A 57,671-nucleotide genomic window follows, 5' to 3' on the forward strand; every position below is an offset into this window, starting at 1 on the left:
TGGCCGACAGCAGGATCGGCGCAAAGGCCAAGGACACCAGGACGGACACAGTAATGAACAGGTGGAAATCTGCAGCGTCCCCGATGGCAAACACCCCTTGGGCCAAAACGACACCTGTCATTTGTGCAATCAGATACAGCGAGAGGGCCCGCCCCCGCATGTCATTGCTGGTCGTGTTGTTCAGCCAGCTTTCGGCAACGATGTAGACGCCGCAAAAGCAGAACCCCAACAGCAGTCGCAGCCCCGTCCAGACGATCGGGTCAACCACCGCCGGAAACACGATCAGACCGGCACTCGCCAAGGACCCAAGGGCGGCAAAGACCCGGACGTGTCCCACCTTTCGGATCAGATCCGGCACCAATTGCGAGCCGAGCAGAAAGCCCGCGAAATAGCTCGACATGATGATCGACATGGAGCCCGTGGAGAACCCCTCGATCTCACCCCGGACGCCCAGCAACGTGCCTTGGATCCCGTTGCCCATCATAAGAAGCAGCACGCCAAAGAGCAGTGCCCAGGAATTGCGGAGAACGGTCAACATGGCGGGCCTCGGGCGCGGAGTGTTTCGCCCGCCCTACGCGCGGCGACGCCCGTCGGTCTAGACCGAAACCGACATGAGTTTACGTCAAAGGCGCAATTTCGCTTTGGCCATTATGCGGGGCGCAAACGGGGCATCCCTTAACCATATCGAGGCTCTCACCGGGATAGACCTTTGGTTGGCGCAGGACGCTTCGACCCTGCGGCGCGTTCGCAACCGTCCGCACGCGCGTCCGACCCAGATCACCCCTGTGTCACGCCTAGATCACCCATCGCATTTCGCCGGGTTCCCGCGTCCGCCGCGCGTCATGGCAACAGCAAGGACGCATCCCCATAGCTAAAGAACCGATACCGCTCCGCCACGGCATGGGCATAGGCCGCCAACATCCGATCCCGCCCCATCAAGGCGCTAACCAGCATCAGCAAAGTGCTCTGCGGCAGGTGGAAATTTGTCATCAACCCGTCCGCCACGCGAAACGTGAACCCCGGATAGATGAAGATTTCCGTCTCCCCCCGGAAAGGCGCGATGGCCCCACTTCGGCCAGCGGTTTCGAGCAGCCGCAGGGCCGTGGTTCCAACCGGGATCACACGCCCTCCGTCGGCTTTCGTTCTGGCAATGCTTTCGGCGGCTTCTGCCGTGACCTCCCCCCACTCGGCGTGCATCCGATGGGTCGTAACATCCTCGACCTTGACAGGAAGAAACGTTCCGGCACCCACGTGCAACGTCACCTCGGTAAAGGCCACACCCCGCGCCCGCAGCGCCTCTAAGAGCGGTGCGTCAAAATGGAGGGAGGCCGTCGGGGCCGCGACCGCCCCCGCGTGGCGCGCCCAGATCGTCTGATAGTCGTCGTGGTCCTGGCGATCCGGGGTCCGCTTGGCCGCGATATAGGGGGGCAAGGGCATTTGACCGACAACATTAAGAGCGTCCTCTAACGCCTTGCCATCGCTGTTAAACGTCAGAACTACATCCTGCGAAGTTCGCTCCGAAACCTGGGCTGTCAAACCGCCGTCGAACTCCACCAGATCGCCGTCCCGCAACTTGCGCAGGGGTCTCACGAGGGCTTTCCAAGCGCCGTTGGGTTGTGCTTCGATCAAAGTGAACTCGCACTTGGCCCGCCCCGACCCATCGGTCGTATCGCGCAGGCGAACACCATTAAGGCGTGCCGGTATCACCTTGGTATTATTGAGGACGAGCCTGTCCCCGGGGCGCAACCAGGACACCAGATCGGTCACCGCGGCGTCGGTGGTTGTCTCGGGTTCAACCACCATCAGGCGTGCCGACGACCGTGGCCGCGCAGGTCGCGTCGCAATCAGGTCTTCGGGCAGTTCAAAATCAAAATCGCTCAGCTTCATGGGGCCTCTTAGCCCTCCGGCGGGGGGCGGCGAAAGATCTCTCGGAAGATACCGGGGGTCAAAATCGACAGCGGGTTCACAGTCACATTAGGATTATTCACCAACCCATTGATTTGATACGTAAACCCGAAGAGTCCCTCATCCTCTCTGGCGAACAACGCACCAAACAGGCCATTGACGACATAGATCGGCGAGACGACTCCCTGCATATCCACGGCTTTGGATCCAAGATCGTAAACGCCGTCCGCTGTGATCGACATGCTCGGCCCGACGGCGCTGGCCCGACGGACGACAATATCACCTGGGCGAAGGGTGAAATCGCTCTCGACACTTGTGAAGGATAACCCGTCCCCTTGGAGCTGCTCCAAAAGGCCAACCACGGAGAGCGATTGAAGCAACGACGCCAAAGCAGGCGCGTTGCGAATGCGGATGCCAGCGATCCGTAGCGCCCCATCATAGATCCCTTGCTGACCCGTCGGTTGCAACGTGAGCTGGACAGTGCCGCCGCGCGCGTCCTGAAACAGCCCCGCCGACCGCAGGACTTCGCCTGCGTCTTGGCTCTGAACCTGCACAGCGGTGCCCGCCCCCTGTCGCACCAAGACGCCTTCAATCGCGGACCCGCCGTTGATTTGCCCCGTGAAGGTTCCCGTCCCGCTCTGGAGTTGTGCCCGCACACCGGTCAGCGCGATACCATCGGTGAGGATCAGACGATCCAGGGCGAGGCGCATGGGGCTGCCGCCCCCCGAGGCGCCGGATCCCCGCCCGCCCCGCAACGTGGCGCGCCGGAAATCCGCCTGCCCTCCGCGCACCGTCAGCGTCGGTGCTGCCCCGCGTCCCTGGCCGGTCAGCGTGACGGGTCCCCGGAACCACCCCAGGTCCACAACGTCGAAGGCGGCGGTGTCTAACCCACCGCCGTCACGCAGTGTTACCCGTCCTCGGGCCGTCAAACCCGACGCCTCCAAGTCCAGGCGCGTCACTTCGGGCGCCGCGCCAAGCCGGGCCTCCATAGCGAACGAGGCACCTGCCGCGGCCGGTTTCGACCAAGACAGGGCGGGCAGCGACATCTCCAGCCCGCGCAGATCGCTGGCAATCGAGAGGCTGGGTGCCTGGCCTTGCGGCACGGTGACCGACACTTGCGCCGTGGTCCGGCCAGACAGATCCAAGGCGCCAAACTCAATCCCTAATCGCTCAAGGTCAGCGGGTGAGACACGGGCGAGGCCATTGACACGGCCCGGTTCTGGCAGCGGGACCGGCGGCGGAGGGGGCGCATCGGGGTCGATGGCTTCTGTGCCCCGGGGCGGCAAGGCCTGGCGCCAGCCCCCGTCAAACGGGATCCCGTCAAAGGTCAACTGCCCCTCGATTTCCACTGCGGCAGGGGTCACAAGGAACGCCAGGCTTTCGGCCTCGATCACGCGGTTGGGCACGATCTGATTGCTTCGGACGTCCCGCAACGTGGCGGCAACCGACCAGTCGATATCAGCAGGCGCATTCCCTTGGCGGAGGGGCAGCCTCACTTCGACCAGGGCGTCGCCCCGGCCCGACAAATAGTCGCGATCCCGCTTCAACCGGTCCAATATCCGCAAGGGACGGTTGTTCAGCAGGGTCAGGACATCGCCGAGATCGCCACTGGCACGCATTTTCAACGCGCCCACGGGTGGGCGCTGTGTTGCGTCTTCGATCACAAAGGTCGTGTCCCGCAGTGGCAGGCGCGGTGTCTCAGGCGTTGCCGTCTCGCCCGGGCCAATGGCGGGCACAAGGGCCGAGTCCACGCGCATGGCCAGACGACGCCCATCGAAGTGGGCGGCACCGCGCGCGGCTTCGGCCGGGGGCATGAAGCGCATGAAGCGCAGGTTGCCGCCCGTGTAGGAAAAGGAGGCCAGAACATCGGGCGGTTGGCCCGGTGACAGCCGAACCGCCCCCGTGACATCCTGCGCCGTGCCGCCGATCATGTTGTTGACGAACCATCTGCGCGCCTGGACCTGCAAACTCGGCGGCCACAGGGCCTTGAGCTGCGGAACGGCCATCTCTGGTACCGCAAGTGCCAAAGACCCCTCCGGGCCGTCTGGCAAAAAGCGCAAACGCCCCGACAAACGCGCAGTGCCGGAGGGGCCAGTGACCATCGCCTGTCCGAGGTGAAGGGCCAGCGGCGCCTGGGTGATCTGAGCCTCAATCACGCCATCGTCGAAGGCCACCCGCGTCTCGAACATATCGTCGGGGTTCAAGATCGTCTCACCCAAGCGCAATTGCCCTTGGATGGGACCCGTCAGCCCCTGTGGGAACAGTACCTGACCGGACGCTTGCAGGGACAGGTCCTCGGCACTCGCCGTCAGATCTGTAAGGGCCACGCGGCCCGAGCCAGGCGTCCATCCGTAATCCAGGGAAACGCGGTCCAAGGCCAGTGCCGGTCTGTCCACGGAGCGCAGGTCTTGCAGCGCAACCCGCCCGAGGACTGGGCCGGGAACACCCTGTTCCGACACCGTCACCGTGGCAGAGGCGGACACCATGCCTTCGGCCAAGGACAGGGCCGGAATACCTGGCGCCGCCTCGCCCATATACGCCAGCGGCACATCCACGAGGGCCAGTGTCCCCTTTGCCCCTTGGCCCACGCCGTCCCGTGCCAGGGTGATCGCCAAGCGGGCCGGACGTGCCGCGCCGACCGGTAGGCGCACACGCATGGTCATCTCGAGGCCAGCCTCGCTGCGCAGGACGGTTAGGTCGCCATCGGTGACGTCCTGCGACAGGCCCGTGATGACATCACGGACACCCAAGGCAATCCCGCTGGCCCGGATCGACCGGAGGTCCGCAACCAGCGGCGCTGCCAGGAACATATCGAGTGCCGCAAGCACTTCGGCAGCGTCACGGGGCAAGGCACCGCCGCCCCCTGCCCCCAGTGTCAGGTTGAACTGGCCGTCCGCATTGCGCGCAAGATCCAAGGCCAGCCCGTCCAAGCGTAAGGATCGGGGCCGGATATGCCCCATGGCAAGCTGGGCCCCGTCCAGTGTCGCGGTGAGGGACGGCAGGCGCACCACGTGCTCCCCGGCGCGGGACAGGCGGGCGTCTGACACGATGAACCGCAGGCCATGGTCCTCAAGATCATAGGCTAGGCCCAGACCGCCAAGCGACAGATCAAGGTCCGCCAGGGCGCGATTGGCCCGAACCTCTACCTGGGTGACGAGCCAAGCAGGCAAGGCCACAGGACCTTGTGTCAACCGGTAGGCCGATCCGCCCAACAGGCCGACCAGCGCCACCAGACAGACCGACAGCATGGCCCGAACAGGCCGCTGGCGTCGATCTTTGGGGGGCGGGTCTGACATGGGGCCTCTGGACGCTTGGATGTCTTTACCTTGACCTGGGGCGGGTCGGGTTCCAAGTCCTCGGTCAGAATGACGCGGCTACCACAGATCGCGCGCACAACAGGAGGTCCCAAATGTCCGACGCCCTCGCCCCAGGCGCCCCCGCCCCCGGTTTCACCTTGCCCCGTGACGGTGGGTCGGAGGTGAGCCTCTCCGATTTCGCCGGCAAACAGGTGGTTCTGTACTTCTACCCCAAGGACGACACGCCCGGTTGCACCAAGGAAGCCATCGCTTTCACGGAACAGGCGGATGCCTTTGCGGCCGCTGGTGCCGTGGTGATCGGCGTGTCGAAAGACCCCGTGGCCAAGCACGATAAGTTCATCGCCAAGCACAGCCTGGGAATCATCCTGGTATCCGACGAAAACGGGACGACCTGCGAAGACTATGGCGTCTGGGTCGAAAAGAACATGTACGGCAAGAAGTACATGGGGATCGAACGGGCGACCTATCTGATTGGGGCCGATGGCATGATCAAACAGGTCTGGCGCAAGGTGAAGGTCCCCGGTCATGCCGACGCCGTTTTGGAGGCCGTTAAGGCGTGACCACCCTTGCGGACATGGCGGTGGAGGTTCTGTCCACCGGCGACGGGCGGGAAAAGACGGCCTTGGCGCGGCGGCACGCGGCGACATGGCGGGCTTCCCGTGAGGCGGGGACCCCGTTGGAGATCGGTGTGGCGCGGCCACCTTTGCGGCCTGCGCGACCGGATGCGCCGGTGCTGCTGAACCCCCGCGACGTCCCCCACCGCAAGCCCGGCACGCCAGAGGGCCGGATCGCCCTGTTGCACGCCGTGGCCCATATCGAACTCAACGCTGTGGACCTACATTGGGACATCATCGCGCGGTTTTCCGACGTCCCCCTTCCCGTCAGCTTCTATGACGACTGGGTGAAAGCGGGCGATGAAGAGGCAAAGCACTTCAACCTGATGGCGGATTGCCTTGAGCAGGCCGGTAGCCACTATGGCGCCCTCCCCGCCCACGCGGGTATGTGGCGTGCCGCCGAAGACACCGCCGAAGACCTGATGGGCCGCCTTGCGGTCGTGCCCATGGTCTTGGAAGCACGCGGGCTGGACGTGACGCCAAACATGATTGCCGTCTTCCGCAAGGCGGGTGAGTCGCGCGCCGTCGAGGCGCTGGAGACGATTTACTCAGAGGAAGTGAGCCATGTTGCCTATGGATCCAAGTGGTTTCACTTCTTGTGCGGACGTCATGACATTGACCCAACGGCAACCTTCCATGGGCTGGTCCGAAAGTACTTCCATGGGGCGCTAAAGCCTCCATTTAACGAAGAAAAACGGGCCGAGGCCGGAATACCGCCAGACTTCTACTGGCCCCTCGCAAAGGGGGCCTGAAGGTCAAACGGGCAGGAATCTGCGCAAAATCTGCTCACAATGCTTCAAATCGGTAAGAATGGTTGCCCGATTGTCACGCAGCGCCTAAAAACACGTCGATACGCCTCGGAGGGAAGCCGGGGTGGGGGAACGGACCATTGGCGCGTCACACGACCTGAACAGGCAGGTCGCGCTGCAAGACACGGGGAGACGGGACGTGAAGCAACGCCTGTCGGATAAGGTAAATGCGCGCCTGGAACGCCATTTGCCCGAGCAACGACTTTTCCTTAAATCTGACGCCGGGACTCGATTTGTCCGTATGCGCCCCGCAACCCAGGCGGGCATCCTTTTGGGCGGTGCCGTCCTTGTGGGATGGACCGTCGTGGTGACGTCGTTCTTTCTGATTGGGGCAATTAGCTCCAACTCGACGAAGGAACAGACCGCCCGCGCGCAGATGGCCTATGAGGATCGCTTGGAAGACCTGAGCGGAGAGCGAGACGCCCGGGCACGCGAAGCCGAACAGGCGCTCGACCGGTTCTACAGCGCCCTCACCGAAGTCTCGAAGATGCAAGAGCAGCTCTTGGCCGCTGAACAGCGCACGCGAGAGCTTGAGACCGGCATTGAAGTGATCCAGCGCACCCTGCGTCGCACCGTGGCGGAACGGGACGCGGCGCGCGAAGACGTGATGACGGCCACGGCCAAACTGGAAAACGCACCCGAAGCAGCGGCCCAAGCCGAACGTCTCCATGCGGACGCAGCGGCCACGGCAGCGGCCCTAGCCGAGGTATTGGACGCGACCGCACTCCAACGGGACGAAGCCGTCGTGGTGGCCGCTGGGGCCGATGCGGAAATCAGCCGCATGGAAGCCATGGCCGACGTCGTCGCCGAGCGGAACGAACGGATCTTTGGTCGCTTGGAAGAGGCCGTTGAGGTCTCGCTAGAACCCCTGGAAAAGGTCTTCGCCCGGTCAGGTATTTCGACCGACGCCATCCTGGAGCAGGTGCGGCGCGGGTATTCCGGACGCGGCGGTCCGCTTGAGCCCGTCACCGTCTCGACCCGAGGCAATCCCGATGGCATCCCGGATTTGGACACCCAGCGCGCGAACCGATTGCTCAACCGTCTGGAAGAGGTCGATCTTTACCGCATCGCCGCCGAAAGCCTGCCGCTGGCCCATCCTGTGCCCGGCCCCCACCGGCGCACCTCCGGATTTGGTCCACGCTGGGGTCGGATGCACTCCGGCCTGGATTTCGCGGGCGCCCGCGGGTCCGACATTGTCGCTACGGCAGCGGGCGTGGTCACCCACGCAGGGTGGCAGTCCGGTTATGGGAAGTTGGTAAAGATCCAACACCCCCTTGGTTTCGAGACGCGCTACGCCCATCTGAATTCTATCAACGTGCGTGTTGGTCAAAGGGTCTCGCGCGCGCAACGCATCGGTGGTATGGGAACGACCGGACGCTCGACCGGGGTGCATCTGCACTACGAAATCCGTCGCGGCGGTCGCGCCTTGAACCCAGTCACCTTCCTAAACGCAGGTCAGGATGTTTTCTAAATCGAAACTGAACCAGCCCGGCGGCGACGCCGACAAACCGAAACAGCCGGGCACGCCGCCATCCTCGGCCCCGGCCACGCCGCCGTCCAAACCGGCGGGACTTGAACTTGGTGCCGGCGCATCGGCGATGAAGCCGAAGGTGGCCCCATCGACGCTGTCTTCGGACCTTGTGATCAAGGGTGACATCAAGACCACCGGCGACATCCAGGTCGAAGGTGAGATCGAAGGCAACATCTCCGCCCACCTGCTGACCGTTGGCGAAGGCGCAGTCGTCCGTGGTGAAGTCGTCGCCGACGATATCGTGGTGAACGGCCGTGTTATCGGTCGGGTCCGTGGCCTCAAGGTGCGCCTGACGTCCACGGCGCGCGTTGAGGGTGACATCATCCACAAGACCATCGCCATCGAATCGGGCGCGCACTTCGAGGGCGCCGTCCAACGCCAGGATGATCCGCTCGGCGGCAAACCAGCCGCAGCCTCAAAGTCGGACAGCTAAGTCACCGCTGTTCCTTGGTGACATCTGACGATAACAGCGCCCCGCCTCTCCCCCTGAGACGCGGGGCGTCTCAGTTGACGGACCTGAAGCGACCCGTGCCGAAAGAGGCGCGGCGGTGCGTGGTCCTATCGACCCTGGGATCTCTCGGGGACCTCTATCCAGTGTTGTCGGTGGCCAAGGCGCTCACCAGGCAGGGCGTTGAGGTCAGACTGGCGCTCACCCCCGAAGACTGCGACGTGGCCCGCGACTGGGGCCTCACTGCGACGCCCGTGGGCCCCTCCCAAGCGGAAATGTGCGCGGCCCTAGGCATGACACGCGATGAGGTCGCAGCATCCGTCCTGCGCGACCCGCGCCCGTTGCTCAAACGCGCCCTTCTGCCCTTATTGCCCGAAATGACACAGGCGGTCCTAGACCTGTCAGAAGGCGCTGCATGCGTGGCAGGCACGCCCTTTGCCATGGGCGCGGCCCTCGCCGCGGAACGCCGGGGCCTGCCGTTTGTGCCCATGCTCCTGCAACCGCTGATGGCGATGGCACCGTCTGATCCGCCGACAGGGGGTGTCTATGCCCTCGCCATTCGACGCCCCAAGCCGCGTTTGGCGCTGCTCTGGAACCGGTTCGCACTGAGCCTGATCCGGCGCACGCTGCGCATGACCCTTCTTCCGGGCCAGAACCGTCTTCGACGGTCTTTGGGGCTTCCGGCGACGTCCAAGACGCCACTATTGGACTACGATGGTCACATCCCGTTTCTTCTGGGGCTCTGGGATGAGGTTTTCGCCCCCTGTCCACAAGACGGCCCCGACGGCCTGATCCTCGGAGGCTTTCCACCCGCCCCCGCCGGCGGTCTGCCTGACGGCGCGCAAACCTGGCTCGATGCCGGGCCGCCCCCGCTGGTGGTCACGCTCGGGTCCATCGCCCAAGGCCTTGGCCGCGACACCTTCTGGCAAGACGCGGCCGACATGGCCCGTCGCATGGACCTCCGCGCTGTTCTTTTGCACGGAACAGCCGGTGCCCCCGCTGCCAGCGACCAAATCCTGCCACTGGCCTACGCCGCCCATGCCCCGCTCTTCCCCCAGGCGGCAGCGATCGTCCACCATGGCGGCATCGGCACAACGGCCGAGGCCCTGCGTGCGGGCCGCCCGCAACTGGTCCTACCCGTGGGCGGAGATCAGCCCGACAACGCCGCTCGACTGCGCGACCTCGACCTTGCAGCCACACTACCGATCACAGGCTTTACCGCTGCACGGGGTGCGGAGGCGCTGCGCACCTTGCTGAGCATTTTTGACGACCCAACAGCCAGCAAACTGGCCAAAACCATCAGCAACCGCAACGGCGCGACCTTCGCAGCCGACCGGATCGCCACATTGCTCCCCCAGCACTGACCCCGGGGCTTCTTCTCGGCAAAAATACCTCCGGGGGGCGCCAAGGGCGCGGGGGCAGAGCCCCCTCCAACCTCAGACCTGCCCGCCAATCTGGCATTGCGCAGTCATGCACGTCGGGGGTCCGGGGGGCGTCCCCCGGCCCTGCCCCACAGACGACCCGTCAGTCGTTGGCAGCATCCGCCCGAGACTTGCCCGAGGCATCCGATGCGAGCACCGAGGCCATCACGCCGTCTAGGGCGCCATCCAGGACACCGCCCGTGTCAGAGGTTTCAAACCCCGTCCGTAGGTCCTTCACCATTTGGTAAGGCTGCAAGACATAGGACCGGATTTGGTTGCCCCAGCCCGCATCGCCCTTTGCCTCGTGCGCCGCATTGATGTCCGCGTTCCGGCGATCCAACTCCATCTGATAGAGGCGCGATTTCAGGGCCTTCATGGCGATGTCGCGGTTCTGGTGTTGGGACTTTTCCGATGACGTGGTGACGATCCCGGTGGGCAAGTGCGTGATCCGAACAGCCGAGTCGGTCGTGTTCACGTGCTGTCCCCCGGCGCCCGATGAGCGATAGGTGTCGATGCGGATGTCGTTCGGCTGGACCTCGATCTCGATATTGTCGTCGACCACGGGATAGACCCAGACCGAGCAGAACGAGGTGTGCCGCCGCGCGCTGCTGTCATAGGGCGAAATGCGCACCAGGCGATGCACGCCACTTTCGGACTTCAACCAGCCATAGGCGTTCTTGCCGCTGATCTTATAGGCTGCCGACTTGATCCCAGCCTCTTCGCCCGGTGATTGGGACTGCAGCTCCACGTCGTAGCCACGCTTTTCCGCCCAGCGGACATACATCCGTGCCAGCATCGACGCCCAATCGCAGCTTTCGGTACCGCCCGCGCCAGAGTTGATTTCGAGGAAGGTATCGTTGCCATCAGCTTCGCCATCGAGCAGCGCCTCAAGCTCTTTTTCGGCGGCGGTTTCAACCAGTGCCGCAAGCGCCGCCTCGGCCTCTGAGATGACCTCCTCGTCTTCTTCCATTTCACCCAGTTCGATCATCTCGACGTTATCGGAGGTGTCCCGCTCCAAGGCCTTGATACCTTCGATACTGTCCATCAGGGCTTGGCGATCCCGCATCAGTTTCTGCGCCCGCTCCGGATTGTCCCAGAGCGTCGGATCTTCGATCATAGCGTTGAATTCTTCGAGCCGATGGGCCGCCGTTTCCCAATCCAGACGCCGCTTGAGCAGCGCCACGGATTTGGCGATGGCATCGACGTTGTTCTGGACTTCTGCGCGCATGTCTCAAGGCTCCGAGGTTGAGCCTGTCACCTATCGCGCGACCGGCGCACCGGCAAGCCTGGGCCCGCCGGCGCCGCCGTCAATACAGGCCGCCAGACGACAGCGCCCCAAATGTCGCGCGGGGCGGGACAACCACCTTGCGCCCGGTAGAGGTCTGGACCTCTCGCGCGGCGGGCGCGGGGCTGTCGTCGGTCTCTCCCCGCCCGAACAGGGGCAGATCGCCGGCCATGGCGAACCCACCATCGATGACTGCACCACCGCCAATCCCGAGGAAGGGATCGTCCCCATCGCGGAAGTATTCGGCCACCACGTGTTCACCCCGAGCGCTGTCTGGCAGACGCGCGCCAGTGTAGCGGTCGATCTTTACGAAATAGCCGCCGGGCGGCACCTCGAAGGGTCCACCACCGTATTTCTTGATGGCTTCGCGCATGAACTCGTTGAACACGGGGCCGCACATACCACCGCCCGACGCACCGCGCCCCAAGGAGCGGGGGCGGTCGTGACCGATGTAGCAACCCGCCGCGATGGAGGAGGAGAAGCCCACGAACCAGACGTCTTTGGCATCATTCGTGGTCCCGGTCTTACCCGCGATGGGCACCGACAGGTTCACGGTCTTGGAGGCCGTGCCGCGGTCCACCACGCCCTTCATCATCGAGGTCAGCTGGTAGGCCGTGATCGGGTCCATGACCTGTTCACGATTTGACACGATCCGTGGGCCATAGCCCTCGGACAGCGATGCAAATTGCTCACAATCGGTGCAGACCCGCTGGTCGTGGCGATACACGGTACGCCCGTAGCGGTCCTGGATGCGGTCGACCAGTGTCGGCTCCACCCGCTCCCCGCCGTTGGCGAACATCGCATAGGCGGCCACCATCTTGTAGAGCGTCGTCTCCTGCGATCCGAGAGAGTTCGCCAGCAGCTCTGGCATATTCTCATAGACACCGAAGCGTTCGGCGTAATCGCCAACCACGTTCATGCCCACATCCTGGGCCAGGCGCACGGTCATGAGGTTCCGGGACCGCTCGATCCCGGTCCGCAGGGGGGACGGGCCGTAGAACCGGTTCGACGCATTGGTCGGGCGCCAGATTTCGCCGCCCGATACGATTTCAATCGGCGCATCCACAACAATCGTGTTCGGCTGATACCCGCTGTCGAGGGCCGCCGCGTAGACGAAGGGCTTAAAGCTTGATCCGGGCTGACGTGTCGCCTGGGTCGCGCGGTTGAACACCGAGTGCTGGTAGCTGAAGCCACCCTGCATCGCCAACACGCGGCCGGTGTTCACATCCATGGCCATGAAGCCGCCCTGTACTTCGGGCACTTGGCGGAGCGACCAGCGGATCAGATTGCCGGTGCTGTCTTCGGTCATGCGGCGCACATGGACGACGTCACCGACCTCGAAGTTGTCGAAGAAGTTGCCGCGCATCCAGCGGATGTCTTCTCGTGGGACGCTCACGCGCTCGGCCACGTCCTCGACCCCCAGGGTCAAGGACCGATCACCGATGTCCATGACAACGCCCACGTGCCAGGTGTTGCCGATTTCGACATCACGGCTCACGTCCACGGCGGCCAGGGCCGCGCGCCACGCAGCCTCGTCGGACAATGTCTCGACCGGAATGGTCTTTTCGGTCCCGCGCCAAATGCCGCTGCTGCGGTCATAGCGTTCCAAGGCCCGTTGTAGCGCGCGGGCGGCAACCTCTTGCATCTCCGCATCCACCGTGGCGCGCACCGTGAAGCCCTGGGTGAAGAACTCCTCTTCGCCGAAGTCCTGGCTCAACTGGCGGCGGATCTCATCGGTGAAATAGTCTCGGGGCGGCAGCGCGGCGCGGAACGGCGCATAGTGTCCCGATTGGACGGTCAGCAGCGGTTTGGCCTGGGCCTCCTGCATCTCACCGCGCGTGATGTAGCCGTTCTCAAACATTTCCCGAAGCACGAAGTTGCGGCGGTCAATGGCCCGCTCCGCCTGGCGCACGGGGTGGTAGGTGGAGGGCGCCTTGGGCAAGATCGCCAGATAAGCAGCCTCTTCCAACGTCAATTCGGGCAAGGTCTTGTTGAAATAGGTCTGCGCCGCCGCAGCCACCCCAAAGCTGTTCTGACCGAGGAAAATCTCGTTCAGGTACAGCTCAAGAATATCCTCTTTGTTCAACGTCTCTTCGATGCGCGAGGCGAGAATGATTTCCTTCACCTTGCGCTCGGCAGAGCGGTCGGAGGACAGCAGGAAGTTCTTCATCACCTGCTGCGTAATCGTCGACGCACCGCGCAGGCGCCCCCCCTGCGCAGCAGACACCGCCGCCGCGACCATGCCCAGGGGGTCATAGCCCGCATGGCGATAGAAGTTCTTATCTTCGGCGGAGATGAAGGCGTGTTTCACCAAATCCGGGATCTCTTCGGCGGGGGCGAATAGGCGCCGCTCCCTAGCGAACTCATCCATCAAGCGGCCTTCACCCGAATAGATCCTACTGATCGTGGGCGGCGTATACTGCGCCAATTGCTCGTGGTTCGGCAGATCGCGCCCATACATCCAGAGGACCGCGCCAACGGTCAACGCCCCAGCAATGATGCCGAGCGTGATGGCCGAGAACAATCCGCCAACCGTCGAGAGCACGAACATAAGTGCGCCGTGAAGCGCACTGGCGAAACCGCGTCCCGCTGCGAAGGTCGCCATTTTGAGCTGCATATCGCGCCTCTGTCAGAGAAATCTTGCCGAAAGCATAAAGATCATCCGGGTCAGGGTCAAAGCACCGACGCATGATCTGGCAAGCAATTGCCGCACCGAAATGCCGCAGGTCAGCCTAGACTATTGGCGCAAGCGCAGGGCGGCGGCCGCATCCTCGATGGCCCAGGCATCCACCGCAGCCAAGATCGCCGACGCCATGCGCGTTCGCCAGGCTGGCGTCGTCAGGTTCAAAAGGTCTTGCTGGTCCGACATGAACCCCACCTCGACCAAGACAGACGGGATATCTGGCGCTTTGAGGACCGTGAAGGCCGCTTCCAACCGGGGACGTTTGTGCAGACGGATGCCGTTCTCGCGGATGGACGCAACCAAGGCATCCGCCAGCGCGTCGGAGCGGGGCTCCGTCTCCGCACGGGCCAAATCGATCAAAACGCGGGCCACTTCGTCTCCCTGATCCTCCAAGTCGAGGCCCAGCAGGAGATCGTCGCGGCTGTGCCGGGCGGCGAGTTCCGCTGACATCGCATCGGACGCATCGTCTGACAACGTGTAGACCGTCGCGCCCTGGGCCCCGCCCCCGTCGATGGCATCGGCATGGAGCGAAATCATCAGGTCGGCCCCTGCGTCCCGCGCGATGCTCGCCCGACCGCGCAGGGCCACGAAGTAATCGTCCGTTCGGGTCAAAACAACGTCATGGCCCGCCCGACGCAGCATCTCCGCAAGTTCGCGGGCAAACGCGAGCATAAGGCCCGCCTCGGTCACCCCGGCCCGCTCGGCACCCGGATCAATGCCTCCGTGCCCAGGATCAAGGGCGACGACCAAGGGCCGGTCGCCCAGGTGGCGGCGCGGCGTCGGCGCCACGGCTTGGGGGGTAGCCTGATCCCAGGCTTGCGTGATCAAGGGACCGGTGGGCGAGGCCTCCCCTTCGATCCCTGGACGGGCATCAATGCGAATGCGCGGCGTGGGTCCCGTCTCCATCCAAGCGCGGTCGATCCGCATGGGTCCCGCCAGATCGACGACCAGCCGCGACCAGCCAAGGTGGACGCGCCCCGCATGGAGCGCCGTCGCCTGCTCCCCCTCGATGACAGAGGGGTCGAGCCGCGCCCAATCCACCTCGGAGGTGTCGATGATCAACCGCCAAGGATCGTCTCGCAGAAACACGCGCCAGGGCACGGGTTGGCTGATGGCTAAGTCCAAGGACAATCGCCCGCGCCAGCCATCCTCTATGCGGGACGCGGCGCTATCAGGCACGGCCAATGCGCGAAAATCCTGGGCCCAGACCGGGTGGGCGACGACCCACAGCAGGAGGCATAGGACCCAGGCCCTCATCGCGCGGCCATGAACCGGCGCAGCCGCTCCACCCCTTCGACCATATCGGCGGTGCTGCCCGCGTAGCTGAACCGCAGGGTTCCGGCCCCCCGACCAGGGTCGAAATCCAGCCCCGGCGTCACGGCGACCCCTGCCCTCTCCAAGACCTCTGCAGCAAAGGCGCGGCTGTCCTGCGTCAGGTCTGACACATCGGCGTAGATGTAAAACGCGCCGTCGGGCGGCGCGATCCGATCAAACCCTGCGGCGGGCAAGCCCTCAAGCAAGATCCGTCGGTTTTCGGCATAGACCGAAAGGTTTGCCTGCAACTCCTCCTCTGCGTCCAAGGCGGCCAGCGCGGCGACCTGACTGGCGTGGGGGGCGCAAATGAACATGTTTTGAGCCAGGCGCTCCACGGTCCGAACGTGATCCTCTGGCACGACCATCCACCCAATGCGCCAGCCCGTCATCGAGAAGTACTTGCTGAACGAATTGATGACATAGACGTCGTCAGACACCTCCAACGCACTGACGGCACGGTCCCCGTATTGGACACCGTGGTAGATCTCGTCGCTGATAAAGGCCGTTCCCTGGGCATGGCATCCGTCGATCAATGTCGTGAGGGCGCCACGGTCGAGCATTGTACCAGTCGGGTTGGCGGGCGAGGCGACGATCAAGCCCGCGAGGTCCGGCAAGGTCCCTGCGACCGGTTGAAACCGATCCTCGGCGCGGGTTTCGATGCCGACCGCCTCTAAGCTGAGCGCCCGAAGGATCTGGCGGTAGGATGGGTAGCCGGGCAGCCCCAAACCAACACGATCACCCGCATCGAACAGCGCTGTGAACGCCAAAAGAAACGCCGCCGAGGAACCAGCCGTCACGACCACACGGCCTGGGTCCAAGTCAACGCCGTACCAATCCCGATAGAGCCGCGCGATCCGCGCCCGCAACGCCGGTAGTCCCAAAGCGACCGTGTAGCCTAACGCACCTGTCTCCATTGCCTGGGCCAAGGCCGTCCGGGCCGCTGCAGGGGCGGGCGTGCCCGGTTGCCCGACCTCCATATGGATGACCGATTTGCCAGCCGCCTCCGACTGGCGCGCGGCCTCCATCACGTCCATGACGATGAACGGGTCGACCTGACTGCGGACCGATAACCGCCTTGCGCCTGTCATCGCCTGCTCCCTAGACTGCTGGTGTTATCGGCGGTTGATGGACCGCGCCGACGGTCGCCGTCAACGCCCCTGCCCCATCCACGCAAGAGGTCCGCCATGCTCCGTCTTCTTACCGTTGTTCTCTCGGTAGTGTGCCTGACCGTGCAGGTCGCCTCCGCACGGGGTTTGATCCGCGACGCGGAGATCGAATTCGCCCTGCGGCAGGTGGCGCAACCGATCCTGCAAGCGGCCGGTCTGCCGGGGTCGACCCGTATCTATGTCATCAACGACGATTCCATGAACGCCTTCGTCGGGAACGCCCGAGCGATTTTTCTGCACTCGGGCCTGTTGATCCGCTTGGACAGCTCGGACGAGGTGCAGGCCGTGATCGCCCATGAGGCGGCCCATATCGCCAACGGGCACCTGACCCGCCGGCCCGCCGCCGCCCGCAGTTCCCAGACGGCGGCGGCCATCGGCCTGGCCCTCAGCGCGGCCGCGGCAGTCGCTGGCGGTGCCGAGGCTGGCATCGGTATAGCGGCAGGCAGCGCGTCGGCGGCTCAAAGGTCGCTGTTTGCCCATACCCGTGCGGAAGAGGCGAGCGCCGATCAATCCGCCCTGAGGTATCTGGCTGCGGCGGGAACGGATCCGCAAGCCGCCGTAACCGTCCTGAAGCGGTTCGAGGGTCAGGAATACCTCTCCGCCGGGCGCCAAGACCCCTATGTGCGCACACACCCGCTGTCGCGGGACCGCATCCGCGCCGTCGAGGCCTTCGCCGGGGCGGTGACACCCCGCCAGAGGGACCGATCCGCAGTGGATTACTGGCACGCCCGCGCCGTGGGCAAGCTATCTGCCTTTCTGCGCGCACCATCCTGGACGTTGCGCCGCGTTGGCCGAGATACGAGCGAGGTCGCGGCTCTCCGACGGGCCATCGCCTATCACCGCAAACCGGACGCCAGGCGCGCCATCGCAGGCATCGACGCCCTAATCGCTGCCCGGCCTTCGGACGCGTTTTACCATGAACTCAAAGGGCAATTCCTACTGGAAAGCCGACAGCCGGGCGCCGCTGTCGCCTCGTATGCCCGTGCCGTCCAACTGGCCCCGCGGGAGCCGTTGATCCGGGCCGGTCTTGGCCGCGCCCAGCTTGCCGCGGGCCGCGACGCGGAGGCTCTGCGCACCTTGTCTGCGGCGCGGAGCAGCGCCCCCAGCGATCCAAGCCTGTTGCGAGACCTGGCCACGGCCCATGCACGGGCGGGTCAAAACGGGCTGGCATCCGTGGCCGTTGCGGAGCGCTACGCCGTGCTGGGCCGGATGGAAGATGCCAGGATTCAAGCGGAGCGGGCCTTGGCCCTGCTGCCACGCGGGTCGAGCGGATGGCTACGCGCCGAAGACGTGCTCAGCGCAGCGCGACAACGCCGGTGATCGCCGTCACATTGGGCGGACGAATGGTCTAGGACACATCGCACCAAAGCAAAACGCGCCCCAGAGGAGCGCGTTTCGTTTGTCACATCAGATGCTTGGGTCACCCGCCGAAAGACCACCACCCGCGCCGTTTCGGCGTCTTGGGGGCGTCGGCCTCTGCAATCACTTCGGGCTCTGCCACCTCGACCACGGGGTCCGCCGGTGTCTCAGGGGCTGGCGCTGGGTCTTCCTCGGCCTCCGCAGGCGCGTCTTCGGCCACGGTATCAGTCACCGAGTTGGCCGTCGGCGCGGGGGCCTTGGCACGGGCACGGGGGCGCTTGACTGTGGTGGGAGGCGTCTCCGGTGCCGAAGCCGCTGGTGCGGTGTCCTCCGTCGCTTCGGGCGCGTCGGCTGTCTCCTCCGCCACCGAATTTGCGGCAGCTTGCTCAGGCACAGGCGCGTCAACCGGCTCCGGCGCGGGTGCAGGGGCTTTCGCCCGGGCACGGCTGCGCTTCGGCTTCGGAGCGTCCTCCACCTCGGTGGTTGCCTCGGCCTCCGGTGCCGACGTCTGAGGCTCAGGGGTAGGCTCTACCTCTTGCGTCTCCGCATCCGTCACAGGTGCCGTCTCTTCGCTGACAGCAGCCGAGGACTTCCGGGACCGGCTGCGACTGCGACTACGAGACTTACCCTTTGACTGGGTTGCGTCCGCTGGTGCGGCCTCCGCCTGCGTCTCCGAAGCGGTTGCTTCATCGACCACATCCTTAACGGGATCGGCCCCGTTCTCCACGTCCGCAGAGACGTCGGCGACAGGCGCGTCGTCGGCGGTCGCCTCTTGCGTGGCCTGGGGTCCATCCTCACCCGAGGACTTCCGCTTGCGCGACCGGCGGCGCCGACGCTTCTTGGGCGCACCGTCCCCACCCTCGCCCGGATCGGATGCGGGCACTTCGGTCACCTCTTGGGCCTCCGCCTCGACCACGTCCTCCTCTTCCTCGGGGGTCCAGGAGGTATCCATGGCAATAACTTGGGCCGTGGGCTTCGGCACCTGACGTGTGGCCGTCTTGAACTTCTCCAACGAGAAATCGGGCGCCACCAAGCTGGGGTCTGCCATCAAGCGCACGGCCATGCCGTAGCGCGCCTCGATGGAGGCGAGATGCTCCCGCTTGTCGTTCATGATGTAGTTGCAGATGCCCACCGGGACCTTGAGCAGCACCTCACGCGACCGCTTTTTGGTCCCCTCCTCTTCGATGGCGCGCAACACCTGCAACGCGACCGAATCGTCGGACCGGATCAGACCCGTACCGTGGCAATGGGGGCATTCTTGGGTCGTGGCCTCCAACATGCCCGGGCGCAGGCGCTGGCGGCTCATTTCCAACAGACCAAAGCCGGAGATCCGACCCACCTGGATCCGTGCGCGATCGTTCTTGAGCGCATCTTTCAGGCGCTTTTCGACGGCGGTGTTGTTCTTCCGCTCGTCCATGTCGATGAAATCGATGACGATCAAGCCAGCCAAGTCACGGAGCTTGGCTTGACGCGCCACCTCCTCAGCGGCTTCCAGGTTGGTCTTGACGGCGGTGTCCTCGATGGACCCTTCCTTCGTCGATTTGCCAGAGTTCACGTCCACGGCCACCAAAGCCTCGGTGATCCCGATCACGATGTACCCGCCGGACTTCAGCTGCACCGTCGGGTTGAACATGGCCGACAGATACTGCTCCACCCCATGTTTCGCGAAGAGAGGTTGTCCGCCTTCGGCATGGGCTTTCACGTTCTTGGCGTGGGACGGCATGATCAGCTTCATGTAGTCCTTGGCCTGGCGGTACCCGGCTTCGCCCTCGACGATGACCTCATCGATGTCGCGAGAGTAAAGATCCCGGATCGACCGGTGAATGAGGTTGCCCTCTTCATAGATTGGTGCGGGAGCAATGGACTTGAGCGTCAACTCGCGCACCTGCTCCCACTGGCGTTGCAGGTATTCGTAGTCGCGCTTGATCTCGGTTTTCGTCCGCTTGGCGCCCGCCGTGCGGACGATCAGACCAGCGCCCTGGGGCACGTCGATCTCGGAGGAGATTTCCTTGAGCTTCTTGCGGTCAGCAGCGTTGGTGATTTTGCGGCTGATCCCGCCACCGCGCGCTGTGTTCGGCATCAACACGCAATAGCGTCCTGCAAGGCTCAGGTAGGTGGTGAGGGCCGCGCCCTTGTTGCCACGCTCTTCTTTGACGACCTGGACCAGCATGATCTGCCGGACCTTGATCACCTCCTGGATCTTATACTTGCGGGGACGTGGCTTGCGGGGCGGACGGATTTCATCGGCCTCATCGTCATCAGCCACCGTTTCGACCGAAGCGTCTTTCTCGGAGGCTTTCTTACGGCTGCGTGAGCGCGACTTCTTCGGGGCCGGCTCCTCGACCAGATTGGTCTCCTCGCCGGTGTCGGGCTCCTGCAGGTCAACGGTCTCCATACCCATGGGAACGTCTGTCTGGGGGGCGTCCGTTTGGGGAGCATCCGTTTGGGGCGCGACGGGTTCTGACGCGTCCACGGTTGCCGTTGTCTCCGACGCGTCAGCATCCGCATCGGTCGCGCCATCCACGGGATCGGACGTCCCTGCTTCAAGAGCAACGTCCGGCGTTTCGGGCTGCGCGAGAGCATTGCCCTCTGGCGTCTCAACCAAGGTATCTTCGGCGCCAGAACCGATGGTTTCGTCCTCAAGCCCCGTGTCTTCCGCGATGGTCGTGACGGGGCCGTCATCATCCGTCCCAGTCTCGTCGCCATCCGACGACGGCTCGGCATCATCCGACGTCTCGACCTCAGGGGCGGGTTCTTCAGAAACGTCCGAGGCTTCCGACGTCACCTGAACGGATCCATCAGGGGCATCCAGTTCCGCGACGGCTGACTCAGACGTATCGACCACCTCAAGGACATCATCGCCGGACACGGGTGCCTCGGCTGGCGCCTCTGCCTCAGGTGCAGAACTGCCGTCACCCGCCCCATCGGGCGCGGCCACCGCGACTTCATTCTCAACGTCCGAACCTGGCGCGGGCGCCTCCTCAGCGGTCTCGCCCGCTGTGGCAGGCGCATCTGCACCCTCCTCGGTTTTCTTCTTCCGCGACCGGGACCTGGAGCGCGACCGGCTCTTCTTCGGCTTTTCCTCTTCCGTACCCTCGGCCCCGGCCTCGGAGGCGTCTTCGTCCCCCTCGCCCTTAGACTTGGCATCTGCGGCGTCTTCGGCCGCTGCCATGGCCTCAGCATAGGCGCGTTCCTCGGCCAACAACGCATCGCGATCGGCCTTCGGGATCTGGTAGTAATCCGGGTGAATTTCCGAGAATGCGAGGAACCCGTGGCGGTTGCCGCCATAGTCAACGAATGCCGCTTGAAGCGACGGCTCAACCCGCGTGACCTTTGCCAGGTAGATATTGCCCGCAAGCTGCCGCTTGTTCAGGCTCTCGAAATCAAATTCCTCGACTTTGTTTCCATCTGCCACCACGACCCGGGTTTCTTCCGGGTGGGTGGCGTCGATCAGCATTTTCTTCGCCATAGTGCTTTCCACAGTCCCGCCGGTCCAAGGCCCCTGGGGGCCCTGAGCTGCGCAACTGACTGATTTGGGCGAGACACGAGACAGCCCCCAGGGGGCGGCCGTGCCGCGTCCCCTGCGTGAGTGTGCCGTCCTGCGTCATCGCGCTTCTACTCCGGCCCGAGCAGCCCCGCAGGTGCGGGGGTGGGCCCATTCAATATCCCGGCAACGGTGCCGGGCGTGCTATCCGGGCGGCCTATGCCTGCCCGTAACCTTCCCCCGATGCGCGAACCGATGGTCTTGGTCCTTGGGCGCACGGAAAAGAATCCGACCGGTCCCGACCGCCAACCAATCGGCGGCACGACCGTGTTACCTGTCTGTGACAATTTCCACAGAATGACAATGACCAATACGCCAAAGCGCTTGACGTCAGACGTGGCGCAGCACTTCGGGCAGCGGGTCATCCCGAAGCCAGGCGTGTACCACCTTCGCAAACAGATCGGCATGGGTTGCGGGCCAGCCATGTCCACCGGGTGCAATCGCCCCGCGCGCGCGGGGCGCCCCCCCGGCAATCAGGCGCACGCTGTCCAGAATACTCGGCAACTCCTCCTCACCGGCAAGTACCAGAAGGGGCGGCTCAACCTGTGCCACGTGACCACGCACATCGAATCGGACGGCAAGGCGACCGATCTGGCGCAGGGTCGCTGCCGTACACGGGGATTTCGGAGAGACCGCCCACGACCCGCTTTGGGGGACGCCGAGGGAGCGAAACGCGCGTTTCCGCATGAACTGCAGGGTCATCAGCGGTGACACCACGTTCAGAAACGGCACGATCCACCAGCCGCCGCACAGGGGCATCACCTGAAAGCTGGTCAAGCAGGCTTTCTCCACAAGATCGGGATGCCGCAGCGCCAGCATGAAGCCCGTGTAGCCACCCAAGGAATACCCGACGACTGGCAGAGGCCCCAATCGCTCCGCCCGGAGGAGATCCGCGAGGTGGTCGGCACTGTCGGCGAAATCCGTCAGCGGGGTGCTGCGACTGCCGCCAAAACCGGGAAGGTCGGGACAGATGCCGCGCACGCCCGGCAGGTCAGCGATCAGATCGCCCCAGGCGTCCCCGGTCGTATTGCCGGGATGCAAAAAGAGAACGGGCCGGCCAGAGGGCGCGCCGATGATACGATGGGCAAGCATGTGGTCCTTTCGGCCCCGCTATCCGGGACACGCTTTAATCAAAGAGGTCCAAAACAAGCGGACGGTGGTCGGACAAAACAGGCGTGGCCGGGACATCGAACGCGCGGACGCGCTCCATATCGTCGGTCAAACAGTAATTGGCGTGGCGCTTCGCCTTGCCGTAGAGCGCAGTCCGCGTGTCGTCATGGCCGTAGTGCGTGACCAATTCAACGAGGCCCCGCTGCGCTAATAGGGGAAAGGTTTGACTGTCGGGCAGCAGGTTCAAGTCCCCCGCCACGACCGTCGTCTGATCGGGGCCCGTAAAATGCTGCAGATGATCCAGCAAGGCTTGGGCTTGGGCCAAACGCTCCGGCGTGTCGCCTTTGCCCGAAGGATCCCGCAGCCCGTGCAGATGGGTGACAGAAACGGGCCGCCCACCGCCCTCGATACGACAAGACTGCACCGCGCGGGGGACGGGTTCTGGCCCCCACCCCTCGGCGCGAAACGCGCCATGGACAAAGCCTTGGGACCGCCCCGTGACCGCCAGGTGGGGCGCGACCCAGATCGCAATACCATGTTCCGAAGGCACGGCCTGTCCTGCCGCGTCAAACAAGGGACCGCGCGCGGCGGGGGCGAAGCTTGCCTGCCAATCCGGCAGCGCGGCGCTCACATCCCCGAACAAATCCGCCCGCTGATCCAGGCGACGATATGCGTCGCCATAAACCAACCACTTCGGTGACGGCGCGATGCGGCGTGTCACCTCTTGCAGGCAGAGGACATCAAAGGCCTTGGTGGCGATCCACGGCCCGAGCGAGGTCCAAACGGCCCCGCCCCAAGCATTTAGACTGATGATCCGCATGACCGCGACATCCCCCGCCCCGCCCATGGCAGGGCGGGGATCATCCGTTCGCGGTCAGAGATAGTTGGACCGGCTGAGGCCGTATTTTGCCATCTTCTCATTCAACGTCCGACGGGGCAGCGAAAGCTCCTCCATCACGCTGGCGATGGAGCCGCGGTGACGGCGCATGGTATTGTCGATCAACATCCGCTCGAAGGCTTCGACGTATTCCTTCAGCGGCTTGCCTTCGGTCGTCACCTGCACCGTCTCACCCTGCTCCTGCGTATCGGACATGAGAAGCGACGCGATCGAGCCTGTCCCCCGCCGCTGTTGCAGCACGGCGCGCTCCGCCAAATTGATGAGTTGGCGGACATTTCCGGGCCAGGGCGCCTGCAACAGCTGCGCGGCTTCCTGGGCGGAAACCTGCGGGGGCGTGGCGCCATATTCCTCGCCAAAGGCTTCGGCGAAATGAGTGAACAGCGTCAGCACGTCCTCGCCCCGGTTGCGCAACGGCGGCAGGACCAACTTCATCGCCGCGAGACGGAAGAACAAGTCCGACCGCAGGGCATCTTCGCAGGTTTTGTTCGGATCAGAGGAGTTACAGATCGCGACGATCCGTGTCTCCGCTGGCGCGCCCTGGTCATTGATGAAGGTCAGCAAACGCGCCTGGAGCGCCAGCGGCAGGCTCTCTATGTCTTCGAGGACCAGGGTCCCGCCCCGCGCCTCTTCGACCAGGGGCAAACCGCCCTCGGTCACGGGGCCGAACAGCTTGGCGCCTAACTCCTCTTCGCCCAAGGCGGCGCAGGACGTCATGGCAAAGGTCTTGCCTGCGCGCGGCCCAACCGCGTGGAGCGCATGGGCCACCAGGGTCTTGCCGGTGCCCGTCTCTCCATCGATCAGGACATGGGTATCGGCCTGGCCCAAATCCAGAATATCCTCGCGCAGACGCTCCATCGCGGGGCTGGTGCCGATCAGCTTGCGCATCAGAACGGTGCCATCGGACAACTCGCGCCGCAGGGCCCGGTTGTCCAGGGTTAGCTTGCGGGCCTGCGCGGCGCGGCGGGCCAAGTCAGTCAGACGGTCTGGGTTGAAGGGCTTTTCCATAAAGTCATAGGCGCCCAATTGCATCGCCTCGACCGCCATGGGAACGTCTCCGTGGCCGGTGATCATAATGACGGGCAAAGAGCTATCGGCGCTCATGAGCTTCTTAAGAAACTGCATCCCATCGACGCCCGGCATACGAACGTCGCTGATGACGACGCCTGGAAAGTCCGCCGTGACCTTTTTGAGGGCCTCTTCCGCCGACCCATAGGTCTCGGTCGCGAACCCGGAGAGCGCCAGCCATTGGCTGATGGATTGGCGCATATCCTGTTCGTCGTCGACGATTGCGATCCGTGTCTGTTCAGCCATCGGGTGTCCTTATTCAGCCGCAGTTTGCTTTGTTTCCAATGGAGGCAGGCGGATTTCAAAGACTGCTCCGCCTGTCTGCCCGTTTCGGGCGGTCAACCGCCCACCCAGGTCAGCGACAATGCCTGACGAGATGGCGAGGCCCAGGCCCACACCTTCACCAGGCTTCTTGGTGGTATAAAACGGTTCAAAAAGGTGCTCGGGGTTGTCGATGCCATGGCCGTTGTCGCGCACGGCAATCACCACTTCGTCCCCCATGGTCACCAGCAAATCCAACTCTGGATCTTCAACGCCATTCATGGCGTCCAGGGCGTTCCGCACCAAGTTGATGATGACCTGTTCCAGGCGCAGGCGGTCGGCTAGCACGCGGACTGGCACATCCGGCAGGGCCTGGGTCAGGCGCACCTTCTCTTGGCGCAGCTGCGGCTCCATCAGGGTCAGGGCCGCAGACAGCGCGTCCCGCACATCCACATCCTCAAAAGCCTCACCACCCTTTCGGGCGTAGGACTTCAACTGCCGCGTAATCGCACCCATGCGGTCGATCAGATCGTTGATACGTTGGAAGGACGACAAGGCTTCGTCGGCGCGTCGCCGCTCCAACAACAGGCGCGCCCCAGCCAGATAGGTCTTCATGGCTGCTAAGGGTTGGTTCAACTCGTGGCTCACGGCCGCCGACATCTCACCCAGGGCCGCCAGCTTCGATGACTGGGCCAGGCTCAACTCGGTCTCCTTCAACTCCTCCTGAACGCGCTTCCGCTCCGCGATTTCGCGGCTGAGCCGGTCATTCAGACGGCGGAGCGCCACAGATTCCCGCTGAAACAACAGGGACCGGAGCGTTGAGCGACGGTTGAGGAGGTAAAAGCCCAAGGCCAGCAGCAGTGCGAACCCCATCAGGATCAGCGCAAGCACCCCGTTCACCCGTTCCCGGACGCTTTCGTAGGAGGTGAAGCTGACCAGGCGCCATCCGCGAAAGGGAACCCGCGCCTCCATCTGCATGAGGGCCGCGCCGGTGACAAAGCGTTCCTCCAGGTCAGGGCCAAAGGCGCCGGTGGTGGCCAGCGCCCGCTCCAGCGCGGTGGGGACCGACATGGCCTGGAGCGCTTCGTCCAATGGCTTCCCGCGCCAACGGGGCTCGGTCGAGAGGATCACATTGCCAGCCGCATCGGTCACCGCGACGGCGGCGGTGGTGCCACGCCACCGGCTTTCGAACTGGGCGAGGTCAATGCGGACCTGAATCACGCCCAAGGGCTCTGCCCCGTTGCGGACCAGGCGACTCCAACTCGCCTCATAGGCGCCCGTGGCATCGGGGGCCAAGGTAAAGACGGTGTCCGTTCGGTCGATGGCCTCCGTGAAGAAGGGCGTCTCCGCATGTAGGCTGCCGAGCTGCGTCCGGTCCGTCGCCGCGACGGTCCGCCCCTCCATGTCCAAAAGACGGATCGAGGCCGCGCCAATTTCGTCCACATAAGAGATGAGCCTTTGCGACGAGGCCGAGAAGTCCCGCGCGTTCAGGGCCGAGATCAACGTCTGATCCCGCGCCAAGAGCAAGGGCACAACGGAGTTCCGCTGCAACTCCGACAGGATGGCGCCCGCGTAGAGCGATTGCCGAAGCTCCGCCCGGGTCCGGGTCGTTTCCACGAACTTTTCGGTCAGGTAGCCGTTTGCCACGTAGACCACGGCGATCGCGACCATGACGGTTGAGACGACGATGACCCGGGCCTGCATTGGCAGGCGGGGCAGCACACGCTCCGACCCTTCGGCCAACATCCGCCGCGCCCTAGATCGATCCGCTCGTTTACGCCACCACATGAGATATAGCTACCGCGCGGCCCGCACCGTCTCAAGCGAGGTGAGAGCCGTCGGCGGAGCGCTGCCCGCCCCGCACACCCAAAGGCATGTCTTCGCCGAGGCGCTGTAACACAGCTCACAGACAGATCTGTCTGGTGAAGTGCGGTCGCCTAGACCGCAACCAGCGCTTGGGCCAACCCCGCGAAGAGGGCCGCACCGTCGGTATTCCCATGAGCCGGATCCGAAGCACGCTCCGGGTGGGGCATCATCCCCAGGACCCGCTTGTTGCTGCTGAGAACACCTGCGATATCATCCGTCGCGCCGTTGGGCGTGTTCACGTAGCGAAACGCCACGCGTCCCTCCCCGTTCAAACGGGCAATCGTCTCGGCGTCCGCCGTGTAATTGCCCTCGTGATGGGCGATGGGGATGTCGATGACCTGCCCCTTTTCGTAGGGCTGGGTAAAGGCGCTCTCGGTATCTTCGACGCGCAGGCCGACGGTCTTGCAGATATACTTGAGGCCCGCATTGCGCAGGAGTGCGCCAGGCAGCATCCCGGCCTCGGTCAAAATCTGAAACCCATTGCAGGGCGCGAAGACGTATCCCCCGCGATCCCCGTGGTTGCGCAAAGCTGCCGCCACCGGAGACCGCGCCGCAATTGCCCCGCAGCGCAGATAATCGCCATAGCTAAAGCCACCCGGGACGCCAACCAGATCCGTGCCAGGGGGCAATGCCGTTTCCTTGTGCCAGACCATCTCTGTTTGAAATCCTGCGGCACGGAACGCCACCGCAAGATCGCGGTCGCAGTTGGATCCGGGGAAGACGAGAACAGCGGCTTTCATGGCGACACCTGTCGTTCGAGGTTGTTGGCGCCGCTTTGACACATCTGGACCCGGGGGGCCAGCGGTCGTGGGGTCCCGGATCTCGCCCGCCGCGCCTTTTGGGGGCTGTTGGGCTGGGAGTATTTTTGCCGAGAAGAAGCTGGGGCGGGTGGCTGTTGCTCGGGGTGGGGCGCGGCTGGGGTGCGGGTTTCGTGTCGGATTTTAGGGGAATTGTCGCGGTTTGGTGAGCTGCCGTCGCGCGCCCGTGAGGGCCGTGCGGTTGGGGGATGAGTCTGTGCGTGGGTGCACGTTTATCGCGCCATTCTCACGCGTCCGTTTGTTGAATGTCAGGCCACGCTCCCGCATATCAATCCCATCAGCAGGGCAACAGCCCAGCACACCGCAACCCACTCCGGCCCGCCGCAACGCTAACTGGGCCGCTCACATAAGGACTAACACTATGAAAACGCTCATCCTCTCCGCCATCGTCGCCGCCGCTTCCATCGCCGGAGCCGCCTCCGCCCAAGTGCCCGCAGGCGCCGCCGGGGCCATCGCTTACTTCAACCAGGACATCGACCGCGCCAACGACCGCTCGCGGCTGCCCAGCGGCGATGCAACCGTGACCGTCTCGACGCGCTCGGGGTCCTTGGGTGAGGCCTTCGCGATCTTCAACGCGACCGAGGACAACGCCAACGACCGGCGCGGGCTGAACGGCGCGACCGTCGTCGGCAAGAACACCATCGCCACGGACATCTTTGCCCGCTTCGCCGAGGAGAGCCGCGACGACGACTGATCCTTGAACGACTGCTCCGGCCGGGTGTCCCCCCGCCCGGTCGGAGTGATGCCGCGCCACCCTCCCCGGTCTCTCCCCCCTCTCTCCGAGGTGCGTTGCGGCACGAGCACCCCCCGCCTTCGAGCCAGAGCGCTCGGGCGGGGGGTGCTTTTGGTGTCTAGCCGGCGAGGTCGGTGACGATGGCAACCCCTGGTGGGGTCGGGCCGTTGAACGCCGCCAATTCGTCCGACACATCCGACAGCGCGACCTCGCGCGCGATCATGGGGGATATGTCCACGGCGCCGCTGGTGATAAGACCCAGGAGGGACGGATACCGCCAAGACGGCATGCCCCGTGTTCCATAGAGCGCAAGATTACCCTGGTAGACGGCAGACATATTCACATCCATCCGGGCCGTATGGCCGGTGGGTAGCCCGACTTGCACGTGCCGCCCCATGGGACGAAGGCATTCCAGCGAAGCATTGACCGTAGCGGGGATTCCGAGTGCCTCGATTGAGACATGGGCGCCGCCACCGGTTATGTCCTTGATCTGTGCCGCCGTAGTCTCCCCCGCCAAAACGGCGGCATCCATCCCAAGGCCCATGGCGTGGTCGAGCTTTTCCTGGACCACATCGACCACAACCACATGGGCCCCGAGCGCCTTTCCCAAAAGCGCAGCCGAGAGGCCGATGCCCCCAGTTCCGTGAATGGCAAGCCATTCGCCACCCTGAAGCGCCGCTCGGCCCGTTAATGCGTGCCAAGAGGTCGTTACCCGGCACCCGAGGCCCGCCGCGACGGTGGCCGATAGACCCTCAGGCAAGCGCGCCAGATTGAAATCCCGGGGGACGGCCACGTATTCGGCAAAGGCGCCGGGTTCTACAAACCCCGGCAGCCTTTGGTCCAGGCAAGTGTTGGACGCGCCGGACCGGCACTGGGGACAAGACCCGCAAGACAGAATGAAGGGGGCGACGAGCATATCGCCCACCGCATGGGTCGCATTGGGTCCGGCCTCGATCACTTCCCCACAGTACTCATGCCCGCCGATCTGGCCGGGTTTGACGCGCGGATGCTCCCCCACCCAGCCATGCCAGTCGGATCGACAGACGCCGCAAGCCTCCACCCGCAGGACCACACCATCGGGCGGGCATACCGGATCGGGGACCTCCTCGATGGACAGTGGAGCGTTGTATTCCCGCAGAACCGCAGCGCGCATGATCATTCCTCCCGTGATCTTTTGGGGAGGTTAGCAAGGGTGCGCGCGCGGTCACCCCTATTTCTGTGCGCTGCGGGGATGGCGGAAGTAGGTGAGCCGTAAAGAGTTCGAAGCGTCGGACGGTTTCGAACCTGGCATCGGTGACGGTTTGTGGTGCCCGACACGGGCCACCGTCTCGCGTGAGCAACGGCGAGGCGCGCGTCAAAGGCGGAGATCAGGCCAGCTTGGATTCGGTTTTTCCGACCAGCCTAGTTCACCCGATGCAGGCCACACCCCCGAAAAACAGGATGCAGAGACGGTAACGAAATGCCTTGAAGACGACAGCAGAACGATTGCATGGGGATCCGCAACTAGGCGGTGCCGCCTAATGCGCGACCCCCCCTACATCTCGATGCGGTAGCTTTCGATGACCGTATTGGCCAGCAGACCTTCACACATGGACCGCACCTGATCCTCGGTCGTCCCCGGCGCCAGGTCCAACTCGATCAGCTTGCCTTGGCGCACACCTTCGACCCCGGAAAACCCAAGGGCGCCGAGGGCATGGCGCACGGCCTCTCCCTGGGGGTCCAGAACGCCGTCCTTCAACATTACCGTCACCTGGGCCTTCATCGTGCCACCCTCGTCTTTTCGTTCGTTCATGGACCCAAACAGGGTCAGTTAATCAATGTGGGCCGCGTCACGGGGCCGGAGTTGGCAGGGAGGACACCCAGCCGTCGTGCCACCTCGGTATAGGCATCGGCGAGCGAACCCAGGTCCCGTCGGAACACATCCTTGTCGAGTTTCTTGCCCGTTTCGATATCCCACAACCGGCAGGAATCAGGGCTGATTTCGTCGGCTAGGATCAAGCGTTGAAAATCGCCGTCCCAAACGCGGCCGATCTCGATCTTGAAGTCGACCAGCTTGATGCCCACCGCCAACATGCAGCCCGACAGAAAGTCGTTCACCCGCAAGGCAAGCGCGATGATGTCGTCCAAATCCTGCTGGCTGGCCCAACCGAAAGCGATGATATGCTCTTCGGCCACCAGGGGGTCGCCCAGCTTATCGTCCTTATAGCAGAACTCGATGATGGGGCGTGGCAGCGCGGTGCCCTCTTCGATCCCGAGGCGTTTGGAGAGCGTGCCAGCGGCCACGTTCCGAACGATCACCTCAAGCGGAATGATCTCAACGGAGCGAATCAACTGCTCCCGCATGTTCAGGCGTTTGATGAAGTGGGTCGGCACGCCGACGGAGGCGAGACCGGTCATGAAGAATTCCGACAGGCGGTTGTTGAGCACGCCCTTGCCGTCGATCACCGCCTTTTTTTCAGCGTTGAACGCCGTCGCATCATCCTTGAAGTATTGGACCAAGGTTCCGGGCTCTGGGCCTTCGTAGAGAATCTTGGCCTTGCCTTCATAAAGCTTCTTGCGCCGGGCCATATGCGTTCCTCGGGTCCTTGGGATCAAAGGCCGCACATAAGCCGATTGCGGCAAAGCCGCAAGCAAAGCGACTTGCAGGGTGGTGGAGAGGGACGCATATCTTTTGGTGTCTGTTCCAAACCGGCCGGAGACCGCCATGTCAAACAGCTTTGATGATCGCAAAAAGAGCTTTGAGAATAAGTTCGCCCACGATGCGGAACTGCAATTCAAGGTTGAAGCGCGCCGCAACCGCCTGCTCGGCGAATGGGCGGGTGATCTGTTGGGCAAGTCGGGCGACGACCTCAGGGCCTATGCGACGGAGGTCGTCAAATCCGATTTCGAAGAAGCGGGCGACGAAGATGTGTTCCGCAAAGTTTCCGGCGATCTGGGCTCCCACGCGACGGAGGCGGACATCCGCGCCAAGATGGCTGCGCTGAAAGATGTGGCAAAACAGCAGGTCATGACCGAGACCGAGTGACCCGACGCATCAGCCGACCGGCATCAAACCCGGTCGGCAGACCAAGGCGCGATACCAATCCGAAAGGTTTGCTCTCCGCGTCACGCTCCGATGCGGGAACCCTGCCCAGCGCTTTGACGGCATTGAACGGGCTGTCTGGGTGAAGCAACGTCCAGCGCGTCTCCGCGTTTCCCAAACGGCCTCGCGGAACCAAACGGACGCGGTGGCGCTCCGATCCCGATGGCACGCCGTCCAGGACATCACCGTCAGAGAACAGCTCCTCGCCACGGAGCGCCGCGTCAGCCGTATGCATCAGGAGGGCCATCGCCTCGGCCGCGCGCAAGGGCGTTTGGCGCGTCTCAATTTCGAAACCGGTGAACGCCGACAGCCCCACCGTCACCGCCGTTGTGTAATCCGCCGCGTCTGCATCGCGGTAGGCCGCTGGACGTACCCAATCGAGCACCGGGATCTGCTGGGCCTGGACCGCCGCTACCGGGCGGCGAAAGGCCTCGGGCGTGAACATGCGGTCACACCACGTTAAAGAAATGCCGGTGGTTATCGGAAGATCGGCGAACACGGACGCGATGGCCGTCACCACGTCGGCGGCACGCAGACGCTTCGTCAGAGCCGCATCCAAGGTGCCAACCGTTATTTCTAGGTGCGCCGTGCTGGTGGCCATGCGCTCTGCCGCATCGTCCGTCGCCGCCAGGCCCGCCCGACGGAACAGGCGCGACCACTCCAGGGACGGCGGCCCGCCGCCCAGGATGACCCCCGGCCCGATCCCTTTGCCGCACGCAATTGGGACGGCAGCCACGCCTCCCGTATCAAACGGCAGGTCTGGGATGACATCTGCGCCGGACCAATCGGCAAGGGGAAAATCCTCGGCCAAGGCCGTCTGGATGTCGTGAACACGGAAATGGAGGCGATCCTCTAGCAGGACGATGGCTTTCAGGGGCTGGCGAGCCGCACTGGGGGCATCGGGGCGTCGGGACTGAGTCAATGGAGCGTCTCCTTCCGCTGAAGGCGTTGGGCCGCCATTAATCGGATGGCGTGCAATCGGCGGCCATCAATGCCCAACCGACGGGTCAGAGGGTCGAGAACGCGGTCCGTTTCCTCCTGCGGCGTGCCCCGGGCCAAGGCCACCTCGGTGGCGAGCAAAACGGCCGACACGCCAGCATGCCCCGTCAGGCGCGCCTCTGCCATTTCCAACAGGGTGTCGCCGCCGTCGGCGTCCAACTCCTCCGTCAGGGCCCCCACCGCGCCGCGCAACGTTGCGAAATCGAAGCCGGTCAAACCCGGAATGTCGGACGCCGCGCGAGCCACCGTTTCCACCGCGTCGAGGTCGGTCCGGCCATGAACGGCAGATGCGATGACGGCAGGAATTAAAATCGCCTTCGCACGTCTGTAGCGGTCGCCATGGCGCGCCGTTGCGCGAAGATCTGCAAAATAGGGCATGATAGGTCTCGGATCATGGGTCCTGCTGGACCTAACCGGCGCCCGGGGCCGCATTCGGGCCAGCCATGGGCCATTTGTTGACAGAGTAAATGGCGGACTAACCACGGGCGCGGTGGGCGGCGAGTTGCCCTCCGCCTCACGTCCCACTTGAGCAGAATGAATTTGCGTCCAAGCCGCGCAAGCGCCAAACGGCCCGGACAACGACGCCGGAGTCCCAAATGCCAGACGCCTTGACCTCACTCCTCCGCGACCGCGATTGGCTGCTGGCCGATGGTGCGACGGGCACGATCTTGTTCAACATGGGGTTGATGTCCGGCGACGCGCCCGAACTTTGGAACGAGAGTGAACCAGATAAGGTCCGCGCGCTCTACCAGGGGTCGGTGGATGCGGGATCCGACCTGTTCTTGACCAATACGTTCGGGGGCAACGCCGCGCGACTAAAGCTGCATGACGCGGGCCACCGTGCCGGAGAGCTGTCGCGCATGGGCGCTGAGATTGGGCGCGAGATCGCAGACGCCTCGGGTCGGAAGATCGTGGTGGCCGGGTCCATGGGACCCACCGGTGAGATCATGGCGCCCATGGGGCCGTTGACCCACGAAGGCGCGGTCGAGATTTTCCATCAACAAGCCGAAGGCCTAAAGGCCGGTGGCGCGGATGTCCTCTGGGTTGAGACGATCTCCGCACCCGAAGAACTCAAGGCCGCCGCCGAAGCCGCCGCCTTGGCCCGCATGCCATGGTGCGTGACCATGAGCTTTGACACCGCCGGGCGCACCATGATGGGCACCACCTCCGAGGCGATGTCTCGCCTGGTGGCCAAGTTGCCGACCCCGCCGCTCGCCTATGGCGCCAACTGTGGCGTCGGCTCGTCGGACCTTGTGCGCACCGTCATGGGATTTTCGGGCGACACACCCGTGATTGCCAAGGGCAACGCGGGCATTCCAAAGTATCACGATGGCCATATCCATTACGATGGGACACCCGATTTGATGGCGGACTATGCCGTCTTGGCACGGGATGCGGGCGCCACGATCATCGGCGGATGCTGTGGCACCACGCCAGAGCACCTTGCCAAGATGCGCGAAGCGCTTGAGACGACGCCAAGGGGCCCCAAACCGGACCTTGCCCTGGTTGCAGAGAAACTCGGCGGCTTTTCCTCCGAAAGCGACGGCACCGACGGACGGGGGCCAAGCCGCGACCGACCCCGCAGCCGGCGCCGCGCCCGCGCCTGATGCTGCCGCTGCCCCGCTTGGGGGTGCTTTGTGGCATCGCGGTCGTGCTCTGCCCCTTTGCGGGCCGCTGGATCCCGGCCTTCGACAGCCTGGGCATTCTCTGGCCCTACAGCGCCCTGGCTCTGGCCGCGACGGCACTCATGTACCGCAGCCTCGGTCCTGTCCTGCGTGGCGCTGCTGCTGTCAGCGCGACCCTTGCCCTTGCACGCGTTCTGGTCTTCGCCCTGCCCGGCGTGTCCCCGCAGACTGCGGAACTGCGCTTGCTGCAGCACAATCTACTCTACAGCAACGATGGCCGACTGCTGGCACAGGTCCTGGACGGGCACGACATCGCGACCTTGCAAGAGATCCAGTCAATTTGGACCCCACTGCGCAAACTGCCCGCGCCATGGGTCGGCCACGATTGCCCCGATGCGCCGGGCATTGGGACGGCGGTTGCGACCCGCCTGCCCGTGGTGGCGCGCGGATGTTTTCAGACCGGCCAAGCCTGGATCCGCGTCCAGAGCCCGTTGGGAGAGGTCACTGTCCTGTCATTGCATCTGCCTTGGCCCTGGCCGGTGCGCGATGACCTTCAGCACCGGCAGGCCGCCGAATTGGCACAGGCAATCGAATCCCTACCAAAGCCCGTCGTGATCGGCGGCGATTTCAACCAAATGCCCTGGTCCGCATCGGTGCAGACCTTGGCCCGGGCCGCAGGGGGACAGGTGACCGGCGGTTTGCGCGCCAGCTATGTCACGGGCGCAGGCCTGATCCGCTTGCCCATCGACCACGTGATCGCCCCGTCAGACTGGCGCGCGGAGACCCGCAAGGGACCAAAGCACCTGTCCGACCACAACACGATCACCGCACGGTTTGGGCCAAAGTCATGATCAGGCTCAGCATTGCAGGCCAAGGGACCCCCGCGCCACACCGTCACCGCAACGGCCTAGAACAGCGTCAGTTGATCGCCCGCCCTGGGCGGCACACGGAACAGATCGGTGCGCAGGGGCGGCAATTTCCAAGCCAACCCAAGGTCGTCGACAGCCCGACGGAACCTACGCTGCAACAGATCCGCATGGACGCCCCTGCCCCGCATCCGATGGCCGAAGCCCGCATCATAAAGCTTGCCTCCGTGGAACTCCCGCACCCGGTTCAACACCTTACGGGCGCGGTCCGGCACATGGGCGCGCAACCACTCCTCGAACAGCGGTGCGACCTCCAGCGGCAAGCGCAGCGGGATCATGCTGGCTGCCTGCGCACCTGCATCCCGCGCCGCCGCCAAGATCCGCTCGACCTCATGGTCCGTCAGACCGGGGATGGTGGGCGAAACCATGACACGCACGACGATCCCCGCCCGGGCCAAACGCTCGATCGCGGCCAGGCGGCGCGAGGGCACGGGCACCCGTGGCTCCAACTTGCGGGCCAACCCATCGTCCAGCGTCGTGACCGACAAGCCAACCCGGCACAGATCGGGCCCCATGTCGGACAGGATATCAATGTCCCGTTCCACCAACGTCCCCTTGGTCGTGATCGCAACGGGATGGCGGTGATCGCGCAGCACATCCAACAGCTGCCGCATGATGCGACGGTCCCGTTCCACCGGTTGGTAGGGATCGGTGTTTGTCCCAATGGCCAGCGTCCCAGGCCGATAGGACGGCGCCCGCAATTCCGCCGCCAGCGCCTGGGGTGCCGAGGGCCGGGCGATCAGCTTGGTTTCGAAATCCAGCCCCGGCGACATCCCAAGGTAGGCATGGCTGGGCCGAGCGTAGCAGTAAATGCAGCCATGTTCGCACCCACGATAGGGGTTCACCGACCGATCGAACCCCAGGTCAGGCGAGGCATTGCGGCTAATGATACGCTCCACGCCTTCGTCGCGCACCTCGGTCCGCGGACGCTCCGCAAGCGCCACCTCCCGCACATAGGGATCAAAGCGGCTGGCCCGATTGGACAGGGCCCCGCGGGTCGCAACAGGGGTCGGAGATACGGCCTCAAACATGAGAACATAGATAGAACATTCGGGCAATTGTCGCAAGATGGTCGCCCCGCGCCGACCCGATGTCGCTTTCCGCGCTGCCGGATTGCCGCACCGGTCCCACACTTTTCGAAAGAACACAGGTGAGTGCCATGTCCGACGACGCCGAAGACGACATCATCCTCTCGGAACTGCCCGATGACGAACTCGTCCAACAGATGTTCGACGACCTCTACGACGGTCTCAAGGAAGAGATCGAAGAGGGCGTCAACATCCTGCTGGAGCGGGGATGGGAGCCCTACCGCATCCTGACCGAGGCCCTTGTGGGTGGCATGACCATCGTTGGAAACGACTTCCGCGACGGCATTTTGTTCGTGCCCGAGGTTTTGCTGGCCGCGAATGCGATGAAGGGCGGTATGGCGATCCTGAAACCCCTTCTGGCCGAGACGGGCGCCCCGCGCGTGGGCAAGATGGTCATCGGCACGGTCAAGGGCGACATCCATGACATCGGGAAGAACCTCGTCTCCATGATGATGGAGGGGGCAGGCTTTGAGGTCGTGGACCTGGGCATCAACAACGCCGCAGACAGCTACTTGGACGCGCTGGCCGCCGAGGACGCGGATATCCTGGGCATGTCCGCGCTGCTCACGACAACGATGCCCTACATGAAGGTGGTAATTGACGCCTTGGTCGAGAAAGGCATCCGCGACGACTATACCGTCCTAGTCGGAGGTGCGCCTTTGAACGAGGAGTTTGGCAAAGCAATCGGGGCAGACGCCTATTGCCGTGATGCCGCCGTTGCAGTGGAGACCGCCAAGGCTTTCATGGCCCGCAAGCACAACCAAATGGCCGCTGGTTGAGGGCCTTCGGGCATCCCTGGGTATCGCCGTTTGGTTTGACGTAGTCTGGCTGCTTCGCGGGCAATTCCTCTGGTCTGCCGGACGGTCAGCGGCGCGCGACGTTCGGCAAGAGTACCGAACGCACTCTTGTTGCGGCCTACCGTCAGAGCGGGGCTCGTACCGTCACGCGTAACTGATTAGGCCCGCGCCGCGTTCGATACGGGATCACGCGCCGGGCGACTGGCTGTCGGGTCGCCGAAGACCAATGTCGTTTACGGACTGCCCACGTGCCCTTCTACTGCTTAACGTGTGCGCAGACGGCTCCACATGCGCAGTACAAAGGACAAACCTACCATGCTGACGCTCCATCTCGCCCCTGGGACCATTGCACTGGCCAGCCATGCGGCGCTTGAAGAGGCGGGTGCGGACTATGCGCTCCACTGGATCGACTTCGCGACGGGCGAGCAAACGTCGCAGAGCTATCTGGCCATCAATCCAAAGGGTCGAGTACCCGCCTTGGTGACGGACCATGGCACGCTGACCGAAACCATCGCAATCCTGGAATGGATCGCGGCGGGCCATCCCCAGGCGGCCCTGATGCCGGATGATCCCTGGCGCGCCGCGCGGGCGCGGGAAGTGATGACCTTTCTCGCCTCAACGATGCACGTGGCCCATGCCCATAAGCTGCGCGGTCATCGGTGGTCAGACGACCCGGCTGCCCACGAGAGCATGCGCGCGAAGGTCGCCGAGAACATGGCCACCTGCGCAGGTCTGCTCGAAAGTAATCTGGAGGGCGATTGGATTCTTGGGGACCGGTTTTCCGTGGCGGATTTGTATGTCTGGACCGTTGTGCGATGGCTCGACGGGGATGGTGTGCCGCTGGCAGGTTATCCACGGTTGAGCGCCCATTCGGCGCGCGTTGCTGCCCGACCAGCGGTTGCCCGGGTTCTGCCCCACCATATGTGACGGCGACCGGCGCTTCGGAATCACGGGGACGGAACAAAACGACCAGCCCGCGCGATGGTCTGTGACACCCGTTTTCCAGTGGAGATCACAATGCGCCGTTTCGCCCTCGCCCTCGCCCTCGCAATGACTGCCCCCTCCGCCCTGCTGGCCCAAGAAACGGGCACGACACCCAGTCCGACGAGCCTCGCCGGGGACATCGTCGCCGCGACCGGCGACCAACTGGGTTCCGTCTCGGTAACGGAACTGGCCAACGGGGTCGTCCACCTGATCATCCAAGCGACCGACATCCCGCCCGGCCCCCATGGGATGCGGCTCCATGAGGTCGGGACCTGTGAAGGCGATTTCTCCTCAGCGGAGGGCCCCATCACAGGCAGCGGCGCCGACGACCTGGGCGCAGAAAATCTACACGCTGGTGATTTGCCGAACGCCTATGTGGAAGACGACGGCGTCCTGTCCATGGAGGCCTTTGCCCTGCCCGACCTGACCATGGCGATGTTGACCGACGATGACGGCGCGGCGCTAATCATCCATGCGGACCGACGTGACTTCGGATTAACGTCCCCAGATGACGCGGGTGCGCGCCTGGCCTGCGCGGTGTTGGATGCGATCCCAGCCGCCGAAGAAAACTAATCACCCGCGGCGGGAACGATTGGCACGGGGGCCTTCGCTGCCCATATAATGAAGGAGCAAACCGGAGCCCGACCATGCCCTTAGATCGTTTTGTCCTGATTATCGTTGCCGTGATAGCGGCGGCTGGGGCCACGATTTGGTTGGCCGCTTTGGTGTCGGCCAGTTTCGCCGTGCCCTTTGCCTGGATCGCACTGGCGCCCGCCGCCCTGGCGGCGTGGATCGGTTGGCGCGTGATTGCGGATCGTGTCCGCAGCCAAGAAGACGACCACTACGACCGGATGGAGTGACCCGTGGCGGACATGCTCATAACCACCACCGAGACCGTGCCCGGTCGACACATCACTCAGACGCTGGGCCTGGTCAAAGGATCAACGGTGCGGTCGAAGCACATCGGCTCAGACATCGTTGCGGGCCTGCGCAATATCGTGGGCGGCGAAGTGAAGGAATACGCCTCCCTCCTGACCGGCGCGCGGGAGCAGGCAATCGACCGGATGGTGGCAGAGGCTCACCTGTTGGGCGCCAACGCCATTGTCGCCATGCGGCTAGAGACTTCGACAATCACACAAGCCGCCTCTGAGGTGGTGGCCTATGGCACGGCCGTGCGTCTGGAATGAGGCGCGGTCGCAGGCCCTCGCTGACACCGCAAACCTTTGATGATCACCTGACGGTCGAGGGGATGGCGCCCCGCGGTCGCGGGCGTGTGCTGGTCCTGGCGTGCGGCGCCCTCGCGCGGGAAATCATGGCTATCCAAGCCTTGAACGGCCTAGACCACATTGACTTGCACTGCCTGCCCGCGATTCTGCACAACCACCCCGACCGCATCGTGCCAGCCTTGCAGGCTGCCGTCGCGGACAGGGCCAGTGGCTATGACCGTCTCTTTGTGGCCTACGCCGATTGCGGCAGCGGCGGTGCCATCGCAGACTTTTGCGCCACCCACGGGGCGGAGATGATCGCGGGCGCCCATTGCTATGCGTTCTTTGACGGGCTGGAACGCTTTGCGGCCCGGGACGAGATAGACGCCTTCTACTTGACAGATTTTCTCGCCAGACAGTTCGATGCCTTCGTAACCCGTCCGCTGGGTTTGGACCGATACCCAGAGTTGCGAGACACATATTTCGGGAACTACCGTCGGCTCGTCTATCTGGCGCAAACCGACGATAGTGCTTTGACATCAAAGGCAGAACAGGCCGCCCAAGCCCTGGGGCTGACCTTTGAACGACGGTTTACGGGCTACGGCGACCTGACGCCAAGTCTGATGAAAGCGTAACGAAGCCATGCACCAACCTGTCAAGTTGATTTGACATTTCGGGCGACTTCGCCATCCTTCTTGCAAGCTGGAGGCGTGTTATGCGGATCGGAATTGGCATCGTTGCCGTTATGATCGCCCTCGCCCATGTGCCGACGGCGCAGGCCCTGGATGGCGCGGCCCCCCTCACTTTGGCGGACGCACCGGACGCGGTCGGAGACATGGTCCTCACTGCGGACGCCGTGAAACTGGGCCAGCTTGTCGGCATCCGGGAACAGGCCGATGGGTCTTTCCTCTGCATCGTTCAATTGGACCGCGACCTGCGCGTTGCGACCTCTGCCCTGCTGGTGGCGGGGCTGCTCCGGGCGTCGGATGGCTCACTTCGGGTGCCCGAAGATGCGGCCAGCCTGGCGTCGACCATGAAGTTGCCCTTTGCCGAACCGTAGGCGGCGCTAGACCCCCGGCAGGACCTGACTTAAGAGAGGCCCGGAAACCGACGTCCGAGGCCCCATATGTCCGACCCCGCCATCACCCCTGACCTGATCGCGGCCCATGGCCTGTCCGAGGATGAATACGCCCGCATCTTGGAGATCATGGGGCGGGAGCCGAGCTTTACCGAACTCGGCATCTTTTCGGCCATGTGGAACGAGCATTGCTCCTACAAGTCGTCCAAGAAGTGGCTGCGCGGTTTGCCAACCGAAGGGCCCCAGGTGATCTGTGGACCAGGTGAAAACGCGGGCGTCGTGGACATCGGCGATGGCCTCGCCTGCGTTTTCAAGATGGAGAGCCACAACCACCCCAGCTACATTGAGCCCTACCAAGGCGCGGCGACCGGCGTGGGCGGCATCCTGCGGGACGTGTTCACCATGGGTGCCCGGCCCGTAGCCGCGATGAACGCCCTGTCCTTCGGCGAGCCGGAGCATCCCAAAACCAAGCAATTGGTCCATGGCGTGGTCGAGGGTGTTGGCGGCTATGGCAATTGCTTTGGCGTGCCGACGGTCGGGGGCGAGGTCCGGTTCGACCGCAGCTATAACGGCAACTGCCTGGTGAATGCCTTCGCCGCCGGGATCGCGGACGCGGACAAGATCTTCTACTCAGCCGCCTCGGGCGTCGGCCGTCCTGTCGTGTACTTGGGTGCCAAGACCGGGCGCGACGGTGTGGGCGGCGCGACAATGGCCTCGGCTGAGTTCGACGACACCATCGAAGAAAAACGCCCCACGGTCCAAGTGGGCGACCCGTTCACCGAAAAGCGCCTGATGGAAGCCACGCTCGAACTGATGGAGACCGGCGCCGTTGTCTCCATCCAAGACATGGGCGCGGCGGGCCTGACCTGTTCGGCGGTGGAAATGGGCGACAAGGGCGGCCTGGGCATTCGCCTGGACCTGGACCGCGTGCCCGTGCGCGAAACGGCCATGACCGCCTATGAGATGATGCTGTCGGAGAGTCAGGAGCGCATGCTCATGGTTCTCGACCCCGCCAAGGAAGACGCCGCCCGGGCGGTGTTCGAGAAGTGGGATCTGGATTTCGCCGTGGTGGGCGAGACCATCGCTGAGGACCGGTTTTTGATCGTGCATGGCGGCGAGGTGAAAGCCGACCTGCCCCTGTCGACCCTTGCGTCCTCCGCCCCGGAATACGACCGACCCTGGGTCCCCACGCCCGCTGCCACGCCGCTGGAAGACGTGCCCGAGGTCGACGCCATCGAAGGGTTGCGCGCCCTGCTGGGCAGCGTGAACTACTGCGCCCGCGACTGGGTCATCGAGCAATACGACACGCAGGTCATGGGCGACACCGTCGTGTTGCCCGGCCTCGACGCTGGGTTGATCCGGGTCCACGGCACCGACAAGGCGCTGGCCTTCACCTCGGACGTGACGCCCCGCTATGTGGCCGCAAACCCCGTCGAAGGTGGCAAGCAAGCCGTCGCCGAGGCCTTTCGCAACCTAATCGCCAAGGGCGCCAAACCCCTGGCCACGACCGACAACCTGAACTTTGGAAACCCCGAAAAGCCAGAGATCATGGGCCAGTTCGTTCAAGCCCTGGACGGGATCGGCCAGGCCTGCCTGGCGCTGGATATGCCAATCGTGTCCGGCAACGTCTCGCTCTACAACGAGACAGACGGCGCTGGCATCCTGCCCACCCCCACGATTGGCGCCATCGGGTTAATCGACCAACTGGACGACCGCATCTGCGGCGTCATCCAGCCAGGCATGATCGCGTTGGAGCTGGGCGGCGTCGGCAGCCACCTTGGTCAATCGGCCCTGTTGGCCGAACACCTGGGACGCGCCGAAGGGGATGCCCCGCCTGTGGATCTGGACGCCGAGCGGGCGAACGGGGATTTCATCCTAGCCAACGCAGGCTGGATCACGGCCTGTTCTGACATCTCGGACGGTGGCTTGGCCCTGACCGCGTTCACCCTGGGTGAGGCCCACGGCCTGGGCGTGACCCTTGATGTGGACGGGACGGAGGCGCTGTTTGGGGAAGACCAGGGGCGCTATGTCTTGGCCTGTACCTTCGACGCCGCAGAGGCGCTCATGGTGGCCGCGGGCCAGGCTGGCATCTCGCTGACGATGGTCGGGCAGTTCGGCGGTGACACGGTACGGTTGGGCGCGGCGTCAACCTCCCTCGCGGATCTGTCGGAGGTCTATCGCGGCACGTTCCAAGATGTCTTTGCCTAAGGCCAGTCCTGCGGCCTGACCGACCGGTCATCGACCGAGGAACCGCGCCCGTCCGGCGTCAAACACCGGCGGTGCGGCCCAAGCACGCCTTGCCCTCGGAGAAGGCACTGCCTAGCTTACCCCGCAAGGACGACAGGAGACAGCGAATGGCAATGCAGGCGCAGGAGATCGAAGATCTGATCCGGGCAACCTTTCCCCAGGCCAAGATCACGATCACAGATCTCGCAGGCGACGGAAACCACTATGCCGCCGAAGTCGAAGACGAGAGCTTTCGCGGCAAATCCCGCGTCGCACAGCAGCGGGCCGTCTATGCCGCGCTCAAGGGCAAGATGGATGGCAGCCATGGGGAACTTCACGCCCTGGCCCTCACGACACGTGCGCCGGCATGACCAGCCTCGCCGCCGTCTGTGCAGGTCTGATCCTGGCAATTCTTGTGGCCCGCGCCGTTTGGATCCTGCGCCAAGAGGCGGCCCAAGACGATGGCGGGCGCCCCCGTGGCATTGACCCGGGCACCGGCTACACCGAAGTGACATCTGACTATTCATCGGGTGTGGGCGGCGGCAATCAATTGACCAGCCGCATCCCTCGCGATCCCCAGGAATACGCCCGCAGCTTTGTGCCGCGGCGCGACCGCAACTAAGAACCCCCAGGAGGCGATCCCATGACGGACGCAACGACCGACGCCCAGGCGCAAATTGACGAGATGGTGAAAGGCACCGATGTGGTGCTGTTCATGAAGGGCACCAAATCCATGCCCCAATGCGGCTTTTCCAGCCGCGTCGCCGGTGTCCTGAATTACATGGCCATCGACTATTCGGACGTGAACGTGCTGGCCGATGAGGCGATCCGCCAGGGTATCAAAGACTACAGCGATTGGCCGACGATCCCCCAGCTTTACGTCAAGGGCGAGTTTGTCGGCGGGTGCGATATCATCACCGAAATGACGCTGTCGGGTGAGTTGGACACCATGCTGGAGGCCAATGGGATCGGTTTCGACAAGGAAGCCGCCGACAAGATCCGGGAAGCCAACGGCTAACCGGCGTCGCGCCACCTATCAAAAAAGCAAGGCCGGTCCAGTGGGGCCGGCCTTTGTGTTTCAGATCAGGCTGAGCATCGGGTCAGGTCGTCAGCACGCTTGCCATCGCGACACAGATCCCGAGCACGGCGACAATTACAACGACCCAATCGAGATCCCCCCGCCGCGGCTGGGGGGTGCGGTCTGTATCTTGGTCGGTCGGTGTACTTGGCATGTCAACGGCTCCATCGGGGATGCCAAGACTATGTCAGAACACCCGCCGTTCCGTGAGCCCTACCTACCTAAAACTCAAGTAAAACGAGAGAGATAGCGCACTAGTCCTTGCGGCGCCCTTCGACGTGCTTGCGCAACCGTGACGCTTGGACCCGCTTGCGTCCCTTGTAGGGGTTTGCATCCCCCTGCCCGCGCATGTGCAAGCGGATCGGGGTTCCCGGCATGTCAAAGTCTTCGCGCAACCCATTGATCAGATAGCGATTGTACGCATCCGGAACCAAATCGGGGTGCGAGCACATCACCACAAATCCCGGGGGACGCGTTTTGACCTGGGTCATGTAACGCAGCTTGATCCGGCGACCCTGGGGCGCGGGCGGTGGATGCTGTTCCAGCATCCCCGTCAGCCAGCGGTTGAGGGACGCCGTTGGAACCCGGCGGTTCCAGACCTCGTGGGCTTTCAAGATCGCCCCATGCAACCGGTCCATACCCCTGCCCGTCTTGGCAGAGACCGTCACCAGGGGCGCGCCTCGCAGCTGGGGCAACAACCGCTCAAACGCCTCTTTCAACTGCGCGAGCTTCTCCTGGCGGTTCTCTTCCAAGTCCCACTTGTTGACGCCAACAACGACGGCCCGCCCCTCGCGGGCGGCCAGATCCGCGATGCGCAGGTCTTGTTGCTCAAACGGAATGTCAGCATCCAGCAGGACCACCACGACCTCGGCGAACTTCACCGCGCGCAGACCATCGCTGACCGACAGTTTTTCCAGCTTTTCGGTGACCTTCGCCCGTTTGCGCATGCCCGCGGTGTCGAACAATCGCGTCGGCACCCCATCCCAGTCGAAACTGAGGGCAATGGAATCACGCGTGATCCCCGCCTCCGGTCCGGTCAAAAGACGATCTTCCCCGATGATGCGGTTGATCAGCGTCGACTTCCCTGCGTTTGGGCGCCCTACGACGGCGATCTTGAGCGGACGCTTGGCTGTCGGCGCCCAATCGGCCTCCTCGCCCAGATCGTCCTCATCAATCCCAACATCGGCTTCGGCCTCATCGTCCGGCGCCACATGGGCGTCGATCAAGGGACGCAGGGCGGCGGCCAGGTCGGCCATCCCTTCGCCGTGCTCCGCACTCAGCCCGATCACGTCGCCCAAGCCAAGGCTAAACGCCTCGAACATACCGGCCTCGCCCAAACGCCCCTCAGCCTTATTGGCGGCCAGCAGGACCTGCCCACCGCGCCGCCGGAGGATGTCGGCAAAGACCTGGTCCGTCGGCGTCACACCATCGCGCGCGTCAATCACGAAGAGGGCCGCATCGGCCATGTCCACCGCCCGTTCGGTCAAACGGCGCATGCGTCCCTGAAGGCTGTCGTCGGTGGCCTCTTCTAAGCCAGCGGTATCCACGACCGTGAACTTCAGATCGCCCAGCCGCGCGGCCCCTTCGCGCAAATCGCGGGTCACGCCGGGTTGGTCGTCAACCAGCGCGAGGCGCTTGCCAACCAAGCGATTGAACAGGGTGGATTTGCCGACGTTGGGGCGTCCGACGATGGCGAGGGTGAACATGGCAGGGTGTCCCGAAGATCAAGCGCGGCGTTTAGCTGACCCAATCCGAAAGGGAAAGGCCACAGCTTAGCGGTACGCGTGCAAAACGCCCTCACGGCTGACCAAATAGAGGGCATCGCCGAACGCGATGGGCCTGGACGCCGCCCCACCGGGGATCTCAGCCTGCGCCGTCAACCGCCCATCGGTCGGGTCAAAGCCCCTCAGCAAACCGTCAGAGGACGCGACCCAAAGGCGTCCACCCGCAAGGACTGGGCCAAAATGGACATAGATTCCCTGACGCCGAACCAGGCGGCGGTTCACATAATAGGGCAAGTCTGCGCGCCAAATGGGCGCGCCGCTCTCGGCGTCCAGGCGGACCAACTGGGCACGGTCTGTCACCGCGAACACCGACCCACCGGCGAGCGTCATGGGGCTGACCGCCCCATCATCCGCCGTCCAAACCCGGTTGCCCGAGGATTGCTCCAACGCGACGATGCGGCCTGCCGAGGTCCCGGCATAGACCAAGTCACCGTCCACGACGGGATCCCCGGTGATGTCGCCTACGAAACTGGCTGCGAAGCCGCGCCGCTGGCCCGAGACGGAGCTTCCCCAAACGCGGATGCCAGACCGTTGGAGGGTGGCAACAAGTTCGCCGTTGGCGAAGGGGAAAATTGCCAACCGTCCAGCCACGGCGGGCGCGGGCGCAGTAGCCGTCGCGGCATTGGCCGCCCCAGCCTGGATGTCCCATTGGATCCGGCCCGTTTCCACGTCCAAAGCCCAGGCCCGATTGTCGCGGCTGACCACATAGACCAGGCCGTTGGCGACTTTTGGCGAGGTGATTGGCGCATCCAGGCGCTGCACCCAGCGTTCATTCCCAGAGGCCGCATCAATCGCGTGCAGCTCTCCGAACCCCGTCGTGGCGAAGAGAGTCCCGCCCACGACCGCCAGCCCGCCACCAGAGGCTTCGGCCTCGTCCTCCGACGGGGGCACCAGGCTGCGGGACCAAACGGTTGCCCCGCTCAGGGCCGTTGCCGTCACGCGCGATGCGCTGTCGAGGGTATAGAGTTGCGTCCCGTCCGAAACTGGATCTGCGCTCAAACGCTGTCGGCGGCTGTCTCCCGCGCCGATGTCGCTGGACCAGATGCGCTGCGGGCTTGCTGACAAACTCGCATGGGCCGGGTTGTTCTCGGCGTTGCCGACCCGCATGGGCCAGGCCGACAGACGTTGGGGCGCAGCAAGGCTGAGCGGGACGGCTTCTCCGGAAACGTCCGTCGCGGCTTCGGCGATGACGCTGCCAATGTCGCCGCTGCGCACTGGAAGCCGTTCGCCTGGCAGTATTTCTTCACGCTCGGCGCAGGCCGCCAGAGCCAACAGAGAGCCGCCAAGGACCAATCGTACCAAAACCGTCATTTAGGCGAGCCCCCTCATCCTGCCCGTTTCACCCTGTCCGGTTCTCATCACGCCGGGTCAGGCGAAACGCCCAGGGCAACCATCAACTGCGCGGCACGGCTGCGCAAGCTTTGGGTTGTCTCCGCATCCTCCGACAGAACTCGCAGCAAGGTCACGGCTGTCGCAACGTCATCAGCGCGAATCGCGGCCAATGCCTGCTGCTCAAGGGCCAACCCCCGGAACGGCGCGCCAGGTGCTGCCAGTTCATCCAAAATCGCGCCGTCGCGGGCAACGTCGCCCGTGCCGCCGAGACCCATGACCTTGATCAAAGCCAGATGCCGATAGACGGCGTCCTGACCGGGCCGGTCCGCCAAGGCCAAAAGCGCATCCCGGGCGGCCGTGGTATCGCCCGCATCACCTGACTGGACAGCTGTGGTCGTCAGCAGGGTTTTGATCGTAGATTGATCCTCGCCGGACGTCGGGACATCCGCCAACGCAGCGCGCCGCGCCTCCATGTCGGACGCCGAGAGTGCCGACAGGACAGCATCGCCAAAGCCCTGTGCGCGCTGGGATTCCTGCGATTTCTGCCATTCGTTCCAAGCCGTACCACCGACGATGGCAACGACGGCCAAGGCAGGCACCCAGCCCCAGCGGCGAAACAGCCCATACAGGCGGTCGCGACGGACCTCTTCGGTCACCTCGTCGATGAAGCTTTCCTGGTTCGACATTGGACGATCCCCCACGCAGTGGCCGCTGTCTAACGGGTTCAGAACCAAGGGCCAAGCCGCAATGGACCTGCCGCGTTCCTGGGCTTGTCTGCGCTCAAACGCACAACCATGTCTCACGACAAATCGCTTGCCTCAAAAAAATGGAGGCGTAGTGACTTTTTGAAATCTAAACCGAACGGTTTAGCGTATTTAGACTAAGTTGATCGCTGCTGCTCGCGGTCGGACGTCTTCTGAGGTGCTTTCATGCGTATCTTCTCCATTGTGACCGCAATCTTGGTGTGCGTCGCGCTGTTTTTCGTTGTCCTGCAACGGGACACGCTCCTGAGTGCAGCCCGCAGCATCGGCTCCGACGCACCAGAAGAGGACGCAGCAACCGCAGAGGCCCCCGAAACGCAAGAACCCGTCGCCATCGCCACGCTCGAGGCAGAGGAAGGCGTGACCGCCGTCTCCGTGGTCGCCTTGCGGTCGACGGCGCGTGAGGTCCCGGACGCCGTCATGGTGCGCGGCCAGTCGGAGGCGGCGCGGAGCGTTGTGGTCCAGGCAGAGACCTCCGGCATCGTCATCTCGGAGCCTTTGCGGAAAGGCGCCTTCGTCGAAGCGGGCCAAACCCTGTGCGAAATCGACCCGGGGTCCCGTGGCGCCTCCCTCGCTGAAGCGGAGGCGCGATTGGCGGAGGCCCGCGCGCGGGTCCCCGAGGCGGAGGCTCGCATCCCCCAGGCCCGCGCAACCGTGGTTGAGGCAGAGGCCCGGTTGGAAGAGGCCCGCATCAATCAAAACGCGGCCAGTCGCCTGTCGCAGGGCGGCTTTGCCTCTGACACGCGCGTGGCCAACGCGGATGCAGCACTCCGGTCCGCCGAAGCGGCCGTGACAGCGGCGCAAACCGGGCTGGAAACCGTGCAGGCCGGGATCGAGTCGGCCTTGGCGGGGATCGAAGCCGCCGAAGCCTCTGTCGAACGGGCGCGGCTGGATATTGAACAACTCACCGTCGAAGCGCCCTTTGCCGGGTTGCTCGAAACCGACACGGCGGAGTTGGGAAGCCTCTTGCAAGCAGGCGCGCCGGGATCCGCAGATTGCGCCACGATCGTGCAACTTGATCCGATGAAACTGGTTGGGTTCGTCCCCGAAGCCCAGGTCGACCGCATCACCCTTGGCGCAATGGCCGGTGCCCGGCTCGCCTCCGGCACGGAAACGACTGGCGAGGTCACCTTTGTCAGCCGCTCCGCCGATGATCTGACCCGCACGTTCCGGGTCGAAGTCACGGTCGATAACGAGGATCTGGCGATCCGCGATGGCCAGACGGCGGAAATCCTGATCCAGACCGCAGCCACGGTCGCCCATCTGGTCCCGGCATCCGCGCTAACGCTGAACGATCAGGGATCGCTGGGCCTGCGCATGATCGAAGACGGAATCGCGGCCTTCACGCCCGTCACCTTGGTCCGCGATACTGTGGACGGGGTCTACCTGTCCGGCCTGCCGGAGACCTTGGACATCATCATCGTCGGTCAAGAATATGTAACAGACGGTGTTGCCGTCAGCCCGACCTATGAGACGCTCGAGTCGTTAGACGCCAGCCAGGAGGCAACCCAATGACCGGTATCATTGACTGGGCCGCTGGCCGTGCCCGCATGGTTCTGGCCTTCGTCATTCTTTCTGTGGTCGCAGGTGTCGTCGCCTATGTCTCGCTGCCCAAGGAAGGCGAGCCGGATATCGACATCCCCGGCATCTTCGTCAGCGTGCCCTTCGCCGGGATCAGCGCGTCTGACGCAGAAAAGCTGCTTGTCAAACCCATGGAAACCGAGCTGAAGGAGGTCGACGGCCTCAAAGAAATGACGGCCACAGCCTCAGAAGGGTTTGCCGGCGTCTTCCTGGAGTTCGAGTTCGGCTGGGACAAGGCCGCGACCATCGCCGATGTGCGCGATAAGATGAACAATGCCGAGGCTGATTTCCCCAGCGGCGCCGACCAATACATCATTGACGAGATCAACTTCTCAGAGTTCCCGATCCTGATCATCTCGCTGTCTGGCCAAGCGCCGGAACGGACGTTGTTGCGTCTGGCCAATGACATGCAGGACGCTCTCGAAGGCATGCCTGCCATCCTAGAGGCTGGCCTGGCCGGTCACCGGGATGAGATGCTGGAGGTGCTGATCGACCCCCTCGCGCTAGAGGCCTATAACGTCACCGCCGGTGAGTTGATCAACGTCGTGACCAACAACAACATGCTAGTCGCGACCGGCGCTGTGGAGACCGACTCCGGCGCTTTCCCGGTCAAAATCCCAGGGTCCTTTGATGACACCACCGACGTCTATGCCCTGCCCGTGAAGACCGATGGGGACCGGATCATCACGCTGGGCGATCTGGCGACGATCAATCTGACGTTTGAGGACCGGCTCGGCACGGCACGCTATAATGGCGACAGCACTGTGGCCTTGCAGGTGGTGAAGCGTAAAGGCTTCAACATCATCGATACCGCCGCCGAGGTTCGCGCCCTGGTGGACGAAACTGTCGCCGGTTGGCCGACGGAGCTGCAACAGGCTGTCGACGTGGAAGTCACCCTAGATCAATCGCGCACGGTGCGGTCCATGGTCAGCCAGCTTGAAGGCTCCGTCCTGACAGCCATTGCCCTCGTTATGATCGTGGTGCTGGCGGCGCTCGGCACCCGCTCCGCACTTTTGGTGGGGTTCGCGATTCCGACGTCGTTCCTGCTCAGCTTTGCGCTGATGGGGGCGCTCGGCTTGACGATCTCGAATATTGTGATGTTCGGCCTCATCTTAGCGGTGGGTATGCTGGTGGATGGCGCAATCGTGGTGGTCGAATACGCCGACAAACGCATCCAGGAAGGCTCCGGCCCCATGGCCGCCTATACCGAGGCTGCGAAGCGCATGTTCTGGCCGGTCGTGTCCTCCACGGCGACGACGCTTTGCGCCTTTCTGCCCATGCTGTTCTGGCCAGGCGTCCCAGGTGAGTTCATGGGGATGCTGCCGGTCACGCTGATTTTCGTGCTCTCGGCGTCCCTGATCGTGGCCTTGGTGTACCTGCCCGTTCTGGGGGGTGTCATGGGCCGGATCAGCCGCACGATTGGCGGCGCATCCGGTTGGATGCGGGCCAAGCTGCCTTGGATCATACGGGCGATCCTCACGATTGGCGCGGCATGGCTGATGATCGTGTCGATCCTGGTTACCTTGAACCCATTGCTGCTGTTTCCGGAGGCCAACGACGTCACTTTCCTCATGATGGTGCCGGGCGCTGCGGGCTTTGTGCTCAGCTGCTTGATCCTGTCGGCCTGCATGGGGTCGGTCACATGGCACCGCACGCAAAAGCGCATCACCTCGGGCTACCGGCGCAGCATGTTCGGACATCTGGTCCACCTCATCGTCGGCAATCCGCTCGGACCTATCGCCGCCGTGGGGATCGTTGGTGCATCGGTGTTTGTGACGTTCTTTGTCCTTCTGCCCAACAACTTCAAAGGCGTCGAATTCTTCGTCGAATCGGAACTTGAAGCCGCAAACATCTACGTGCGCGCGCGGGGCAACCTGTCTTTGACCGAGAAAGACCGGCTCTTGCGCCAAGCCGAAGAGATGGTCTTGGCCACGCCTGGCATCCAATCTGCTTTCGCCTTTGCGGGCGACGGGGGCCTGAACTCCGGCGGCCCGGGCGCGGCGGGCGGCCCGAGCGACACCATCGGCCAGATCCAGATTGAGATGGTCCCCTGGGAAGATCGCCCGACCGTTCCAAACCCTTGGTTCGACATCTACGGATACACGGTGAACACCCAGGTCGTTGACCCAGCCTTCGACGGAGATGCCATCGCCGATGAAGTCCTGGCGCGGCTGCGCACGATCCCTGGGATCAAAGTCGACCTCAGCGCCAACGACCGGGGTCCGGCCCAGGGCAAGCCCGTCCACCTCCGCCTGCGCGGCGACAACTGGCAGGAGCTTCAGGCCGCGACACGCACCATGGGGGAGGTCTTTGCCGAGACGCCCGGCTTAATCGATTTGGAAGATACGCTCCCCTTGCCCGGCATCGACTGGGAAATCGACGTGGACGTGGAAAAGGCGGGCCGCTTTGGCGCGGACGTGGCCACAGTGGGCGCCATGGTCCAACTTGTTACGCGCGGTATTCTGCTCGACACGATGCGGGTGGACACATCCGACGATGAGATCGAGATCCGTGTGCGCCTGCCCGAAGAGGACCGCGTTCTGTCCACGCTCGACACGCTGCGCGTGCGGACCGATGACGGCCTCGTGCCTTTGGCAAACTTCATCGAGCGGCGACCCGTGCCCCAGCTTGCACAGATCGACCGCGTGGATGCGGTGCGTTTCTTTGATGTGAAGGCCGATGTGCGCACTGGCCTGAGCATCGTGCGAGGGACCGATCCGTCAACGGTGGACAGTGAAACGCCAGAGACCTTTGACGTTGGATTTGGACGTCTACTGACCGAAGAAGAGGCGACCGATTTCATCGGCGAGCTCGTTCTGCGGCTCTATTCCCCTAAATCAGGCGTTTCTGCGTTCCTGTCGAGCGTGCTGGGCCAAGACCCGCTCGATGTCATGATTATTGGGTTCGACAGCGTGACGTATCCAGGCGGCTTCGAAGCAGCCAGTGAACGCCTGAACATGATACCGTCGGAGAAGTTACCCGCCCTCTCAGATGCGGTGGCACGAGGCGATACCGAAGTGTTGCAACTCCTCAACGAGAGCCAGGGTTCCGTGACCATTGCGACCGTCAATCCAACGGAACGCATCACGTATCTCACCGGACAATTGGAAACCGGCGACCTCCTCCCAGCCTCCGTCTCTTGGGAATGGACCGGAGACCAAGAAGAACAAGCCGAATCCGGGGCCTTCCTAGTCCAGGCCTTTGCGGGCGCGTTGGGCCTGATGTTCATCATCCTGTTGGCTCAGTTCAACTCGATCTACAATTCGGTGCTGGTGCTTTTGGCTGTGGTCTTGTCCACGACGGGCGTCTTCATCGGCATGATGGTGATGGATCAGGCGTTTTCGATCATCATGACGGGCACCGGGATCGTCGCGCTGGCCGGGATCGTTGTGAACAACAACATCGTTCTGATCGACACCTATCAGGAATACAGCCGCTACATGCCCCGGATCGAGGCCATTACCCGCACCGCTGAGGATCGGATCCGCCCAGTTCTGCTGACTACGCTGACCACGATGGCGGGCCTGGCGCCCATGATGTTCGGCCTCTCGGTGGATTTCATCGCGGGCGGCTATTCCATCGGCTCGCCCACCTCCCTGTGGTGGATCCAACTTGCCACAGCGGTGGTCTGGGGCCTGGGCATCGCGACGGTTCTGACGCTGCTCTTCACGCCAGCCATGCTGGCCGGCCGTGTCTGGGTGGTGACCTATGCCATCGCCCTCTTCCGGTTGCTGGGCCGTGTGGGCTTTGGTCGCGCCAGCCGCTGGGGACAAGACTGGACGCTCCGCCGCGCCGCACGGCGCGTGAAGGCCCCGACCCTGCTTTGGGCAGACGAAGACGACGCCGGGACGCTCGAGGCAACTATGGGCCAACCGCGCTCACAGGTCTCCTCTGGTCCCGTCTCCGTGGTTGATCCACGATCCGAAGAGACCGCGCCCAGCGATGACACCCTGCCCCCGCACCCTCCGCTGCGGGCTGCAGAATAAGGACAAAGGCCTCCGCCATCGCGGGGGCCTTTGACTTTGCGGATCCTCGCCTTACTTGCGAACCGTTATCAATTTGATTGACGAACCACTGCCCGAGGCATAAATGCAAATCGTTCTCATTCTCATTTATGCCGAAGAAGGATGACCATGCCCAACGCCCTGACGCGCGCCCTTCTGACATCCGCAACCGTCCTCGCCCTTTCGCTTCCGGCTGCGGCGGAAGACACGTTCAAAGTGGCCACGACCTTCACGGTCATCGCGGACATAGCCCGCAATGTGGCGGGCGACACCGCCGAGGTCGTCTCCATCACCAAGCCCGGTGCGGAAATCCACGGCTACCAGCCGACCCCCCGCGACATCATCAATGCCCGTGACGCTGACCTGGTTCTGTGGAACGGCATGAATCTTGAGCTGTGGTTCGAGCAGTTCTTCCGCAACCTGGACGACACGCCCCAAGCCATCCTGACCAAGGGGATCGACCCGATCTCGATCACGGGCGGCGCCTATGATGGCAAACCGAACCCCCATGCCTGGATGGGCCTCGAATCCGCATTGATCTACGTGGACAACATCACCGCTGCCCTGTCCGAACACGATCCCGACAACGCCGAGACCTACGCCGAAAATGCAGAGCGCTACAAAGCCCAGATCGCCGACACCATCGGCCCCCTGCGCGACGAGATTCGCGCCCTGCCTGCCGAAGACCGCTGGCTTGTGACCTCCGAAGGGGCCTTTAGCTACCTGGCAAGGGACTACACCCTGCAAGAGCTGTTCCTCTGGCCCATGAATTCCGATCAACAGGGCACGCCCCAGCAGGTGCGCGCTGTGATCGACATGGTGCGCGCCAACGACATCCCAGCGGTGTTCTCCGAATCAACGGTCTCCGCAGATCCAGCCCAACAGGTCGTGCGCGAAACCGACGCGCGGTATGGGGGCATTCTCTACGTCGATAGCCTCTCCGGCCCCGATGGCCCCGTTCCGACCTATCTCGACCTGTTGCGGGTGACGTCTGAGACCATCCTAGGGGGCCTCACCGAATGAAGGACACCCTGGGCTTCCAAGAGGGCATCGCCGCCGAGGGCCTCTCGGTCACCTATGCGGGCGGGGTCACGGCCCTCCGCGATGCCTCCTTCATGTTGCCCACGGGAACAATCGCGGGTCTGGTGGGTGTGAATGGCGCCGGGAAATCCACCCTCTTCAAGGCGCTCATGGGATTCCTGCCAGTGCGCGCCGAGCGGATCGCTCTACTCGGGTATTCCATCGACGAAGCGCTCCGCCGGAACCTCGTGGCCTATGTCCCCCAAGCGGAGGAGGTCGATTGGACCTTCCCCGTCCTGGTCCGCGACGTTGTGATGATGGGGCGGTACGGCCACATGGGCTTCTTCCGGCGGCCAGGCGCGGCGGACCGCACCGCCGTAGCCGACGCCCTGGCGCGCGTGGACATGACCGCATTTGCCGACCGCCAGATCGGGCAATTGTCCGGTGGCCAAAAGAAGCGGGTCTTCTTGGCCAGAGCCCTCGCCCAAGAGGCCCGGGTGATCCTATTGGATGAGCCCTTCACGGGCGTGGACGTCAAAACCGAAGACGCCATCATCACACTCCTGAAACAAATGCGGGCTGAGGGACGGGTCATGCTGGTCTCAACCCACAACTTGGGCGCCGTGCCACAGTTCTGCGACCGCGCGATCTTCATCAAGGGGACCGTCCTCGACTACGGCCTCACAGAAGAGGTCTTCACCCCCGCCAACCTCAAGCGCGCCTTCGGCGGCGTCCTGCGCCGTTACGACCTAGGTGGGGAAGACCTGCACGAAGACGAGGACGACAAGCGCCGCGTCACGGTCCTCACCGATGACGAGCGACCCTTTGTCATCTATGGCGACGACCATGACTGAGGCCCTGCGGAAAGACTTCGTTAAGGTTAACGCCCGCCCGCTTCGATGTTCCCCAAATATGCACGCGCCCCCCCCGCCGCCTGACCCACCGCTGATCGGACAGATCCGGTGACGACGCTGCTGGACCCCTTCGCCTACAGCTACATGGTGAATGCCATCTGGGTCTCCGCTTTGGTGGGCGGCACCTGCGCGTTCCTCTCGGCCTTTCTGATGCTGAAGGGGTGGAGCCTGATCGGCGATGCCCTGTCCCACGCCGTGGTGCCTGGCGTGGCGGGCGCCTACATGCTCGGCCTGCCCTTTGCCCTTGGCGCCTTCGTGTCGGGCGGGCTCGCGGCGGCGGCCATGCTGCTCCTCACCGAACGGACGGGATTGAAGACAGACACCGTGATCGGCGTGATCTTCACCGGCTTCTTTGGTCTGGGCCTGTTCATGGTCTCGCTCTCCCCGGCGTCCGTCGATTTGCAGACCATCGTACTGGGCAACATTCTTGCGATCACACCCGAGGATACCCTGCAGGTCGTCATTATTTCCGCCGTCACACTCACCGTGCTCAGCCTCAAATGGCGCGATCTGTTGGTGGTATTTTTCGATGAGACCCACGCGCGGGCCGTCGGCCTGAACCCTCGGTTCTGGAAGGCGGTCTTGTTTGCGCTTTTGGCCGCCTGTGCCGTGGCTGCCATGCAGACCGTTGGGGCGTTTCTTGTGATTGCGATGGTCGTCACGCCAGGCGCCACGGCATACCTACTGACCGACCGGTTTGGAGTCCTATTGATGTTATCGGTGGCCTTGGGCGTCGGGACGTGCGCGGTGGGCGCCTACCTCAGCTACTTCTTGGACGGTGCCACGGGCGGCGTGATCGTGGTGCTGCAAACGCTGGCCTTTGCGGCGGCCTTCGTTCTGGCACCGACCCATGGCCTTCTGGCCGCCCGCCGTCGGAGCCGCACATGATCGAGACGCTCACGCTCCCGTTTCAACTGCCGTTCCTGCGTGACGCCCTCATCGCTGCGCTGCTGGTCGCAGTGCCATGCGGTCTTCTGTCGGCGTTCCTCGTCCTCAAGGGGTGGAGCTTGATCGGTGACGCCATCAGCCATGCGGTGCTGCCCGGCGTTGTGCTGGCATATGTCCTGGGCCTGCCCCTCATCATCGGTGCCTTCGTCGCGGGGATGGGATCGGCCCTCCTGACCGGCTGGCTGGACACCCACAGCCGGGTCAAGCGGGACACTCTCATGGGTGTTGTCTTCGCGGGTATGTTTGCCGTGGGCCTCGTGGCGATTACCTGGATCGCGCCCGAGGTGCATTTGGACCACATCCTCTTTGGCAATCTTCTCGGGATTAGCGCCGCAGAGCTGTGGACAGCCGGCACCATCGCTGCGGTGATCCTAGCGATCATGGGTTTGCGCTGGCGGGATTTCCTGCTCCATGCATTCGATCCCACCCAGGCGCGCGCAGCGGGTCTGCGGGTCAAATGGCTGCACAACGGGTTGTTGGCGATGATCTCCGCCGCGGTCGTCTCGGCCCTCGGCGCTGTCGGGATCATCCTCGTTATTGCCCTGCTGGTCACGCCAGGGGCCACGGCGTTTCTGGTGACTCGGCGCTTTGGTGCAATGCTGCTGGCGAGTGTCGGCGTCGCGGCGGCCTCGGCTATTGGGGGCCTCTACCTGTCGATTGCGCTTGATTCGGCCCCTGCGGCGACGATTGTGGTGGTTTTAACGGGTTTCTTTTTGGCTGCCCTCGCCTGGCGCAGCAGCAAGCGGGCGTTGCATCCCGCCGCCGGTCGCAAAGATTAATTCACCCCGCACATTTAATGGGCATCCAGCGAAGATAATCCGAACCGGTCGGCGGAGCTTCGCGACATTTTCTGTCTTTATGGCGACTTAAGGGGGCTTTCTGCACCTGCATTGTTGACCCTGCTGCAGCGCAGCTTATTGTTGACTGTATCGAAGCGTTGCACCTCTCCTCCTCCCTGGTGTCAACGATTTCGGGGAACTTGGCGGCCCTGTCCCCTCCTCCTCCCTGGACGGGGCCGCATTTCCGCCGCAGGCGCGCCGTGCTGTTTCCTTGCTGGTCCGCTCCCATCCTCTGGTGGGGTCGAACACTCAGAAGGAGCACTGCCATGCAAAGACCACCAAAGCCTCCCGTTCAAACAGCAACGCCCCCGGTGAAACGTGATCCGCGACCGCAGCCCTTTCGCTTCACGGATTGGGCCTCGATCTGAGGGTATCGGCCTTTGACACACACCTGCGGAAACGGCGACCAACCTGCGCCTGGACAGAGGTCGGGCGAAGCGCGCAGAAAGAGCCATGCCGACGCCCATCTCTTCCCTGCCGAACCTCGGCCCCGCCGTTGAAGCTGCCTGCGCCCGTGCGGGTATCCTATCTGCCGAAGACTTGAGGGCCTTGGGCACGGACGAAGCCTATGCCCGGTTGATCGACGCAGGCACGCGGCCGCACTTCATCGGCTTCTACGTGATCGAAATGGCCTTACAGGGGCGTCCCTGGAACGACTGCCAAGGGGACGAGAAGGCAGACCTTCGCGCCCGTTTCGATGCGATCAAGGCGCGCCGCAAAGGGTCTGCGCCGGATACGGCCTTCGAAAAGATGATGGACGAGTTAGGTGTCCTTGAGCCTGACCCGATCAAGCCGCGAGTGCCTTAATCCCATGTGACGCGATGAGAGTAAGGCGGACCCTCTACGTCCACATCACCCAACCACGCTGGGCACCAAAAACCGAGGTCAGCGCGTGGTTAGAAGAACCGGACGCAAACGGCGCGGCGTTGTCGAGGTCCAAATCGCCTGGCTCTGGTAGTCCCCAAGGGCCGTCCGCGGGCCTCGGTTTGGGTTCAACCGACCATCGGTCCAGGCAGCCCGATATCCTGCGGGCGGATGCGTTACGTCAAACGTGGTGCGCGCCGCCGGAACAATGACAACCCGCTGCTCTGACCGCGATGAGGCGGTCGTCGTCAGGCCCTGAGGCACCTCGACGGAGGATCGGCGATCCGGCGACCAAGTCGAGTCCCCTCCGCACCGTGTCGCATTCCCGAGATACCGCGCAGAGACGCCGGAGGCACCGCCGCACGCGCCGCGCTGGACGGGTGCTGGGC

Annotated in this window: 51 protein-coding genes (2 of these 51 running past the window's edge); 28 read left to right on the forward strand and 23 right to left on the reverse strand. The window is 63.9% G+C overall.

What is annotated here, in order from left to right; translation table 11 throughout:
- From K5R33_RS14480 to K5R33_RS14490, 3 genes are all read right to left on the reverse strand, one after another.
- Positions 1-538, reverse strand: partial view of an MFS transporter gene (locus K5R33_RS14480; protein WP_220749773.1) — the beginning only. The gene continues 725 nt to the left of window position 1, outside the view; 538 of the gene's 1,263 nt are visible here — the first part of the coding sequence; its start codon is at positions 536-538; the stop codon falls past the left edge of the window.
- 302 nt (positions 539-840) lie between these two features.
- On the reverse strand, positions 841-1,887 hold the full coding sequence (gene queA / locus K5R33_RS14485; RefSeq protein WP_220749774.1) for a tRNA preQ1(34) S-adenosylmethionine ribosyltransferase-isomerase QueA: 1,047 nt from the start codon (positions 1,885-1,887) through the stop codon (positions 841-843).
- 8 nt (positions 1,888-1,895) lie between these two features.
- The gene (locus K5R33_RS14490) at positions 1,896-5,201 is read right to left on the reverse strand and encodes an AsmA-like C-terminal region-containing protein (protein WP_220749775.1); all 3,306 of its coding nucleotides are present in this window, start codon (positions 5,199-5,201) and stop codon (positions 1,896-1,898) included.
- 113 nt (positions 5,202-5,314) lie between these two features.
- Between K5R33_RS14490 and bcp the strand changes: the two genes are divergently transcribed.
- From bcp to K5R33_RS14515, 5 genes are all read left to right on the forward strand, one after another.
- On the forward strand, positions 5,315-5,782 hold the full coding sequence (gene bcp, locus K5R33_RS14495) for a thioredoxin-dependent thiol peroxidase (protein ID WP_220749776.1): 468 nt from the start codon (positions 5,315-5,317) through the stop codon (positions 5,780-5,782).
- Positions 5,779-6,588, forward strand: a complete 810-nt coding sequence (locus K5R33_RS14500; protein ID WP_255576467.1) for a ferritin-like domain-containing protein — start codon at positions 5,779-5,781, stop codon at positions 6,586-6,588. Before bcp ends, K5R33_RS14500 begins: the two co-directional genes overlap by 4 nt.
- A gap of 196 nt (positions 6,589-6,784) precedes the next feature.
- Positions 6,785-8,116: a M23 family metallopeptidase gene (locus tag K5R33_RS14505; RefSeq protein WP_220749777.1), complete on the forward strand. Its 1,332-nt coding sequence runs from the start codon at positions 6,785-6,787 to the stop codon at positions 8,114-8,116.
- Entirely contained in the window at positions 8,106-8,609 is a 504-nt protein-coding gene (locus K5R33_RS14510) for a bactofilin family protein (protein ID WP_220749778.1), read from the forward strand. The genes K5R33_RS14505 and K5R33_RS14510 overlap by 11 nt, the downstream gene beginning before the upstream one ends.
- A gap of 74 nt (positions 8,610-8,683) precedes the next feature.
- A complete protein-coding gene (locus tag K5R33_RS14515) occupies positions 8,684-9,988 on the forward strand; it encodes a glycosyltransferase (RefSeq protein ID WP_220749779.1) in 1,305 nt (434 codons plus the stop codon).
- Positions 9,989-10,148: 160 nt separating this feature from the next.
- On the opposite strand, the gene prfB is transcribed toward K5R33_RS14515, so the two are convergent.
- The 4 genes from prfB to K5R33_RS14535 form a co-directional block, all read right to left on the reverse strand.
- Positions 10,149-11,273, reverse strand: coding sequence for a peptide chain release factor 2 (prfB, locus tag K5R33_RS14520; protein WP_220749780.1), 1,125 nt, complete (start codon positions 11,271-11,273; stop codon positions 10,149-10,151).
- Between the two features lie 79 nt (positions 11,274-11,352).
- Complete coding sequence (locus K5R33_RS14525; protein ID WP_220749871.1) at positions 11,353-13,881, reverse strand: penicillin-binding protein 1A; 2,529 nt, start codon at positions 13,879-13,881, stop codon at positions 11,353-11,355.
- Positions 13,882-14,067: 186 nt separating this feature from the next.
- On the reverse strand, positions 14,068-15,270 hold the full coding sequence (locus tag K5R33_RS14530) for an N-acetylmuramoyl-L-alanine amidase family protein (protein WP_220749781.1): 1,203 nt from the start codon (positions 15,268-15,270) through the stop codon (positions 14,068-14,070).
- Positions 15,267-16,415, reverse strand: coding sequence for an aminotransferase class I/II-fold pyridoxal phosphate-dependent enzyme (locus tag K5R33_RS14535; RefSeq protein WP_220749782.1), 1,149 nt, complete (start codon positions 16,413-16,415; stop codon positions 15,267-15,269). The genes K5R33_RS14530 and K5R33_RS14535 overlap by 4 nt, the downstream gene beginning before the upstream one ends.
- Positions 16,416-16,511: 96 nt before the next feature.
- On the opposite strand from K5R33_RS14535, the gene K5R33_RS14540 reads away from it, so the two are divergent.
- Positions 16,512-17,813 carry a M48 family metalloprotease gene (locus tag K5R33_RS14540; protein ID WP_220749783.1) on the forward strand — a complete coding sequence of 434 codons (1,302 nt, stop codon included), beginning with the start codon at positions 16,512-16,514 and terminating at the stop codon, positions 17,811-17,813.
- 100 nt (positions 17,814-17,913) lie between these two features.
- Here K5R33_RS14540 and K5R33_RS14545 read toward each other — a convergent pair whose 3' ends face one another.
- The 6 genes from K5R33_RS14545 to purQ form a co-directional block, all read right to left on the reverse strand.
- On the reverse strand, positions 17,914-21,321 hold the full coding sequence (locus K5R33_RS14545) for a ribonuclease E/G (RefSeq protein WP_220749784.1): 3,408 nt from the start codon (positions 21,319-21,321) through the stop codon (positions 17,914-17,916).
- Between the two features lie 405 nt (positions 21,322-21,726).
- The gene (locus K5R33_RS14550) at positions 21,727-22,488 is read right to left on the reverse strand and encodes an alpha/beta fold hydrolase (protein WP_220749785.1); all 762 of its coding nucleotides are present in this window, start codon (positions 22,486-22,488) and stop codon (positions 21,727-21,729) included.
- A 34-nt stretch (positions 22,489-22,522) separates the two neighbouring features.
- On the reverse strand, positions 22,523-23,326 hold the full coding sequence (locus tag K5R33_RS14555) for an endonuclease/exonuclease/phosphatase family protein (RefSeq protein ID WP_220749786.1): 804 nt from the start codon (positions 23,324-23,326) through the stop codon (positions 22,523-22,525).
- A 54-nt stretch (positions 23,327-23,380) separates the two neighbouring features.
- On the reverse strand, positions 23,381-24,715 hold the full coding sequence (locus K5R33_RS14560; RefSeq protein WP_220749787.1) for a sigma-54-dependent transcriptional regulator: 1,335 nt from the start codon (positions 24,713-24,715) through the stop codon (positions 23,381-23,383).
- A 9-nt stretch (positions 24,716-24,724) separates the two neighbouring features.
- Entirely contained in the window at positions 24,725-26,476 is a 1,752-nt protein-coding gene (locus K5R33_RS14565; RefSeq protein ID WP_220749788.1) for a sensor histidine kinase, read from the reverse strand.
- A gap of 191 nt (positions 26,477-26,667) precedes the next feature.
- Entirely contained in the window at positions 26,668-27,336 is a 669-nt protein-coding gene (purQ, locus tag K5R33_RS14570; protein WP_220749789.1) for a phosphoribosylformylglycinamidine synthase subunit PurQ, read from the reverse strand.
- A gap of 439 nt (positions 27,337-27,775) precedes the next feature.
- Between purQ and K5R33_RS14575 the strand changes: the two genes are divergently transcribed.
- Positions 27,776-28,108: a hypothetical protein gene (locus K5R33_RS14575; RefSeq protein WP_220749790.1), complete on the forward strand. Its 333-nt coding sequence runs from the start codon at positions 27,776-27,778 to the stop codon at positions 28,106-28,108.
- A 157-nt stretch (positions 28,109-28,265) separates the two neighbouring features.
- Here K5R33_RS14575 and K5R33_RS14580 read toward each other — a convergent pair whose 3' ends face one another.
- From K5R33_RS14580 to purC, 3 genes are all read right to left on the reverse strand, one after another.
- Entirely contained in the window at positions 28,266-29,300 is a 1,035-nt protein-coding gene (locus tag K5R33_RS14580) for a zinc-binding dehydrogenase (protein ID WP_220749791.1), read from the reverse strand.
- A 381-nt stretch (positions 29,301-29,681) separates the two neighbouring features.
- The gene (gene purS, locus K5R33_RS14585) at positions 29,682-29,909 is read right to left on the reverse strand and encodes a phosphoribosylformylglycinamidine synthase subunit PurS (RefSeq protein ID WP_220749872.1); all 228 of its coding nucleotides are present in this window, start codon (positions 29,907-29,909) and stop codon (positions 29,682-29,684) included.
- A gap of 44 nt (positions 29,910-29,953) precedes the next feature.
- Positions 29,954-30,715, reverse strand: a complete 762-nt coding sequence (gene purC / locus K5R33_RS14590; protein ID WP_220749792.1) for a phosphoribosylaminoimidazolesuccinocarboxamide synthase — start codon at positions 30,713-30,715, stop codon at positions 29,954-29,956.
- Positions 30,716-30,851: 136 nt separating this feature from the next.
- Between purC and K5R33_RS14595 the strand changes: the two genes are divergently transcribed.
- Complete coding sequence (locus tag K5R33_RS14595) at positions 30,852-31,172, forward strand: DUF1476 domain-containing protein (RefSeq protein WP_220749793.1); 321 nt, start codon at positions 30,852-30,854, stop codon at positions 31,170-31,172.
- Here the strand turns inward: K5R33_RS14595 and K5R33_RS14600 are convergent.
- Together K5R33_RS14600 and K5R33_RS14605 are read right to left on the reverse strand one after the other, a co-directional pair.
- Positions 31,153-32,151, reverse strand: a complete 999-nt coding sequence (locus K5R33_RS14600) for a DUF4261 domain-containing protein (protein ID WP_220749794.1) — start codon at positions 32,149-32,151, stop codon at positions 31,153-31,155. The two genes, K5R33_RS14595 and K5R33_RS14600, sit on opposite strands and share 20 nt — an antisense overlap.
- Positions 32,148-32,606 (reverse strand): tellurite resistance TerB family protein, encoded by a 459-nt coding sequence (locus tag K5R33_RS14605; protein ID WP_220749795.1) that lies wholly within the window; start codon positions 32,604-32,606, stop codon positions 32,148-32,150. The genes K5R33_RS14600 and K5R33_RS14605 overlap by 4 nt, the downstream gene beginning before the upstream one ends.
- A gap of 218 nt (positions 32,607-32,824) precedes the next feature.
- On the opposite strand from K5R33_RS14605, the gene bmt reads away from it, so the two are divergent.
- Entirely contained in the window at positions 32,825-33,835 is a 1,011-nt protein-coding gene (gene bmt / locus K5R33_RS14610) for a betaine--homocysteine S-methyltransferase (RefSeq protein WP_220749796.1), read from the forward strand.
- A complete protein-coding gene (locus K5R33_RS14615) occupies positions 33,835-34,704 on the forward strand; it encodes an endonuclease/exonuclease/phosphatase family protein (RefSeq protein ID WP_220749797.1) in 870 nt (289 codons plus the stop codon). Before bmt ends, K5R33_RS14615 begins: the two co-directional genes overlap by 1 nt.
- A gap of 56 nt (positions 34,705-34,760) precedes the next feature.
- On the opposite strand, the gene K5R33_RS14620 is transcribed toward K5R33_RS14615, so the two are convergent.
- Positions 34,761-35,810, reverse strand: coding sequence for a PA0069 family radical SAM protein (locus K5R33_RS14620; protein WP_220749873.1), 1,050 nt, complete (start codon positions 35,808-35,810; stop codon positions 34,761-34,763).
- Between the two features lie 128 nt (positions 35,811-35,938).
- Here K5R33_RS14620 and K5R33_RS14625 point away from each other — a divergent pair, with 128 nt between their 5' ends.
- The 11 genes from K5R33_RS14625 (at position 35,939) to grxD (ending at position 43,175) form a co-directional block, all read left to right on the forward strand.
- On the forward strand, positions 35,939-36,646 hold the full coding sequence (locus tag K5R33_RS14625) for a cobalamin B12-binding domain-containing protein (protein ID WP_220749798.1): 708 nt from the start codon (positions 35,939-35,941) through the stop codon (positions 36,644-36,646).
- Between the two features lie 333 nt (positions 36,647-36,979).
- The gene (locus K5R33_RS14630; protein ID WP_220749799.1) at positions 36,980-37,591 is read left to right on the forward strand and encodes a glutathione S-transferase family protein; all 612 of its coding nucleotides are present in this window, start codon (positions 36,980-36,982) and stop codon (positions 37,589-37,591) included.
- A gap of 90 nt (positions 37,592-37,681) precedes the next feature.
- Positions 37,682-38,221, forward strand: a complete 540-nt coding sequence (locus K5R33_RS14635) for a superoxide dismutase family protein (RefSeq protein WP_220749800.1) — start codon at positions 37,682-37,684, stop codon at positions 38,219-38,221.
- A 74-nt stretch (positions 38,222-38,295) separates the two neighbouring features.
- Positions 38,296-38,508 carry a hypothetical protein gene (locus tag K5R33_RS14640; protein WP_220749801.1) on the forward strand — a complete coding sequence of 71 codons (213 nt, stop codon included), beginning with the start codon at positions 38,296-38,298 and terminating at the stop codon, positions 38,506-38,508.
- A 12-nt stretch (positions 38,509-38,520) separates the two neighbouring features.
- Positions 38,521-38,835, forward strand: a complete 315-nt coding sequence (locus tag K5R33_RS14645; protein ID WP_220749802.1) for a YbjQ family protein — start codon at positions 38,521-38,523, stop codon at positions 38,833-38,835.
- Positions 38,832-39,488: a DUF1638 domain-containing protein gene (locus tag K5R33_RS14650; protein ID WP_220749803.1), complete on the forward strand. Its 657-nt coding sequence runs from the start codon at positions 38,832-38,834 to the stop codon at positions 39,486-39,488. The genes K5R33_RS14645 and K5R33_RS14650 overlap by 4 nt, the downstream gene beginning before the upstream one ends.
- Before the next feature lie 80 nt (positions 39,489-39,568).
- Positions 39,569-39,913, forward strand: a complete 345-nt coding sequence (locus tag K5R33_RS14655) for a hypothetical protein (RefSeq protein WP_220749804.1) — start codon at positions 39,569-39,571, stop codon at positions 39,911-39,913.
- A gap of 66 nt (positions 39,914-39,979) precedes the next feature.
- Positions 39,980-42,139, forward strand: coding sequence for a phosphoribosylformylglycinamidine synthase subunit PurL (purL, locus tag K5R33_RS14660; protein WP_220749805.1), 2,160 nt, complete (start codon positions 39,980-39,982; stop codon positions 42,137-42,139).
- Positions 42,140-42,285: 146 nt separating this feature from the next.
- On the forward strand, positions 42,286-42,528 hold the full coding sequence (locus K5R33_RS14665; protein WP_220749806.1) for a BolA/IbaG family iron-sulfur metabolism protein: 243 nt from the start codon (positions 42,286-42,288) through the stop codon (positions 42,526-42,528).
- Positions 42,525-42,779, forward strand: coding sequence for a hypothetical protein (locus K5R33_RS14670; protein ID WP_220749807.1), 255 nt, complete (start codon positions 42,525-42,527; stop codon positions 42,777-42,779). Before K5R33_RS14665 ends, K5R33_RS14670 begins: the two co-directional genes overlap by 4 nt.
- A 21-nt stretch (positions 42,780-42,800) precedes the next feature.
- On the forward strand, positions 42,801-43,175 hold the full coding sequence (gene grxD, locus K5R33_RS14675; protein WP_220749808.1) for a Grx4 family monothiol glutaredoxin: 375 nt from the start codon (positions 42,801-42,803) through the stop codon (positions 43,173-43,175).
- Positions 43,176-43,489: 314 nt separating this feature from the next.
- Here the strand turns inward: grxD and der are convergent, their stop codons facing one another.
- The 3 genes from der to K5R33_RS14690 all read right to left on the reverse strand — a co-directional run bounded on the left by der (position 43,490) and on the right by K5R33_RS14690 (position 47,037).
- The gene (der, locus tag K5R33_RS14680; protein ID WP_220749809.1) at positions 43,490-44,941 is read right to left on the reverse strand and encodes a ribosome biogenesis GTPase Der; all 1,452 of its coding nucleotides are present in this window, start codon (positions 44,939-44,941) and stop codon (positions 43,490-43,492) included.
- 66 nt (positions 44,942-45,007) lie between these two features.
- Positions 45,008-46,330, reverse strand: a complete 1,323-nt coding sequence (locus tag K5R33_RS14685; protein ID WP_220749810.1) for an outer membrane protein assembly factor BamB family protein — start codon at positions 46,328-46,330, stop codon at positions 45,008-45,010.
- 47 nt (positions 46,331-46,377) lie between these two features.
- The gene (locus tag K5R33_RS14690; protein WP_220749811.1) at positions 46,378-47,037 is read right to left on the reverse strand and encodes a tetratricopeptide repeat protein; all 660 of its coding nucleotides are present in this window, start codon (positions 47,035-47,037) and stop codon (positions 46,378-46,380) included.
- A gap of 243 nt (positions 47,038-47,280) precedes the next feature.
- Here K5R33_RS14690 and K5R33_RS14695 point away from each other — a divergent pair, with 243 nt between their 5' ends.
- The 7 genes from K5R33_RS14695 (at position 47,281) to K5R33_RS14725 (ending at position 57,225) form a co-directional block, all read left to right on the forward strand.
- A complete protein-coding gene (locus K5R33_RS14695; protein WP_220749812.1) occupies positions 47,281-48,627 on the forward strand; it encodes an efflux RND transporter periplasmic adaptor subunit in 1,347 nt (448 codons plus the stop codon).
- The gene (locus K5R33_RS14700; RefSeq protein WP_220749813.1) at positions 48,624-52,679 is read left to right on the forward strand and encodes an efflux RND transporter permease subunit; all 4,056 of its coding nucleotides are present in this window, start codon (positions 48,624-48,626) and stop codon (positions 52,677-52,679) included. The genes K5R33_RS14695 and K5R33_RS14700 overlap by 4 nt, the downstream gene beginning before the upstream one ends.
- Before the next feature lie 147 nt (positions 52,680-52,826).
- A complete protein-coding gene (locus K5R33_RS14705) occupies positions 52,827-53,720 on the forward strand; it encodes a metal ABC transporter substrate-binding protein (protein ID WP_255576469.1) in 894 nt (297 codons plus the stop codon).
- Positions 53,717-54,571 (forward strand): ATP-binding cassette domain-containing protein, encoded by an 855-nt coding sequence (locus K5R33_RS14710; protein ID WP_220749815.1) that lies wholly within the window; start codon positions 53,717-53,719, stop codon positions 54,569-54,571. The genes K5R33_RS14705 and K5R33_RS14710 overlap by 4 nt, the downstream gene beginning before the upstream one ends.
- Positions 54,572-54,679: 108 nt before the next feature.
- Positions 54,680-55,519: a metal ABC transporter permease gene (locus tag K5R33_RS14715; RefSeq protein ID WP_220749816.1), complete on the forward strand. Its 840-nt coding sequence runs from the start codon at positions 54,680-54,682 to the stop codon at positions 55,517-55,519.
- Positions 55,516-56,358, forward strand: a complete 843-nt coding sequence (locus K5R33_RS14720) for a metal ABC transporter permease (RefSeq protein ID WP_220749817.1) — start codon at positions 55,516-55,518, stop codon at positions 56,356-56,358. The genes K5R33_RS14715 and K5R33_RS14720 overlap by 4 nt, the downstream gene beginning before the upstream one ends.
- A 513-nt stretch (positions 56,359-56,871) precedes the next feature.
- On the forward strand, positions 56,872-57,225 hold the full coding sequence (locus K5R33_RS14725) for a TfoX/Sxy family protein (RefSeq protein WP_220749818.1): 354 nt from the start codon (positions 56,872-56,874) through the stop codon (positions 57,223-57,225).
- 78 nt (positions 57,226-57,303) lie between these two features.
- On the opposite strand, the gene K5R33_RS14730 is transcribed toward K5R33_RS14725, so the two are convergent.
- Positions 57,304-57,671 carry the final stretch of a hypothetical protein gene (locus K5R33_RS14730; RefSeq protein ID WP_220749819.1) on the reverse strand. Its footprint extends 856 nt past the window's final position, so 368 of the gene's 1,224 nt are visible here — the last part of the coding sequence; its start codon lies off the right edge, out of view; its stop codon occupies positions 57,304-57,306.

The sequence above is a fragment of the Jannaschia pagri genome (assembly GCF_019655435.1).
GTDB lineage: Bacteria > Pseudomonadota > Alphaproteobacteria > Rhodobacterales > Rhodobacteraceae > Jannaschia > Jannaschia pagri.

Coding starts and splice junctions, on each gene's coding strand:
- queA (WP_220749774.1), bottom strand. CDS start 1,887: ATGAAGCTGAGCGATTTTGATTTTGAACTGCCCGAAGACCTGATTGCG.
- K5R33_RS14490 (WP_220749775.1), bottom strand. CDS start 5,201: ATGTCAGACCCGCCCCCCAAAGATCGACGCCAGCGGCCTGTTCGGGCC.
- bcp (WP_220749776.1), top strand. CDS start 5,315: ATGTCCGACGCCCTCGCCCCAGGCGCCCCCGCCCCCGGTTTCACCTTG.
- K5R33_RS14510 (WP_220749778.1), top strand. CDS start 8,106: ATGTTTTCTAAATCGAAACTGAACCAGCCCGGCGGCGACGCCGACAAA.
- prfB (WP_220749780.1), bottom strand. CDS start 11,273: ATGCGCGCAGAAGTCCAGAACAACGTCGATGCCATCGCCAAATCCGTG.
- K5R33_RS14525 (WP_220749871.1), bottom strand. CDS start 13,881: ATGTTCGTGCTCTCGACGGTTGGCGGATTGTTCTCGGCCATCACGCTC.
- K5R33_RS14530 (WP_220749781.1), bottom strand. CDS start 15,270: ATGAGGGCCTGGGTCCTATGCCTCCTGCTGTGGGTCGTCGCCCACCCG.
- K5R33_RS14535 (WP_220749782.1), bottom strand. CDS start 16,415: ATGACAGGCGCAAGGCGGTTATCGGTCCGCAGTCAGGTCGACCCGTTC.
- K5R33_RS14540 (WP_220749783.1), top strand. CDS start 16,512: ATGCTCCGTCTTCTTACCGTTGTTCTCTCGGTAGTGTGCCTGACCGTG.
- K5R33_RS14545 (WP_220749784.1), bottom strand. CDS start 21,321: ATGGCGAAGAAAATGCTGATCGACGCCACCCACCCGGAAGAAACCCGG.
- K5R33_RS14550 (WP_220749785.1), bottom strand. CDS start 22,488: ATGCTTGCCCATCGTATCATCGGCGCGCCCTCTGGCCGGCCCGTTCTC.
- K5R33_RS14555 (WP_220749786.1), bottom strand. CDS start 23,326: ATGCGGATCATCAGTCTAAATGCTTGGGGCGGGGCCGTTTGGACCTCG.
- K5R33_RS14560 (WP_220749787.1), bottom strand. CDS start 24,715: ATGGCTGAACAGACACGGATCGCAATCGTCGACGACGAACAGGATATG.
- K5R33_RS14565 (WP_220749788.1), bottom strand. CDS start 26,476: ATGTTGGCCGAAGGGTCGGAGCGTGTGCTGCCCCGCCTGCCAATGCAG.
- purQ (WP_220749789.1), bottom strand. CDS start 27,336: ATGAAAGCCGCTGTTCTCGTCTTCCCCGGATCCAACTGCGACCGCGAT.
- K5R33_RS14575 (WP_220749790.1), top strand. CDS start 27,776: ATGAAAACGCTCATCCTCTCCGCCATCGTCGCCGCCGCTTCCATCGCC.
- K5R33_RS14580 (WP_220749791.1), bottom strand. CDS start 29,300: ATGCGCGCTGCGGTTCTGCGGGAATACAACGCTCCACTGTCCATCGAG.
- purS (WP_220749872.1), bottom strand. CDS start 29,909: ATGAAGGCCCAGGTGACGGTAATGTTGAAGGACGGCGTTCTGGACCCC.
- purC (WP_220749792.1), bottom strand. CDS start 30,715: ATGGCCCGGCGCAAGAAGCTTTATGAAGGCAAGGCCAAGATTCTCTAC.
- K5R33_RS14595 (WP_220749793.1), top strand. CDS start 30,852: ATGTCAAACAGCTTTGATGATCGCAAAAAGAGCTTTGAGAATAAGTTC.
- K5R33_RS14605 (WP_220749795.1), bottom strand. CDS start 32,606: ATGCCCTATTTTGCAGATCTTCGCGCAACGGCGCGCCATGGCGACCGC.
- bmt (WP_220749796.1), top strand. CDS start 32,825: ATGCCAGACGCCTTGACCTCACTCCTCCGCGACCGCGATTGGCTGCTG.
- K5R33_RS14615 (WP_220749797.1), top strand. CDS start 33,835: ATGCTGCCGCTGCCCCGCTTGGGGGTGCTTTGTGGCATCGCGGTCGTG.
- K5R33_RS14620 (WP_220749873.1), bottom strand. CDS start 35,810: ATGTTTGAGGCCGTATCTCCGACCCCTGTTGCGACCCGCGGGGCCCTG.
- K5R33_RS14625 (WP_220749798.1), top strand. CDS start 35,939: ATGTCCGACGACGCCGAAGACGACATCATCCTCTCGGAACTGCCCGAT.
- K5R33_RS14630 (WP_220749799.1), top strand. CDS start 36,980: ATGCTGACGCTCCATCTCGCCCCTGGGACCATTGCACTGGCCAGCCAT.
- K5R33_RS14635 (WP_220749800.1), top strand. CDS start 37,682: ATGCGCCGTTTCGCCCTCGCCCTCGCCCTCGCAATGACTGCCCCCTCC.
- K5R33_RS14640 (WP_220749801.1), top strand. CDS start 38,296: ATGCCCTTAGATCGTTTTGTCCTGATTATCGTTGCCGTGATAGCGGCG.
- K5R33_RS14645 (WP_220749802.1), top strand. CDS start 38,521: ATGCTCATAACCACCACCGAGACCGTGCCCGGTCGACACATCACTCAG.
- K5R33_RS14650 (WP_220749803.1), top strand. CDS start 38,832: ATGAGGCGCGGTCGCAGGCCCTCGCTGACACCGCAAACCTTTGATGAT.
- K5R33_RS14655 (WP_220749804.1), top strand. CDS start 39,569: ATGCGGATCGGAATTGGCATCGTTGCCGTTATGATCGCCCTCGCCCAT.
- purL (WP_220749805.1), top strand. CDS start 39,980: ATGTCCGACCCCGCCATCACCCCTGACCTGATCGCGGCCCATGGCCTG.
- K5R33_RS14665 (WP_220749806.1), top strand. CDS start 42,286: ATGGCAATGCAGGCGCAGGAGATCGAAGATCTGATCCGGGCAACCTTT.
- K5R33_RS14670 (WP_220749807.1), top strand. CDS start 42,525: ATGACCAGCCTCGCCGCCGTCTGTGCAGGTCTGATCCTGGCAATTCTT.
- grxD (WP_220749808.1), top strand. CDS start 42,801: ATGACGGACGCAACGACCGACGCCCAGGCGCAAATTGACGAGATGGTG.
- der (WP_220749809.1), bottom strand. CDS start 44,941: ATGTTCACCCTCGCCATCGTCGGACGCCCCAACGTCGGCAAATCCACC.
- K5R33_RS14685 (WP_220749810.1), bottom strand. CDS start 46,330: ATGACGGTTTTGGTACGATTGGTCCTTGGCGGCTCTCTGTTGGCTCTG.
- K5R33_RS14690 (WP_220749811.1), bottom strand. CDS start 47,037: ATGTCGAACCAGGAAAGCTTCATCGACGAGGTGACCGAAGAGGTCCGT.
- K5R33_RS14695 (WP_220749812.1), top strand. CDS start 47,281: ATGCGTATCTTCTCCATTGTGACCGCAATCTTGGTGTGCGTCGCGCTG.
- K5R33_RS14700 (WP_220749813.1), top strand. CDS start 48,624: ATGACCGGTATCATTGACTGGGCCGCTGGCCGTGCCCGCATGGTTCTG.
- K5R33_RS14705 (WP_255576469.1), top strand. CDS start 52,827: ATGCCCAACGCCCTGACGCGCGCCCTTCTGACATCCGCAACCGTCCTC.
- K5R33_RS14710 (WP_220749815.1), top strand. CDS start 53,717: ATGAAGGACACCCTGGGCTTCCAAGAGGGCATCGCCGCCGAGGGCCTC.
- K5R33_RS14720 (WP_220749817.1), top strand. CDS start 55,516: ATGATCGAGACGCTCACGCTCCCGTTTCAACTGCCGTTCCTGCGTGAC.
- K5R33_RS14725 (WP_220749818.1), top strand. CDS start 56,872: ATGCCGACGCCCATCTCTTCCCTGCCGAACCTCGGCCCCGCCGTTGAA.